Origin of the sequence: Amycolatopsis balhimycina FH 1894 (assembly GCF_000384295.1) — a bacterium.
GTDB classification, from domain to species: domain Bacteria; phylum Actinomycetota; class Actinomycetes; order Mycobacteriales; family Pseudonocardiaceae; genus Amycolatopsis; species Amycolatopsis balhimycina.
This window is the reverse complement of the sequence record NZ_KB913037.1, coordinates 3,114,304-3,168,732: the sequence shown is the minus strand read 5'-3', so window position 1 is coordinate 3,168,732 and position 54,429 is coordinate 3,114,304. Positions and strand designations below refer to the sequence as shown.

Annotated in this window: 59 protein-coding genes and 2 pseudogenes (1 of these 61 only partly in view); 18 read left to right on the top strand and 43 right to left on the bottom strand. The window is 70.8% G+C overall.

What is annotated here, in order from left to right:
- A protein-coding gene (locus A3CE_RS57400) for an AfsR/SARP family transcriptional regulator (protein WP_245589511.1) crosses the window boundary here: on the bottom strand, positions 1-1,080 show its 5' end (the start). 2,022 nt of this gene lie to the left of the window's left edge; 1,080 of the gene's 3,102 nt are visible here — the first part of the coding sequence; its start codon is at positions 1,078-1,080; its stop codon lies off the left edge, out of view.
- 619 nt (positions 1,081-1,699) lie between these two features.
- Between A3CE_RS57400 and A3CE_RS0113530 the strand changes: the two genes are divergently transcribed.
- From A3CE_RS0113530 to A3CE_RS0113510, 5 genes are read left to right on the top strand one after another with little or no spacing between them, the layout of a single operon-like run.
- Positions 1,700-2,482 carry a thioesterase II family protein gene (locus A3CE_RS0113530; protein ID WP_043790839.1) on the top strand — a complete coding sequence of 261 codons (783 nt, stop codon included), beginning with the start codon at positions 1,700-1,702 and terminating at the stop codon, positions 2,480-2,482.
- Positions 2,475-4,217 carry an amino acid adenylation domain-containing protein gene (locus A3CE_RS0113525; RefSeq protein WP_020640624.1) on the top strand — a complete coding sequence of 581 codons (1,743 nt, stop codon included), beginning with the start codon at positions 2,475-2,477 and terminating at the stop codon, positions 4,215-4,217. The genes A3CE_RS0113530 and A3CE_RS0113525 overlap by 8 nt, the downstream gene beginning before the upstream one ends.
- On the top strand, positions 4,217-5,569 hold the full coding sequence (locus A3CE_RS0113520; protein ID WP_020640623.1) for a tryptophan 7-halogenase: 1,353 nt from the start codon (positions 4,217-4,219) through the stop codon (positions 5,567-5,569). Before A3CE_RS0113525 ends, A3CE_RS0113520 begins: the two co-directional genes overlap by 1 nt.
- On the top strand, positions 5,562-6,716 hold the full coding sequence (locus tag A3CE_RS0113515; protein WP_020640622.1) for a cation:proton antiporter: 1,155 nt from the start codon (positions 5,562-5,564) through the stop codon (positions 6,714-6,716). Before A3CE_RS0113520 ends, A3CE_RS0113515 begins: the two co-directional genes overlap by 8 nt.
- A 1-nt stretch (position 6,717) precedes the next feature.
- A complete protein-coding gene (locus A3CE_RS0113510) occupies positions 6,718-8,115 on the top strand; it encodes a tryptophanase (protein WP_043790837.1) in 1,398 nt (465 codons plus the stop codon).
- Between the two features lie 176 nt (positions 8,116-8,291).
- Here the strand turns inward: A3CE_RS0113510 and A3CE_RS0113505 are convergent, their stop codons facing one another.
- The 6 genes from A3CE_RS0113505 to A3CE_RS0113480 form a co-directional block, all read right to left on the bottom strand.
- Positions 8,292-9,527, bottom strand: a complete 1,236-nt coding sequence (locus A3CE_RS0113505) for a cytochrome P450 (protein ID WP_026468448.1) — start codon at positions 9,525-9,527, stop codon at positions 8,292-8,294.
- Complete coding sequence (locus tag A3CE_RS0113500) at positions 9,524-10,057, bottom strand: GTP-binding protein (protein WP_084642073.1); 534 nt, start codon at positions 10,055-10,057, stop codon at positions 9,524-9,526. Before A3CE_RS0113500 ends, A3CE_RS0113505 begins: the two co-directional genes overlap by 4 nt.
- Positions 10,058-10,109: 52 nt before the next feature.
- Positions 10,110-10,469: a DUF742 domain-containing protein gene (locus tag A3CE_RS0113495; RefSeq protein ID WP_020640618.1), complete on the bottom strand. Its 360-nt coding sequence runs from the start codon at positions 10,467-10,469 to the stop codon at positions 10,110-10,112.
- 1 nt (position 10,470) lies between these two features.
- On the bottom strand, positions 10,471-10,887 hold the full coding sequence (locus A3CE_RS0113490; RefSeq protein ID WP_020640617.1) for a roadblock/LC7 domain-containing protein: 417 nt from the start codon (positions 10,885-10,887) through the stop codon (positions 10,471-10,473).
- Complete coding sequence (locus A3CE_RS51065) at positions 10,884-12,260, bottom strand: sensor histidine kinase (RefSeq protein WP_020640616.1); 1,377 nt, start codon at positions 12,258-12,260, stop codon at positions 10,884-10,886. The genes A3CE_RS0113490 and A3CE_RS51065 overlap by 4 nt, the downstream gene beginning before the upstream one ends.
- Before the next feature lie 479 nt (positions 12,261-12,739).
- Complete coding sequence (locus tag A3CE_RS0113480; RefSeq protein WP_020640615.1) at positions 12,740-13,336, bottom strand: HAD family acid phosphatase; 597 nt, start codon at positions 13,334-13,336, stop codon at positions 12,740-12,742.
- Between the two features lie 294 nt (positions 13,337-13,630).
- On the opposite strand from A3CE_RS0113480, the gene A3CE_RS0113475 reads away from it, so the two are divergent.
- Positions 13,631-14,464, top strand: a complete 834-nt coding sequence (locus tag A3CE_RS0113475; RefSeq protein ID WP_026468447.1) for an SCO6745 family protein — start codon at positions 13,631-13,633, stop codon at positions 14,462-14,464.
- A 185-nt stretch (positions 14,465-14,649) separates the two neighbouring features.
- Here the strand turns inward: A3CE_RS0113475 and A3CE_RS59875 are convergent, their stop codons facing one another.
- The 14 genes and pseudogenes from A3CE_RS59875 to A3CE_RS0113410 all read right to left on the bottom strand — a co-directional run bounded on the left by A3CE_RS59875 (position 14,650) and on the right by A3CE_RS0113410 (position 26,888).
- A complete protein-coding gene (locus A3CE_RS59875) occupies positions 14,650-15,531 on the bottom strand; it encodes an LGFP repeat-containing protein (RefSeq protein ID WP_425387609.1) in 882 nt (293 codons plus the stop codon).
- A 21-nt stretch (positions 15,532-15,552) separates the two neighbouring features.
- A pseudogene (locus tag A3CE_RS59870) lies at positions 15,553-16,095 on the bottom strand (GH25 family lysozyme); the annotation flags it as partial.
- 732 nt (positions 16,096-16,827) lie between these two features.
- Complete coding sequence (locus tag A3CE_RS0113465) at positions 16,828-17,187, bottom strand: hypothetical protein (protein ID WP_020640612.1); 360 nt, start codon at positions 17,185-17,187, stop codon at positions 16,828-16,830.
- A gap of 380 nt (positions 17,188-17,567) precedes the next feature.
- Entirely contained in the window at positions 17,568-18,140 is a 573-nt protein-coding gene (locus tag A3CE_RS51060) for an FAD-dependent monooxygenase (protein WP_157376784.1), read from the bottom strand.
- Positions 18,032-18,424, bottom strand: coding sequence for an alpha/beta fold hydrolase (locus A3CE_RS55145; protein WP_245589801.1), 393 nt, complete (start codon positions 18,422-18,424; stop codon positions 18,032-18,034). Before A3CE_RS55145 ends, A3CE_RS51060 begins: the two co-directional genes overlap by 109 nt.
- Before the next feature lie 54 nt (positions 18,425-18,478).
- Positions 18,479-18,955, bottom strand: a complete 477-nt coding sequence (locus tag A3CE_RS51055; protein WP_125591645.1) for a carboxymuconolactone decarboxylase family protein — start codon at positions 18,953-18,955, stop codon at positions 18,479-18,481.
- Positions 18,952-19,623, bottom strand: a complete 672-nt coding sequence (locus tag A3CE_RS51050; protein ID WP_020640608.1) for a TetR/AcrR family transcriptional regulator — start codon at positions 19,621-19,623, stop codon at positions 18,952-18,954. Before A3CE_RS51050 ends, A3CE_RS51055 begins: the two co-directional genes overlap by 4 nt.
- Before the next feature lie 22 nt (positions 19,624-19,645).
- Positions 19,646-20,464 carry an SDR family NAD(P)-dependent oxidoreductase gene (locus A3CE_RS0113440; RefSeq protein ID WP_211231851.1) on the bottom strand — a complete coding sequence of 273 codons (819 nt, stop codon included), beginning with the start codon at positions 20,462-20,464 and terminating at the stop codon, positions 19,646-19,648.
- Positions 20,446-21,651: a cytochrome P450 gene (locus tag A3CE_RS0113435; protein WP_020640606.1), complete on the bottom strand. Its 1,206-nt coding sequence runs from the start codon at positions 21,649-21,651 to the stop codon at positions 20,446-20,448. The genes A3CE_RS0113440 and A3CE_RS0113435 overlap by 19 nt, the downstream gene beginning before the upstream one ends.
- Positions 21,652-21,675: 24 nt before the next feature.
- Entirely contained in the window at positions 21,676-22,881 is a 1,206-nt protein-coding gene (locus tag A3CE_RS0113430; RefSeq protein WP_020640605.1) for an NAD(P)/FAD-dependent oxidoreductase, read from the bottom strand.
- Position 22,882: 1 nt separating this feature from the next.
- Positions 22,883-23,080, bottom strand: a complete 198-nt coding sequence (locus A3CE_RS0113425; protein ID WP_026468445.1) for a ferredoxin — start codon at positions 23,078-23,080, stop codon at positions 22,883-22,885.
- A gap of 111 nt (positions 23,081-23,191) precedes the next feature.
- Entirely contained in the window at positions 23,192-25,411 is a 2,220-nt protein-coding gene (locus A3CE_RS0113420; protein ID WP_020640603.1) for a xanthine dehydrogenase family protein molybdopterin-binding subunit, read from the bottom strand.
- Positions 25,408-26,403, bottom strand: coding sequence for an FAD binding domain-containing protein (locus tag A3CE_RS0113415; RefSeq protein WP_020640602.1), 996 nt, complete (start codon positions 26,401-26,403; stop codon positions 25,408-25,410). Before A3CE_RS0113415 ends, A3CE_RS0113420 begins: the two co-directional genes overlap by 4 nt.
- Positions 26,400-26,888, bottom strand: a complete 489-nt coding sequence (locus tag A3CE_RS0113410; protein ID WP_020640601.1) for a 2Fe-2S iron-sulfur cluster-binding protein — start codon at positions 26,886-26,888, stop codon at positions 26,400-26,402. Before A3CE_RS0113410 ends, A3CE_RS0113415 begins: the two co-directional genes overlap by 4 nt.
- A gap of 103 nt (positions 26,889-26,991) precedes the next feature.
- Here A3CE_RS0113410 and A3CE_RS0113405 point away from each other — a divergent pair, with 103 nt between their 5' ends.
- A complete protein-coding gene (locus A3CE_RS0113405; RefSeq protein ID WP_026468444.1) occupies positions 26,992-27,636 on the top strand; it encodes a TetR family transcriptional regulator in 645 nt (214 codons plus the stop codon).
- A gap of 7 nt (positions 27,637-27,643) precedes the next feature.
- Here A3CE_RS0113405 and A3CE_RS0113400 read toward each other — a convergent pair whose 3' ends face one another.
- A complete protein-coding gene (locus A3CE_RS0113400; RefSeq protein WP_020640599.1) occupies positions 27,644-28,387 on the bottom strand; it encodes an SDR family oxidoreductase in 744 nt (247 codons plus the stop codon).
- Between the two features lie 87 nt (positions 28,388-28,474).
- Between A3CE_RS0113400 and A3CE_RS0113395 the strand changes: the two genes are divergently transcribed.
- Positions 28,475-28,855, top strand: coding sequence for a winged helix-turn-helix transcriptional regulator (locus A3CE_RS0113395; protein ID WP_020640598.1), 381 nt, complete (start codon positions 28,475-28,477; stop codon positions 28,853-28,855).
- A gap of 6 nt (positions 28,856-28,861) precedes the next feature.
- Here A3CE_RS0113395 and A3CE_RS0113390 read toward each other — a convergent pair whose 3' ends face one another.
- From A3CE_RS0113390 to A3CE_RS0113345, 10 genes are all read right to left on the bottom strand, one after another.
- On the bottom strand, positions 28,862-30,190 hold the full coding sequence (locus A3CE_RS0113390; RefSeq protein WP_020640597.1) for a phenylacetate--CoA ligase family protein: 1,329 nt from the start codon (positions 30,188-30,190) through the stop codon (positions 28,862-28,864).
- Positions 30,190-31,311, bottom strand: coding sequence for a GNAT family N-acetyltransferase (locus tag A3CE_RS0113385; RefSeq protein ID WP_020640596.1), 1,122 nt, complete (start codon positions 31,309-31,311; stop codon positions 30,190-30,192). Before A3CE_RS0113385 ends, A3CE_RS0113390 begins: the two co-directional genes overlap by 1 nt.
- Positions 31,308-32,036 (bottom strand): TauD/TfdA family dioxygenase, encoded by a 729-nt coding sequence (locus A3CE_RS0113380; RefSeq protein ID WP_020640595.1) that lies wholly within the window; start codon positions 32,034-32,036, stop codon positions 31,308-31,310. Before A3CE_RS0113380 ends, A3CE_RS0113385 begins: the two co-directional genes overlap by 4 nt.
- Complete coding sequence (locus A3CE_RS0113375) at positions 32,033-32,797, bottom strand: TauD/TfdA dioxygenase family protein (protein ID WP_020640594.1); 765 nt, start codon at positions 32,795-32,797, stop codon at positions 32,033-32,035. Before A3CE_RS0113375 ends, A3CE_RS0113380 begins: the two co-directional genes overlap by 4 nt.
- Positions 32,794-34,113, bottom strand: a complete 1,320-nt coding sequence (gene lat, locus A3CE_RS0113370) for an L-lysine 6-transaminase (RefSeq protein ID WP_051183768.1) — start codon at positions 34,111-34,113, stop codon at positions 32,794-32,796. Before lat ends, A3CE_RS0113375 begins: the two co-directional genes overlap by 4 nt.
- A gap of 37 nt (positions 34,114-34,150) precedes the next feature.
- Positions 34,151-35,071, bottom strand: coding sequence for an EamA family transporter (locus A3CE_RS51045; RefSeq protein WP_020640592.1), 921 nt, complete (start codon positions 35,069-35,071; stop codon positions 34,151-34,153).
- Position 35,072: 1 nt separating this feature from the next.
- On the bottom strand, positions 35,073-36,179 hold the full coding sequence (locus tag A3CE_RS51040; RefSeq protein ID WP_211231850.1) for a PLP-dependent cysteine synthase family protein: 1,107 nt from the start codon (positions 36,177-36,179) through the stop codon (positions 35,073-35,075).
- A 196-nt stretch (positions 36,180-36,375) separates the two neighbouring features.
- Positions 36,376-36,696 (bottom strand): hypothetical protein, encoded by a 321-nt coding sequence (locus tag A3CE_RS56480; protein ID WP_125591643.1) that lies wholly within the window; start codon positions 36,694-36,696, stop codon positions 36,376-36,378.
- Positions 36,697-36,969: 273 nt separating this feature from the next.
- Positions 36,970-37,791, bottom strand: coding sequence for a CPBP family intramembrane glutamic endopeptidase (locus tag A3CE_RS0113350; protein WP_020640589.1), 822 nt, complete (start codon positions 37,789-37,791; stop codon positions 36,970-36,972).
- A 62-nt stretch (positions 37,792-37,853) separates the two neighbouring features.
- Positions 37,854-38,771, bottom strand: a complete 918-nt coding sequence (locus A3CE_RS0113345) for an alpha/beta hydrolase (protein ID WP_020640588.1) — start codon at positions 38,769-38,771, stop codon at positions 37,854-37,856.
- A gap of 76 nt (positions 38,772-38,847) precedes the next feature.
- Here A3CE_RS0113345 and A3CE_RS51035 point away from each other — a divergent pair, with 76 nt between their 5' ends.
- Positions 38,848-39,402, top strand: coding sequence for a helix-turn-helix domain-containing protein (locus A3CE_RS51035; RefSeq protein WP_020640587.1), 555 nt, complete (start codon positions 38,848-38,850; stop codon positions 39,400-39,402).
- 163 nt (positions 39,403-39,565) lie between these two features.
- Here the strand turns inward: A3CE_RS51035 and A3CE_RS0113335 are convergent, their stop codons facing one another.
- From A3CE_RS0113335 to A3CE_RS0113325, 3 genes are all read right to left on the bottom strand, one after another.
- Positions 39,566-40,021 (bottom strand): hypothetical protein, encoded by a 456-nt coding sequence (locus A3CE_RS0113335; RefSeq protein ID WP_020640586.1) that lies wholly within the window; start codon positions 40,019-40,021, stop codon positions 39,566-39,568.
- A gap of 160 nt (positions 40,022-40,181) precedes the next feature.
- Positions 40,182-41,273 (bottom strand): sensor histidine kinase, encoded by a 1,092-nt coding sequence (locus A3CE_RS0113330; RefSeq protein ID WP_020640585.1) that lies wholly within the window; start codon positions 41,271-41,273, stop codon positions 40,182-40,184.
- Positions 41,270-41,923 (bottom strand): response regulator, encoded by a 654-nt coding sequence (locus A3CE_RS0113325; RefSeq protein ID WP_026468441.1) that lies wholly within the window; start codon positions 41,921-41,923, stop codon positions 41,270-41,272. Before A3CE_RS0113325 ends, A3CE_RS0113330 begins: the two co-directional genes overlap by 4 nt.
- A gap of 169 nt (positions 41,924-42,092) precedes the next feature.
- On the opposite strand from A3CE_RS0113325, the gene A3CE_RS0113320 reads away from it, so the two are divergent.
- From A3CE_RS0113320 to A3CE_RS0113305, 4 genes are all read left to right on the top strand, one after another.
- Complete coding sequence (locus A3CE_RS0113320; protein WP_020640583.1) at positions 42,093-42,629, top strand: DUF2076 domain-containing protein; 537 nt, start codon at positions 42,093-42,095, stop codon at positions 42,627-42,629.
- Positions 42,630-42,642: 13 nt separating this feature from the next.
- Positions 42,643-43,779, top strand: coding sequence for an alpha/beta hydrolase (locus A3CE_RS0113315; protein ID WP_020640582.1), 1,137 nt, complete (start codon positions 42,643-42,645; stop codon positions 43,777-43,779).
- Positions 43,780-44,118: 339 nt separating this feature from the next.
- On the top strand, positions 44,119-44,796 hold the full coding sequence (locus A3CE_RS51030) for a DUF418 domain-containing protein (protein WP_020640581.1): 678 nt from the start codon (positions 44,119-44,121) through the stop codon (positions 44,794-44,796).
- A 108-nt stretch (positions 44,797-44,904) separates the two neighbouring features.
- A complete protein-coding gene (locus A3CE_RS0113305; protein ID WP_020640580.1) occupies positions 44,905-45,684 on the top strand; it encodes a class I SAM-dependent methyltransferase in 780 nt (259 codons plus the stop codon).
- Positions 45,685-45,795: 111 nt separating this feature from the next.
- On the opposite strand, the pseudogene A3CE_RS0113300 reads toward A3CE_RS0113305, so the two are convergent.
- Positions 45,796-46,098 (bottom strand): annotated as a pseudogene (locus A3CE_RS0113300) (alcohol dehydrogenase catalytic domain-containing protein); the annotation flags it as partial.
- A 92-nt stretch (positions 46,099-46,190) separates the two neighbouring features.
- Between A3CE_RS0113300 and A3CE_RS0113295 the strand changes: the two are divergent.
- Positions 46,191-46,766 carry a TetR/AcrR family transcriptional regulator gene (locus A3CE_RS0113295; RefSeq protein ID WP_020640578.1) on the top strand — a complete coding sequence of 192 codons (576 nt, stop codon included), beginning with the start codon at positions 46,191-46,193 and terminating at the stop codon, positions 46,764-46,766.
- A gap of 22 nt (positions 46,767-46,788) precedes the next feature.
- Here A3CE_RS0113295 and A3CE_RS0113290 read toward each other — a convergent pair whose 3' ends face one another.
- Positions 46,789-47,721: an SDR family NAD(P)-dependent oxidoreductase gene (locus tag A3CE_RS0113290; RefSeq protein WP_020640577.1), complete on the bottom strand. Its 933-nt coding sequence runs from the start codon at positions 47,719-47,721 to the stop codon at positions 46,789-46,791.
- A 63-nt stretch (positions 47,722-47,784) separates the two neighbouring features.
- Between A3CE_RS0113290 and A3CE_RS0113285 the strand changes: the two genes are divergently transcribed.
- A complete protein-coding gene (locus A3CE_RS0113285) occupies positions 47,785-48,324 on the top strand; it encodes a TetR/AcrR family transcriptional regulator (protein WP_020640576.1) in 540 nt (179 codons plus the stop codon).
- A 120-nt stretch (positions 48,325-48,444) separates the two neighbouring features.
- Here the strand turns inward: A3CE_RS0113285 and A3CE_RS0113280 are convergent, their stop codons facing one another.
- A complete protein-coding gene (locus A3CE_RS0113280) occupies positions 48,445-48,843 on the bottom strand; it encodes a histone-like nucleoid-structuring protein Lsr2 (protein WP_020640575.1) in 399 nt (132 codons plus the stop codon).
- Between the two features lie 149 nt (positions 48,844-48,992).
- Here A3CE_RS0113280 and A3CE_RS56475 point away from each other — a divergent pair, with 149 nt between their 5' ends.
- Positions 48,993-49,289, top strand: coding sequence for a hypothetical protein (locus A3CE_RS56475; protein ID WP_125591639.1), 297 nt, complete (start codon positions 48,993-48,995; stop codon positions 49,287-49,289).
- A gap of 23 nt (positions 49,290-49,312) precedes the next feature.
- Here the strand turns inward: A3CE_RS56475 and A3CE_RS0113275 are convergent, their stop codons facing one another.
- Positions 49,313-49,975 (bottom strand): Rieske (2Fe-2S) protein, encoded by a 663-nt coding sequence (locus A3CE_RS0113275; protein ID WP_020640574.1) that lies wholly within the window; start codon positions 49,973-49,975, stop codon positions 49,313-49,315.
- The gene (locus A3CE_RS0113270) at positions 49,972-50,496 is read right to left on the bottom strand and encodes an RNA polymerase sigma factor (RefSeq protein ID WP_020640573.1); all 525 of its coding nucleotides are present in this window, start codon (positions 50,494-50,496) and stop codon (positions 49,972-49,974) included. The genes A3CE_RS0113275 and A3CE_RS0113270 overlap by 4 nt, the downstream gene beginning before the upstream one ends.
- A 187-nt stretch (positions 50,497-50,683) precedes the next feature.
- On the opposite strand from A3CE_RS0113270, the gene A3CE_RS0113265 reads away from it, so the two are divergent.
- Together A3CE_RS0113265 and A3CE_RS0113260 are read left to right on the top strand one after the other, a co-directional pair.
- Positions 50,684-52,102 carry a hypothetical protein gene (locus A3CE_RS0113265; RefSeq protein ID WP_245589510.1) on the top strand — a complete coding sequence of 473 codons (1,419 nt, stop codon included), beginning with the start codon at positions 50,684-50,686 and terminating at the stop codon, positions 52,100-52,102.
- A 417-nt stretch (positions 52,103-52,519) separates the two neighbouring features.
- Positions 52,520-52,879 (top strand): group I truncated hemoglobin, encoded by a 360-nt coding sequence (locus A3CE_RS0113260; RefSeq protein ID WP_020640571.1) that lies wholly within the window; start codon positions 52,520-52,522, stop codon positions 52,877-52,879.
- A 14-nt stretch (positions 52,880-52,893) separates the two neighbouring features.
- Here A3CE_RS0113260 and A3CE_RS0113255 read toward each other — a convergent pair whose 3' ends face one another.
- From A3CE_RS0113255 to A3CE_RS0113245, 3 genes are read right to left on the bottom strand one after another with little or no spacing between them, the layout of a single operon-like run.
- Positions 52,894-53,445 (bottom strand): TIGR03086 family metal-binding protein, encoded by a 552-nt coding sequence (locus A3CE_RS0113255; RefSeq protein WP_020640570.1) that lies wholly within the window; start codon positions 53,443-53,445, stop codon positions 52,894-52,896.
- Positions 53,446-53,461: 16 nt separating this feature from the next.
- Positions 53,462-53,944 carry an SRPBCC family protein gene (locus tag A3CE_RS0113250; RefSeq protein ID WP_020640569.1) on the bottom strand — a complete coding sequence of 161 codons (483 nt, stop codon included), beginning with the start codon at positions 53,942-53,944 and terminating at the stop codon, positions 53,462-53,464.
- Positions 53,941-54,297, bottom strand: coding sequence for an ArsR/SmtB family transcription factor (locus A3CE_RS0113245; RefSeq protein WP_020640568.1), 357 nt, complete (start codon positions 54,295-54,297; stop codon positions 53,941-53,943). The genes A3CE_RS0113250 and A3CE_RS0113245 overlap by 4 nt, the downstream gene beginning before the upstream one ends.
- Positions 54,298-54,429 lie beyond the last annotated feature (132 nt).

Genomic DNA, 54,429 nt, shown 5'->3' with positions numbered 1-54,429 from the left:
GACCTGGCCGGCGTCGGCGGCGTTGTCCAGCACCACCAGCACCCGCCGTCCGGCCAGCAGCGTCCGGTACAGCACGACCTGCTCGTCCAGCGTCACCGGCACCCGCAGGGCGGACACGCCGAGCGCGCGCAGGCACAGCGTCAGCGCCTGGGTCTTGGAGATCGGCGAGGTCGACGCGTAGCCGCGCAGGTCGACGAACAGCTGGCCGTCCGGGAAGCGCGCGGCCATCCGGTGCGCCCAGTGCACGGCCAGCGCGGTCTTGCCGATCCCGCCGGGCCCGGCGATCACCAGCGTCCGGTGCCCGGGCGGGTCGCCGAGCAGCGCGTCGAGCTTCGCCAGGTCCGACGTCCGCCCGGAGAAGCCGGTCAGGTCCGCGGGGAGCTGGCAGACGGCGGGCAGCGGCTCGGCGACCGGCGGCTCCTCCTGCGCGGTGAGGATCGCGCGGTGCGCCGCGCGCAGCCGCGGGCCCGGTTCGACGCCGAGCTCGTCGGCGAACATCCGGTGCACGTCGCGGTAGGTCTCCAGCGCGTCCGCCTGCCGCCCGCAGCGGTGCAGCGCCAGGATGTACAACGCCCAGAACGACTCCTGCCAGGGGTTTTCCCGGGTCAGGGTGCCGAGCTCGCCGACGATCTCGCGGTGCCGGCCCAGCTCGAGGCTGACCTCGAGCCAGCGCTCGCGGGCGCGCAGCAGCTCCTCGGCGAGGGGAACGGCCTCGTCGCGCTGCAGCGCCTCGGACGGGATGTCGGCCAGCGGCGCCCCGCGCCGGCAGGCCAGCGCCTCGGCCAGCAGCGTCCGCTCGGTCTCCGGGCCGGCCTCGCGCGCCCGGGCCACGAGCTCGCGGAAGCGCAGCAGGTCCAGCCGTTCGGGCGCGACCCGCAGCAGGTAGCCGTCCGGGCGCGTCTCGATCACGGCCTCGCCGAGCGCGCGCCGCAGCCGCTGTGCGTAGAGCTGCGCGCTCTTGCGCGCCGTCGGGGGCTGCTCGGCGCCCCACAGGTCCTCGACGAGCCGGTCGAGGGTGACCGTGGCGTTCGCCCGCAGCAGTAGCGTGGCGAGCACGATGCGCAGCTTCGGGCCGTTCACCGGGACCGGCGCTCCCCCGCGTGTCACCTCGAGCGGACCGAGGATTCCGAATCTCAGCTCGGATGTGTCCACGTTTTCCCCTCGTACGGGCAGCCCGGTTTTCGATCGGCAGCCCGCTGGCGGACAGGGTAACGGGCCGGGCACCGCCACGCTGGCATCTGTGGCAAACCTGATACCGGACATACCCGGCCCGGCGCGGCGATCACCGACGCCATGAGGGGCACCCTCATGGACATAAGCGCCATGAGGGTGCCCCTCATGGCGCTTGTCGGCGGTATCCGAGAATTATTCGGAGTCCCGCCGTGAGTAAACTAACCCGCACGGGGGAGAATTCGGCGGGATACGTCCTGGCGAGGTCAATTTCCGGCAACGCGATCAAACCGTTATGTGCCGAGCGCCGGTCGAGTCGTATCTTTTCGTGCAGGCGATGATCGACATCGGTTGACGGAGGTGCCGCACGGTCTCGCCGGGACCCGACACCCGGGTCCCGGCCGGGACGGCGGAGCGTGCGGCGGGGTGGGCACCTTCGGAAACGATTCGTGTATTCGCCAAAGTGCCGATTTCCATTCTGAGGAAATCGGTCCCCCGTTGGCCGGAGTAATTCATCGAAGGATTCGTCATGCCCTTTGCCATCAGGTCGTTGTCCGCGGGGGACCAGCCTGGCAGGAACGGGTGCCGCTATCTGCTCCTGCCGCCCGCCGGCGGCACCGTCGGGACCTTCCGGCACGTCGTGGGGGCGGCGGGCGGTGCCGAGGTGTGGGGCGTGGAGTACCCGGGGCGGGGTGACCGGCTGGACACGCCGTCGCCCGCGTCCGTGGAGCAGGTGGCCGAGCAGGTCACGGGCGAGCTCCTCCGCCGGGAGGCCGCCTGGGTGCGGCGGACCGTGGTGGTGGGGTTCAGCATGGGCGGGTTCGTCGCGGTGGAGCTGGCGCAGCGGCTGCGCACCCGCTGCGGGCCGTTGCCGGCGGCCGTCGTCGTCATCGGGACGCCCGCGCCGCAGCGGCGGGTCCCCGGGCGGTCCGCGCGGGCCGGCGAGCAGCACCTCCTGGAGGTGCTGACCGGCGAAGGGTTCGTTCCCGGGCTGGGAAACCGCGCTTCGTTCGAGGTGTGGGCCTACGCCGCCGGCCTGTTGCGCGCCGACGTCGACCTGACCAGGGCGTACCGGGGCCCGGCCGCCACCCCCGTCCGGTGCCCGCTGGCCGCCTTGTGCGGCGACCGCGATCCGGTGGCGACCGAGGACGCGACCGAAGCGTGGCGGACGTGGACGACCGGTCCCTTCCTGGCCGCGACCGTGCCGGGCGGGCACCTCGGGCTGCTGGCCCCCGGCCGCGGCGCGGAGTTCTGGACGTGGCTGCGGCGGATCGAGCGGGACGTCGTCGCCGCGGGAGTGCGGGATGCCTGACCTTCCGCCGTCCGTGGTCGGGGGCGGCCGGCGCTTCGTGCCGAAGGTGGGCTGGCAGGAGCTGTTCGAGCTGCGGGCCCGGGCGTTCCCGGAGCGGACGGCCCTGGTGGCCGACGACGTCACGTGGACCTTCGGCGACCTGCGCCGGTGGAGCGGCCGCCTGACGACCGTGCTGCGGGCCGCCGGGGCGGTGCCCGGTTCGATGGTGGCGTGCGCGATGGCCAGGTCCGTGCGGGCGGTGCTGGCTCCGCTGGCGGTCGCCAAGGCCGGCGCGGTGTACCTGCCCCTGGACCCGGGGCTCCCGCCGGCCCGGCGGGCGCTGATCCTCGCCGAGGCCCGCCCGGCCGTGCTGCTCACCGACGTGCCCGAGCTCGCCGCGAGCGCGGACGTCGTGCTCTCGCCCGAGCACTGGCGCAGTGAGCTCGCCCGGCGGCCGGAGCACGCGGTCGCCGGCACCAACCCCGCCGATCCGGCGTACGTCGTGTACACCTCGGGCTCCACCGGACGTCCGAAAGGCGTCGTGGTCGGGCACCGGAGCCTGGTCAACCTGTACTGCGAGCTCGCCGCGCGGTTCTTTCCCGCCGGGGGCGCGCCGCAGCGGGTGGCGCACGGCCTCCCGCCGGCGTTCGACGCGGCGTGGGACCCGCTGCTCTGGCTGGTCGGCGGGCACGAGGTGCACTTGGTGCCCGAAGACGTCCGCACCGATCCCGAGCGCTACGTCGGCTTCATCCGCGCGCACCGGCTGTCGGTGGTGGAGGCCGTGCCGACCCAGCTCGCCGGGCTCGTCGACGCCGGCCTGCTCACCGGGGACGCCCGCCCGCGGACGCTGCTCATGGGCGGCGAGGCGGTCGGCCCGTCGCTCTGGGCCCGGCTGCGCGCGACACCCGGCTTGACGGCGGTCAACCTCTACGGCCCGACCGAATGCACGGTGTTCACCACCGCGTGCCGGGTGGGGGAGCAGGACGCGCCCGCGATCGGGCACCCGATCGCCAACACCAGCGTCCAGGTCGTGGACGCCTGCCTGCGGCCGGTGCCGGTCGGCGAGACCGGCGAGCTCCTCGTCGGCGGGTCGTCCCTCGCGCTGGGCTACCTCGGGGACGCGGAGCTGACGGCCGAACGCTTCGGCACCGCGCCCCACCGCTGGTACCGCACCGGCGACCGGTGCCGCTGCGAGCCCGACGGCACCCTGCGCTGGCTGGGCCGGCTCGACGACCAGGTCAAGATCCGCGGCCACCGTGTCGAGCCGGGCGAAGCCGAGCACGCCCTGCTCGCGCTGCCCGGGGTGCGGCAGGCCATGGTCCGCGCCGAGGGCACCGGCGACCGCCGTCACCTGGTCGCCTACGTCGTGCTCGGCTCCGGCACTGGAGATTTCCTGCTCGACCGGCTCCGGGAGACGCTGCCCGAGTACCTCGTACCGGCGACGGTCGTCGAGGCCGACGCCCTGCCGGTCGGGCGCACCGGGAAGGTCGACCGCGCCGCCGTCCGGATCGAGCCCCGCCGGATGACCCCGGCCGAAACCGTGGTCGCGACCGCGTTCCGGAGCCAGCTCGGGATCTCCGAAGTGACCTCGGACAGCGACTTCTTCGCCCTCGGCGGGCACAGCCTCTCCGCCGCGGCGCTGGCGTCGCGGCTGCGGGCCCGCGGGGTGCCGTGCACGCTGCGGGACGTCCTGCGCCGCCGCACGGTCGCCCGGCTCGCCGAACTCGTTCCCGGCCGTCCCGAAGGAGGCGTGTGATGACCGATTTCGACGTCGTCGTGGTCGGTGGCGGCCCTGGCGGGTCGACCGCGGCGGGGCTGGTCGCCGCCGACGGGCACCGCGTCCTGCTGCTGGAGCAGGAGCACCTGCCGCGCTACCGGATCGGGGAGTCGCTGCTCCCGGCGACGGTGCACGGGATCTGCGCCCTGCTCGGGGTGCGGGACGAGGTCGAACGCGCCGGGTTCGTCCGCAAGCGCGGCGGCATGTTCCGGTGGGGGAGCGACCCCGAGCCGTGGACGTTCGCGTTCGCCGCGTCGGACCGCATGGCCGGCCCGACTTCCTACGCCTACCAGGTGGAACGCACGCGCTTCGACACGATCCTGCTGCGCAACGCGAGCCGGCTCGGCGCCGACGTCCGCGAAGGGCACCGGGTGCTCGGCACGCTGCGGGACGGCGGCCGGATCACCGGCGTCCGCTACCTCGACGAGACCGGCCGCGAACGGGCGGCGACGGCGCGGTTCGTCGTCGACGCTTCCGGGCACACCAGCCGGCTGCACCACGACGTCGGCGGCGCCCGCGAATACGCACGGGACTTCCGCAACCTGGCGTTGTTCGGCTACTTCCGCGGGGGAGCCCGGCTGCCCGAACCGGACGCGGGGAACATCGTGTGCGCCGCGTTCGGCGACGGCTGGTTCTGGTACATCCCCCTTTCGGCGAGCCTGACCAGCGTCGGCGCGGTCGTCCGGCGGGACGCCGCGGCCCGGGTGCAGGGCGATCCCGAGACGGCGTTCCGCGGCCTGATCGCGGACTGCCCGCTGGTCCGCGACTTCCTCCACGGCGTCCCCCGCGCCACCGAGCCGCCGTACGACCGGCTGCGAGTGCGCAAGGACTACTCCTACGACCGGACTTCCCTGTGCTGCCCGGGAATGGCGCTGGTCGGCGACGCCGCGTGCTTCATCGACCCGGTGTTCTCCTCCGGCGTCCACCTCGCCACCTACAGCGCGCTGCTGGCCGCCCGGTCGATCAACAGCACCCTGGCCGGCCTGGTGCCGGAGGAGCGGTGCTTCGCCGAGTTCGAAGCGCGTTACCGCCGTGAATTCGGTCTGTTCCGGGACTTCCTGCGCGGCTTCTACCGGCTGGAGGCCGACCAGCGGTCCTACTACCGGCACGCCGGTCACGTCACCGGCCGCGACGACCGCACGGCGTTCCTCGACCTCGTCGGCGGGGTGTCGTCGACGGACTTCGACACACTCGGCGAGGTCCTCGCCGAAGGGGCACAGCTGCAGATGCGCGGCCTGCTCGGCGAGGACGCGGGTGCGGAGCCGCCGATGTTCCCCGGCGGGCTGGTGTCCACTTCGGACGGTCGTCGCTGGCAGGTCCCCGATGCCTGAGCTCGCTGTCCTGCTCGCCGCCCTCGCCGTGCTGCTCGGGCTTGCCCGGCTCGCCGGCGCGGCCGCGGCCCGGCTGGGCCAGCCCGCGGTGCTCGGGGAGATCCTCTGCGGCGTGGCCGTCGCGCCGGCCACGCGACGGCTGCCGGCGCCGGTCGACACCACGCTCACCGCGATCGCCCAGCTCGGCCTGGTGCTGTTCCTGTTCGCCGCCGGTGCCCACCTGGCCCCGTCGCTGACCAGGACCCGGCTGAAGGCCGTCGTCGTGCCGGCGCTCGGCGCCACCCTCGTCCCGCTCGGCCTCGGCGCGGTGCTCGCCCTGGGGCTGGCCCGGCGGCACGCCCCCGCGGGCACCGGGCCGTTCGTGGTGTTCGTCGCGGCCGCGATGGCCGTGACGGCGTTGCCGGTCCTGGCCCGCATCCTCGCCGAACGCGGCCTGCTCGGCAGCGCCGCCGGCCGGCGCGCGCTCACCGCGGCCGCGGTTTCCGACCTCACCGCCTGGGCACTGCTGGCCGTCGCCGCCGCGGCTTCGCACGGCTGGTCCGCGGCCGCGCCGCTGCCCGTCGTGGTGCTGCTGGCGGCGGTGCCGTGGCTGGCCCGGTCCCGGTTCCGCCGCCGGCTCGCGCGGCTTTCCCGGCCGTCGGCGACGGCGGTGCTGGTCGCACTCGCCTGCGCGGCCGCGGCCGTGACGGAGGCGGCGGGGCTGCACCCGGCCATCGGCGCGTTCTTCGCCGGCGTCGTCCTCGGCCACGCCGTCCCGGCGCCCGGCCCGGCCGCACTGGTCACGCCGGTCGCTTCGCTGCTGGCACCGCTGTACTTCGTGCTCGTCGGGCGGGCCGTCGACCTCGGCCGGCTCGACGCGGCCCTGGCCGCGGACATCGCCGCCGTGGCCGCCGTCGCCGTGGCCGGCAAGTGCGGTGGCGCCTATCTGGGCGCGCGGCTCGGCGGGCTGGCCCCGCACCCGGCCGGGGTGTTCGCGGTCCTGATGAACACCCGCGGCGTCACCGAACTGGTCTTCGCCGGCATCGGGCTCGGCCTGGGCGTCATCGACGGCCCGCTTTACACGGCGATGGTCGTGATGGCGCTCGCGACGACGGCGATGACCGGCCCGTTGCTCACCCGGCTGTCCCGGCAACGCGAGGGAGTCTGACATGTCCGTTTATCCGCCGGAACCTTGGCGCGTCAAGATGGTCGAGCCGTTGCGGACGACGACCCGGGAGGACCGGGAAGCGGCCCTGCTCGCGGCGGGCTGGAACCCGTGCCTGCTGCGCTCGGAAGACGTCTACGTCGACCTGTTCACCGACTCCGGCACCAACGCGATGTCCGACCGGCAGTGGTCGGCGCTCATGCGCGGCGACGAGGCCTACGCCGGGGCGCGCAGCTTCTACGTCTTCGAACAGGCCGTGCGGGCCTTCTACGGCTACGAGCACGTCATCCCGGTGCACCAGGGCCGCGGCGGGGAGAACATCCTGTCCCGGTGCCTGATCCGGCCCGGCACCCACATGCCGGGCAACATGTACTTCCCCAGTACCCGCGCCCACCAGGAGCTCAACGGCGCGACATTCCACGACGTGATCGTCGACGAAGCCCACGACCCGTCCTCGGAACACCCGTTCAAGGGCAACGTGGATCTCGCGAAACTGCGTGCGGTCATCGCCCGGTTCGGGGCCGAGTCGATCCCGTACGTCTCCCTCGCCGCGACGGTCAACATGGCGGGCGGGCAGCCGATCAGCGTCGAGAACCTCACCGAGACCTGCGCCCTGGCGCACGCCCACGGGATCCCGGTGTTCCTCGACACCGCCCGCGCGGTCGAAAACGCCTGGCTCGTCAAGCAACGCGAGCCGGGCCGGGCTCGTTCCACGGTCGCGGAGATCCTGCGCGCGCTGTGCGCGCCGACCGACGGCGCGGTCATGTCCGCCAAGAAGGATTCGCTGGCCAACATCGGCGGCTGGCTCGCCCTGCGCGATCCGGCCCTGGCCGACCAGGCCCGTGGGCTCGCCCTGTTGTACGAAGGGCTGCACACGTACGGCGGCATGGCCGGCCGCGACATGGAGGCCATCGCCGTGGGCATCGCGGAATCCGTGGAGGAGAACCACATCCGCGCCCGCGTCGCCCAGGTCGACTACCTCGCGACGCGGCTCTGCCGCGCGGGCGTGCCGATCGTCCGCCCGGCCGGCGGCCACTGCGTCTGCGTCGACGCGGCGGCCGCGCTCCCGCACGTCCCCCGGCCGGAGTTCCCCGGCCAGACCCTGGCGTGCGCGGTGTACCTCGAAGCCGGCGTCCGCGGTGTCGAACGCGGCGCGGTTTCGGCCGGCCGGGACCCGGAAACCGGGGAAAACCGCTTGCCCCGCCTGGAACTGCTGCGCCTGGCGATCCCGCGCCGCGTCTACACCCGCGCGCACATGGACCTCGTGGCCGACGGCGTCATCGCCGTCCACCGCGACCGCGACCGGATCCGGTGCGGCCTCCGGTTCACCTGCGAACCCGGGCAGCTCAGGTTCTTCCAGGCCCGCTTCGAGCCGACGTCCGGAACGACGATCTTCGGTTGAGGGGCCCAGTCCGTGTGGAGCCATTCGGCGAGGTCGGGTGGCGGCGCAGAGCAGCACAGGGCACTGTCGGACGACACCGCCGCCGGACTGTCAGGTCCGCAACGTCATGAACGACTCTTTCCTGTCGTCGGACGACAGGAAAGAGTCGTTCACGGCATCTGGCCAAGTCCCGGGTGTCACCAGGCCAGGGAGAACTTCACCGGCAGCGCCGACAGGCCGCGGAACAGCGGCGACGGCCGCCAGGTCAGCGTGTCGGCCGGCACCGCGAGAACCACGTCCGGGAGCCGGTCGAGCAGGACCTCGATCGCGGCCTCGGCGATCACCTTGGCGATCTCCTGGGCCGCGTACGGGCACCGGTGATCGCCGTAGCTGAACGACATGTACGCCTGGTTGCCGCTCGAGGTCTGCGGGAGCGGCCGGACGAGCGGGTCGTGGTTGGCCGCGGCGAGACCGAGGATGAGCAGGTCGCCCTTGCGGATCTGCCTGCCGCCCAGCCGGACGTCGTGGACGGCGAACCGGCCCGGGAAGTTCTGGGTGGGCGTGTCCTCCCAGAGCACCTCGTTCAGCGCCTGGCCGACGCTCCGGCGCCCACCGGACAACGTCATCGCGAAGCGGTCGTCGGTGAGCATCAGCCGCAGGGTGTTGCCGATCCAGTAGGCGGTCGGCAGCTGCCCCGCGTTCATCAGGTGGAGCAGGTCTTCGGTGATTTCCTCGACGGCGAGCGCGGCCGGGTGGGCCAGCAATCGCGACGTGACGTCCGGTCCCGGAGTGTCCTTTTTGGACTCGACCATCCGCCGCACCTTTTCCCGGACGCGCGCGTAGGCCTCGTTCGCGCCCTCGCCGGCGGCGTGCGTCTGGTAGACGTCACGGACCAGGTCGGCGGTCTCCGCCTCCGGCACGCCGATCATCCGGGCGACGACGGGCAGCGGTACCCCGTCGGCGTACTGGGTGATCAGGTCCGCCTCGCCGGAGCCGGCGAAGGCGTCGATGAGCTGATCGGCGACCTGCTGGGCCCGCGCGCCGAGTTCGAACTGGTCGACGGCGCCGAGCGCCTCGTCGAGGGCCTCGGCGCGCCGCCGGTGTTCGGCGCCTTCGGCGAACATCATCGTGGGCTGGTGGCCGATGAGCGGCAGCAACGGCCAGTCGGGCGGGACGCGGTCCCAGGCGTTCCAGCGCCGCGAGTCGCGGCCGAAGACCTCCGGGCTGCTCACGACGTACTGCACTTCGCGGTAGCCCAGCACCAGCCACGCCGGCACGTCCCCGTCGAGCAGGACCGGGGCCACCGGCCCGTGCGCCCGCCGCATTTCCGCGTAGAGGTCCGCGGACGTCTGCTGGAACCCGGGCCCGGACAACGGCGTGGCGTGCCGGAAGGCGGGCTCCTGGGTGGGGAGTGCGGGACTGGGGGTCGTCATCGTGTGGGCTCCCGGACGGAGGACAGGGCGAAGAGGTGGTGGACGAGCGCGAGCAGGACGCTCTTGCTGGAGTCGCGCCGGCGGGCGTCGCAGTCCACCAGCGGCACGTCGGGCGACAGGTCGAGCGCCTGGCGCACCTGGTCCAGGCTGTGCTTCGGCGCGCCGAAGTTGTTGCGCGCGACGATGAACGGCGTCCCGTGGTGTTCGAGGCGGTCGATGGAGTACCAGGAGTCGGCCAGCCGGTCGGTGTCCACCAGCACGACCGCGCCCAGTGTCCCGGAGAACAGGCGGTCCCAGAGGAACCAGAACCGCTCCTGGCCCGGCGCGCCGAACAAGTACAGCACCATGCGCTCGTTCAGGCTGATCCGCCCGAAGTCGAACGCGACCGTGGTGGTGGTCTTGCCGTGCGAGGCGCCGTCGTCGATCCCGACGCCCGCCTGTGTCATGGTTTCCTCTGTGCTCAGCGGGCGGATCTCGCTGACGGAACCGACCATGGTCGTCTTGCCCACCCCGAACCCGCCGACGATCACGATCTTCAGCCCGTCCCTGGCGGTGCTCGGCAGCGGAGCGCGGGCGTCCTGCTCAGAGCTTCTGAAGTCCAACGAGCACCTGCTTCAGGGTTTCGAGATCGGGCAGACGGGTGTCGACGGGTGCCGAGGACGGATGGCGGGCGGTGATCCGGCCGGTGTCGAGCAGGTCGCACAGGAGGATCTTCACGACGCTCACCGGGAGGCCCAGGTCCGAGGAGACCTCCACCAGCGCCGTCGGGTGGCGGCACAGCCGGAGGATCTTGACGTGCTCGGACTGCATGCCCGGGACCGGATCGCACTCGCTCACGATCAGCGTCACGAGGTCCAGTGCGCTTTCGTTCGCGCGGCTGCGTCCGCCGGTGACGGTGTACAGCCGGTCGGGGTCCTCGCGGTGCAGGTCTTCCCAGCTCATGTCATCCGCCGCTGTGTTGCGGCTGCGGGCGCGGCGGGGCGGTCAGGTACTCGCCGATCTGCTCGACGAGCTCGTTCATGTTGTGGCCGATGACACCCACGTCGGCGTAGTCGTCGGCGATCACGGCGAGATGGGCGCCTTCGCCTGCCTCCACGATGAACAGCATCCCGCCGTGGAACTCCGTCATGGACTGCCGGACCCCGCCGGTCCCGTCGCCGAATTCGATGGACGTGCCGTACGCCAGGCTCTGCATGCCCGAGGCGATGGCGGCCAGCTGGTCGGCCTGGTCCACGGTCAGCCCGCGGGTGTGGCAGAGCTTGAGACCGTCCTTGGACAGCACCAGGGCGTGCCGGGTGCCCGGGGTCTTGCTCAGGAGGTTCACGAGCAACCAGTCGAGATCGTGGTCGGTGGTGTTCATCGGGATCCCTCGCCTCCGATCTGCGGTCCGGTGGGTGCTTCGCGTCCTGGGGCGGCTATCGGCTTCTCGCCCGGGGGAGCGGGCCGGATGCCCCGGCCTGCCGCGCGGAACGCGCTGAACCTCGCTCCGGCGTCGGCACGGGCCGGAGCGGGACTCGCCGCCGGCACCGGCACCGGCACGGGCGCCGCCGCCAGCGTCTGCCCGCGACGTCGCCGTGGCAGCCCGGCAAGGTCACCCTCCACTTTGGACTCCGTCACGGCGGGCGCGGCCGTGCGCACCTCGGGGGGCGGAGTGGTCACGCCGGCCGGCGCGACCGGTGAAGTGTCCTGTTCGGACTGGGTGATCAACTGCCGGGGGATCATGACCACGACTCCGGTGCCACCCCGCGCCGACGGCCTGAAGTGCACGCTCAGGCCGTGCTTGCGTGCCAGGCAGCCCACCACCGCCAGGCCAAGGCGGGTCCCGGACAGCGTGGTCAGGTCCAGCGGCTCGGCGGAAACCGCGCGCACGGCACGCTCCAGCGCGGCGGCGCTCATGACGAGACCGCTGTCCTCGATCGTGACCACCACACCCGCGTGGACCTCTTCCACGTACACGTGGACGTCTTCCGACGGCGGGGAGAAGCTGGTGGCGTTGTCCATCAGTTCGGCCAGCGCGTGCATGACCCCTTCGGCGGCGTACCCGGCGACCGCGACGGTGCTGGTCGAGTGCGTCCGCACCCGCTGGTAGGCGCTGATGCGCCCCATCGCGCCGCGCAGGATGCTTTCCATCACGATCGGCTTGGTCCAGCGCCGGCCGGACCGGGCGCCGGTCAGGACCGCGATGCTGTCCGCCAGCCGGCCCGCCTGCGCGGTGCTGTGGTCCAGCTTGAGCAGGTCGCCGAGGACGTTTTCGTCGTGCCGTCCTTCCATCTCCCGCAGGTCGGCCAGCATGCTGGTGGCCAGCGCCTGGACGCGGCCGGCGGCGTTGGCGCAGGCGGCCATGGTGGCGGCGCGCATGCGCTCCCCGCGGCTGATCTCCTGTGCGACCGCCGACAGCAGGCGCCGGCCGGCGCCGTCGACGGAGGACGGCACCTCGGCGAGCGCGGTGTCCGCCGAAGCGCCGCCGCGCACCCGCTCGACGACGGCGGGCAGTGTGTCGTCGGCGAGCCGGGCGACCTCGCCGTCCCGCACCGCGACGCGATCCCGGAACTGGCGCGCCACCTGCGCGAAGTACACGGCGACCGTCACCGCCGCACACACCACGGCGGCGGCGATCCCGCCGGACCAGGCCACGAACGTCCGGCCTGCCGCGGGCGCCTCGGCCGTCATCCACCACCACACCCCGCCGGTGACGACGACGGCGGCCGGCAGCACGAACAGGGCTCGACCCATCGGCAGGCGCTCCACCTGACGGTGAGCGGGTAAGTGCACTGACATCGATCAGGTCCTCGCGGGCGGTCGGAGACAGGGACTTCGGGTGCGGAGCCCGCCGGAACTACGCCGAATGCCGGGCGCTGTGCCCTCGCACGGGTCAATGGTTTTCACGCAATTCCGGCGAGCGGGCGGCGGCGCGGGCCGGAGTGGGAGGACCGTCACGGAGTCGGCTGCGGAAGCTTCTCGATTTCGACTCCTCATTCCCTGCGACGGTCGCTCCGGCACCCTAGCGCCCATCTTTCCCGTGCGTAAGAGGCAATTTCGGGAGTGGCACAACTTCGCGAGGCCTCACTGGTTCCGGAAAGTCAATTCCCAACAGTGATCGACACGGACATCGGTCGGATGTGACGGGCAGCGGCCGCCGGGGCGTCCGGCGAAATGGCCGACGCCGATATCGGCGAATGGGCGGGGAATTGATTGCCCCGATGGGGAATGGTTCAGGGCAGCTGGCCGCCGTAGTCGGGCAGCTTGAACGTGCGTTCGGCGTGGCCGCCCGCCAGGTCGGAGTCGTTGTTGCCGATGTTGGCGACGATCGTGTAGCCCTTGGCTTCGATGTCCGCCCGCGCCGCGGTCTTGTACTTCTGCAGGTCGAACAGGTCACCGAGGTCGGTTTCGTAGACCCCGGCGTACTGGTAGCCGGCCTTGGTCAGGTTGTAGCGGGTGATCCAGTCCTCGATCTTGAGCCGGCCGGTCACGAAGAAGACCGTGGCGCCGTGCTGGGCGGCGTACTGGGCGACCCGCAGGACCGGGGCCACGGCCGGGACCTCGGCCAGCGACGGGTGATAGTTGCTTTCCAGCGACGTGTTGTCGATGTCGAGCACGATCGCGGGACGGCCCGAGCCGGGCAGGCGGTCGCGCAGGTACGCGGACGCCTGGTCGGCGACCGCCGTGACGTCGGCGACCCAGGTCGGGTAGGGCGGAAGAGCGGCGGCGGCGCGCGGAGCGGCCGCGGCGGCCTGGCCGGGCAAGGCGAGCAGCCCGGTCAGTACGGTGCCGGCCACGGCAAGCGGGACAAGGGCGCGGAAGCGGGGCATCGAAGGCTCCTTATCGTCCGATCGAAGGCGAAACTTGTTCACATTCGCCCGAGTAACCTACCGCCGCGTAGGTACCGGCCGATACCGGCAACGGCACGATCGGAGCTGAGCCGTCCGGCGGGCCCCCGGCGACGACCGGCCGCGGCCGACAGGCCAGGACACCCCGTGAGCACGGCCTGCTTGCCGCCTCCGTGAAATCGGCCGAAGCCCGGGTGTCGAATCCCGGGTGAGCCGTTCGTGGAGGAGGTGAGCGGCCGCCACGAGGGCGCCGCCACCGGACCACCAGGGGATGAGATGTCGCACCCGGAGCCCGTTGCCCGCCGCATGTACGACCTGGTCGAGCCCATCGGCATGCTGCCCTACTTCGCCGACGAGTCGGACGAGGCCCTGATGGCGCTGGGCCTGCGCAACCCGTGGGACGCCTACTTCGCCGGGCGGGCCGCGCCGTTCGGCCCTACGGTGCCGGCCGAGGTGGTCCACGCGGCCTTCTACAACTTCGCCCCGGGCGAGGTGGCGCGCCACATCCCGCGGGTCTGGGACCTGACCACGCCCGAGGCGGCGCTGGCCGCCCGTGAGCGGGGCTGCGTCGCGGGCATGCGGCGGATCCTCGGCGAACGCGCCGACGACCCGGCCATCGCGCGCGCCGCCGACCTCCTGCTGCGCGCGGCGACCAGCGCACCCGTGGAGGGACGCGCCCTGTACGCGGCCCTGCGCACGCTCCCGGTACCGCAGGAGCCGGTGGCCCGGCTGTGGCACGCGGCCACCCTGCTCCGCGAGCACCGCGGCGACGGCCACATCGTCGCGTTGCTGGCCGAGGGCATCGGCGGGACGGAGGCCCACGTGCTCCACGCCCTGTCCGTCGACATGCCCGCGGAGAAGTTCGGCCGGGTCTGGCACCTCCCGGCCGCGCAGCTGGCCGCGGTCATCGACGGCATGCGCGCCCGCGGCCTCGTCGGCACCGACGGCTGGCTGACCACCGAGGGCCGGGCCGCGAAGGACCGGGTCGAAGCCCTGACCGACCGGCTCGCGGAGGCGCCGTACAACGCACTGGACCCCGCCGAGCTCAAGCAACTCATCACCGACCTCGAACCGAGGTCGGCTGTCCTCCGGGCGGCCTTCCCTTGGTAGCGGCCGACCCCGCTGACCTGCCCGACGACGCCGGAATTCGCGAGTCGGCGGCTCGCCGGAGGTCTTGAATGACTCATTCAGGACCTCCGAAGACCTGAATGAGTCATTCAAGACACCGCGGCAGCGGCGGCTGGCACCGTGAGCCGCGCGGCGGGGAGTGAGCCCCGCCGCGCCGCACCCCGGAATCAGCTGTAGGTCACCTGGAGCGTCGAGCTGGCGGTGACGAAGGTGATCGTCCCGCGCTGGAAGTTGTTGCGGCGGCCGCCGGTGACGGAGAACTCGTCGCTCGTCGGGTAGCGCAAGCCGCTTGCTTCCCAGCCCAGTGCGGCCCATTTCTGCCGGATCAGGCCGTGGATGGATTGGGCGCCGGTTGACGCTGTCCAGTAGATGGAGGCGCCTTGGGCGCCGTTGAAGTGGTTGTAGCGGCCGACGCCGTCGGGGGTGCCGGCCTCGTCGGTGGTGGGGTAGCCGAGTCCGGTTTCCCAGCCGAGGTCGGCCCACTTCTGGCGGATCAGGCCATGGATCGACTGCGCGCCGGTTGACGCCGTGTAGTAGATGGAGGCGCCTTGGGCGCCGTTGAAGTGGTTGTAGCGGCCGACGCCGTCCGGCGTGCCGGCCTCGTCGGTCGTGGGGTAGCCGAGGCCGGTTTCCCAGCCCAGGGCCGCCCATTTCTGCCGGATCACGCCGTAGACCGCCTTGGCGCCGGTCGATGCCGTCCAGTAGACGGACGCGCCCAGCGAACCGGTGAAGTGGTTGTAGCGGCCCACGCCGTCGGGTGTCCCGGTCTCGTCCGTGGTCGGGAGGCCCAGCACACCGCCGGGGCCGCCGAGCTGCTGGTAGTGCTGCCAGATCGCGCCGTGCACCGCGTACGCGCCGGTCGCCGGGAAGTAGCCGATGATGCCTTGTTCGTAGTTCTGCGCCCAGCCGCCGGCGGCCGCGTATTCGCCGCCGGACGGGTTGCCCAGGTATGAGGACGCTCCGCCGAGGTCGGTGTAGCGCTGCGTGATCTTGTCGGCGACGGTGCCCGTGCCGAAGGACTGCAGATCGGCCAGGCTGCCGTTGAACACGTCCTGGTCACCGGCGAACGTGCCCGACGACGCGGTCTGGTCGAACGTGTAGTCCGTCCAGCTCGCCGGCATCGTGACGGTACCCGCGATCCACAGTGGATCATTGGCGAAGTTCGGGTTGTTCGCGGTGCAGTGCGTCCACCAGCCGTTGGTGGTGTAGATGACCGGCCACCGGTTGGTGCGGTCGTGGATCGTGGTGACGAAGTCGGAGATCCACGCCGAAACCTGCGCCGGGGTCATGTTGTAGCAATAGCCCGCCCAGTCCTGCGTGCTGTAGGGGTTGTACTCGATGTCGAGCACCGGCGGCAGCGTCTTGCCGTCGGCGACCCAGCCGCCGCCGTGGCTCAGGAAGTACTGCGCCTGCGCCGCGCCGGTCGAGGTGTCCGGCAGCCCGAAGTGGTACGCGCCGCGCAGCAGCCCGGCGTTCGCGGAACCGGCGAAGTTGGTCGTGAACTGCGGGTCCACATAGGTCGTGCTTTCGGTGGCCTTCATGTACGCGAACTTCGCGCCCTGGCCCGCCGCCGCACCCCAGTCCACAGTGCCCTGGTAGTGGGACACGTCCATGCCCGGCGTCGTCACCCCCGAGGCCGCGGCCGCGCGCGCGGCGGCCTTCGGTGTCGCAGTCGTGTGCGCACCGATCGTCGAGCCCATGTAGTCCGAGCCCGGATGGGCCGGCGCGCTCGCGGCAGGTTTCCCGGCGGCCCTGGGGGCCGCCGAACCGCTCGATGCCATCGCCGCCGGTACCCCGGCCAGCACGCCCGTGACCAAGACGGTGACCGCACCCGCGGTCACCGCACCCCGAAACCAACCCACCGCAAACCTCCACCGGTATCTGTTCACCCCGCTATCGACGGGAGCCCGGAAGCGTTACCGAAGCAGCCGAGGAAAATCACCCTGGCGCCGGAAATGCGGCGACTGTCACTTTTCCGGTGGCGAAACGCGACCGGCCACTGCGGACAGTGCCGGGCCGGGTACGGAGATCTGCGAGTTGGTCAATTTCCGTCAAGCCGGCCCGCTGTTGGCAATTCGGACCCATTCCGGTCCGCAACCCGCCGAAAACCGGTTCACCCGCCGGGGCCTGCCTCACTAACGTGACGGCATGCCGACCTACCGCGTCCTCGTCCGGGGCAAGGTCGACCGGCCGGACCATGCGCAACGAGTACGACCTGCTCGGCAGGCGGATCCGGCGGGTCACCCCCTCCGGCATCGAAGCGCTCTGGCGTTACGACCAGCTGCGCCGGGAGACCGCGCTCCTCGGCACGGGCGGCACCCTGGCCTTCGAAGGACTTTCACGAGTCAGTTCCCCGCCGGGTAACGTCGTTCGCGTTCGGGCCACTCGAGAACCTCCAGCAGGACTTCGTCGGGCGGGCCGTCGACCGGGCCACGCACGGGCGGCGCGCCGGGCCTGCCCCAGTCGCCCGGTGCGAACCGCGCGCCGATGGTGTGCATCTTCTCGTCCGCCAGATCAATCGAGACCACGTCCTGGTGAGCGCCGGTGGTGTGGTGGCCGATGAGCCGCTCCGGCGCGGCCGAGCCGATCGGCACGCCCCGCCAGGTCCAGCCGCGCTGACGGGACAGGAAGAGGGCGCCGCTGGCCCGTTCCCAGGCGAGCGGCACTTTCGACCAGGAGTCGGGAGAGTCGATGCGGTCCGGCATGCCGAGCACCTTCCGTGTCCCACGAATGGGACAGCAAGGAAAACCGCCTTTTTCGCCCGATCGGGTGGCAAGCCGAATAAACCGGGCGCCAAGCCGAATTCACCGCATGAAATGGGAGAATTGTGCAATGGCCACGCTTCGGGCGTGTCATCGGAAAGAACGGGCTGATGTGGACGCCTGGTCGGAGGTGTCGCCGGGCGACGGGTTGTAAACGGCCCGTCCGGAATCATTTCCGCGATTGTCCCGGTGGTCGCGGTGTCGACGGCCATAGCGGAGCCGGCGCGGGAATTCCGCGGACCGCCCGGCGAAACGCGGACGGCCCGCCCGCGCTGGCGGACCGGTGCCGGCGGACCGGCAGCGCGGCCGGCCCCATCGGCGCGCTACTGACCCACCGCGACCGGCTGCAGCAGCCGGTTCCGCGCGACGATCGCTTCCTCGGTGGGTGGCACGAGAAGCGCACCACCGCCCTCGACCGTTCCCTGGGCGAAATCGGCATAGGGCCGTTGGCGGGCCTCGTATCGAGGGAACGCCGTGACGTGGTCTCCCTCCGCTCGCTCGAGTTCCTCGGCGAGGAACTGAGCCCCGGTCATCGCCAGGGACGTGCCCCGGCCCGCGAGCGGGGATGCGCAGTGGGCGGCGTCGCCCACGAGCGCGACCCGGCCCCGGTGCCAGGTGGGCAGGCGAATCTGACTGACCGAATCGAAGTAGATGCCGGGATCGGCGCGCACCGCGTCGAGGATCGTCCGGACCTTCCACGAGCGACATTCGGCGAAGTGGTCGAACAGGATCTTCTTCTGCGCTTCGACGTCGCGGTAGTCGTGGTCGAGGGGATCCGACCGGAACATCAGGAGACCGATTGCCCTGTCCTTGAACCGGGCGATGCCGGCCAGGTGCCCGGGATAGCTGTACAGGGGATTGATCCGCTCGGCTCCGGCATCGGCCTCACCGGGCATGTCGGTGATGGCGACGTACAGAGCGAGATGCCGGATCCAGTCCCGCTCCGGACCGAACACGAGCCGCCGCACCGCCGAGTGCATACCGTCAGCGACTGCACGACGTCGGGCACCGAGACCGCGACCTGCAGGGCGATGAAGCCGCCGTACGAGGATCCGAAGACGTGCGCTCGTTCGTACCCGAGCCCCCGGATGAGCGCGGCGCAGTCCGCGGCCAGGTCGGGGATGCCGTAGGGGCCGGGCGGGGTGACCGACGCTCCGGAATCGCGCTGGTCGTAGGCGATCGCACGGATGCCGTCACCGAGCAGGGGCTCCGATCGGCTACCCGTGCTTCGCCGTCACGGTTTCTCCGCGTCGGCCCACGCCTCGAGGATCTTGCCCATCGCCTGGCCCGCCGCGGGGAAGCCGACGTAGGGCACCGAGTGCAGGGCCAGCTCGGCCAGTTCGTCGCGCGTGAGGCCGTTGCCGCGGGCGCCCAGCACGTGGTTGGCCAGCTCGTCGGGATGCCCGGCGGCGATGAGGATGCCCAGCGTGATCAGGCTGCGCTCGCGCGGGCTCAAACCCGGCCGGGTCCACACGTCGCCGTAGCACTGTTCGAGTGCGAGACCGGCCATCGCGGCGGGTGCGCCTTCGCCCTGCGAGAGTCCGCCCATCGTGCGGTCCAGGAACGCCTGGCCGAACATCCGGCGGACGACCTCCGCGCCATCCGAGCGCCGTGCCGCTGTCGTGCGGCCGGAGCTGCATTTTGGGGGTTCCGGGTGGCGGAGCCCCCGGCCCGGGGCGGAGCCCCGGTTGTCACCGCTGTCGTTCGTCATCGTGGCCCTTTCGTCGTGCTCCCGGCCAGGGTCCGGTCGACGAGGTAGTCGGTGAACGCCGCCGGGTCGGCGGCGTCGTCGCGGCCGAACGTCGTCGACCACAGCGCGAACCGGCCCAGCAGTCCCGACCAGAGGTGCAGGGCGACCTGTTCGGCCTCCTCCGGCCGGACGTGGCCCTCGGCCTCGCACGCCCGCACCGCGTCGATCCACTGGTGCCAGAGCAGGCCGCCGGGGTGCTTCTGGGCGTCGTCCGGGTCCAGCCGGGTCAGGTCGTGGCCGAACATCAGCCGGAACACGCCGCGGTTGTCCTTGGCGAACCGCCAGAACACGTGCGCCTGGACGCGGAGCCGGTCGGCCGCGCTCCCCGCCGTGGTGCGCTCGGCCTCGCGCATCGCCGCGACGAGCCGGTCGTACCCGTCGGCCGCGACCGCCCAGGCCAGGGATTCCTTGCTCGCGAAATGCAGGTAGACGCTCTGGGTGGCGATCCCGGTCTCCCTCGCCACCTCACGCAGCGACAGGCTCAGGTCGGGGTGGCGCACCTGCTCGTCGAGCAGGCGCGCCACCGCGCCCAGGATCTCCGCGCGCAACCGCTCGCCCTGGCCCCGGGGACTGCGTGACCTGCGTGCTTCCGGCGAACTCTCGTCGTCACCGGTCCGGCTGGTGTTCATGGGCACCATCATCGGTCACCGGTCACGACGTCATCCGGCCCACCATGGCGAGCCCGGTGGCCATCGTCGTGCCGGCGTCGACGGGCAACGTCACGCCGGTGACGAACCGGGACTCCGGACCGGCGAGGAACAGCGCCGCCCACGCGAGGTCCCAGGCGTCCCCGTCCGTGCCGAGCAGGTTGGCCTTGCGGCGGGCTTCCTTTGCTCCCGCTCCGCCCTGGTTCCCGATGGGGGTGTTCAGGTGCCCCGGCACGAGGCAGTTGACCCGGATGCCGTCCGGTCCCCACCGGTAGGCGTAGTCGGTGGTCATCGAGACGACCGCGCCCTTGCTGGCCGCGTAGGCCCCGCTGCCGAAGCCCCGGAGCGCCGCGATCGTGGAAACGTTGATCACCGAGGCGGCGGGACTGCGGACGAGGTGCGGATACGCGGCTTCGCTGACCAGCATCGTGCCCTTCGCGTTGACGGCGAACACCTGGTCCCACTCGCCGGCGCTGATGCCGGTGTTGTTCACGACCACGTCGAGCCGGCCCGCCTCGGCGGCGAACTCCGCCACGACCGTCCGCACCGCGTCGGCGTCGGTGATGTCCGCGGTCAGCGCGATCGCGGTGCCACCGTGCCGTTCGATCAGGTCACAGGTGGCCGCCGCCCGCTCGGGGGACACGTCCAGCACTCCGGTGACCGCGCCCTGGGCCGCGAACAGTGCCGCCGTGGCCGCGCCGGTGCCGAGCAGGTCACCGGCGCTCCCGGCCCCGGAGACCAGTGCGCCGAGCCCGGCGAGCCGGGTGCCGCGGCCGGCCAGGTGGCCGCCTGGTGCCGTCGAGGTCATTTCTCCGTGCCCCACGTGACCGGCAGCTCCTTGACGCCGTAGACGATCGAGTTCCGCTTGAACGGAACCTCGTCCTCGCCGATCGCGAGCCGCAGGTCCGGGATCCGCTCGAACAACCGCGGCCACGCCACCTGCATCTCCACGCGCGCGAGGTTCTGCCCGAGGCACTGGTGGGTACCGAACCCGAAAGCGACGTGCTGACGCGCGTTGCGGCCGATGTCGACCTGGTCGGCGGTGTCGCCGAACACGCGCTGGTCCCGGTTGCCCGCGATCAGGGAAACGATCACCCCTTCGCCGCGGCGGACGAGCTGCCCGCCGATCTCGACGTCGTCAAGGGCGACCCGGCGCGGGTCGGTGGAGACGATGCTCCAGTACCGCAGCATCTCCTCCGCCGTGGTGGGAGCCAGCTCCGGGTGTGCCCGCAGCCGCTCGCGCTCGGTGTCGTTCAGCAGCAACGCCAGCGTGCCGAGACCCAGCATGTTGGCCGTGGTCTCGTGCCCGGCACCCACCAGGATCCCCACGAGCCGGGGCAGGTCCTCGGCCGTGAACCCGTCTTCGGCCAGCAGCCTGCTGATCATGTCGTCGCCGGGCTCGCGGCGCTTGCGCTCGATCAGTTCCCGGTAGTACAGGCCGGTTTCCCGGTGCGCGGTGATCCGGTCCTCGTGCGAGATCGACAGGTCCGTGCCGACGTCGGCGTGGCCCTGGAAGATCTCCCGGTCCTCGTACGGGACGCCGAGGATGAGGCAGATCGCCCGCGAAGGCAGCGGGAGCGCGAAGTGCTTGATGAAGTCGACGGGGCCGCCGTGCTCCTGCATCGCGTCGATCAGCTCGTCGGTGATGGCCAGCAGCTCGTCCCGCAGGGCGTGGGTGGCTTTCACGCTGAACTCCCGGGTCAGCAGGCGCCGCAGCCGGGCGTGCTCGGGATCGTCGAGCCGGAGGAACAAGCCGCCCTGCTGCTCTTCCTGACCGGCGTGTACCAGCGGGTACCCGTCGGCGCGCACGTCCGCACTGAACGCCGGATTGCCCAGCACCGCGCGGATGTCCTCGTGCCGGGTGGCGAGCCAGTGCTGCGAGCCGTCCCAGATCTTCACCTTGTGCAGGCCGCCGGTCTCGCGCAGCTCGGTGTACGCCGGGGGCGCGCTGAAGGGGCAGCTCCGGGGAGCGGGGAAGAACAGCGGGTCGTCGGCGAGGGTCTCGGTCATGGGGAATCTCCTGCGGTTCGATGGTCAAATGGTGCGTGGCACGGGTTCGCCGACCCGGGTTCGCCACGCGCGGAGCTGACGGGGCATGCCGACGCCCAGTGCGCCGGTCACCACCCCGGCCCGCAGATACGCCCCGACGAAGCGACGCTCGGCGAGTGAGCCGTCGACGACGACGAACTCGTCCTCCGGGGCGGGCAGCCCGAAGGACTGGATCTTCACGTCGTACTGGTCGGACCAGAAGTAGGGCACGGCGGGAACGTGCCGGAACGCGGGGTCCACAATGGACTTCGCCACCGCGCGGCCCTGTTCCGTCGCATTGAGACGGTGCTCGACGCGCAGGTGGCCGTCACCGTCCGGGGTGCGCCAGGCCGCCACGTCCCCGGCCGCGTAAACGCCCTCGATCGCCCGGCCACCGGCCGCGCACAGGACTCCGCCCGCGCCCTCCCCGGGCCGGCGGCCGCCCAGCGGCACCGCGGACCCGCGCAGCCAGTCCACCGCCGGAACAGCGCCGATCGCGACCAGCACGACGTCGGCGGGAACCAGCGTGCCGTCTTCGAGTTCGACCGCGTCGACCTGCGCGCCGGTCTTGCGCAGCTGCCGCACGCCCACGCCGCAGCGCACGTCGACGCCGTGCTCACGATGCAGATCCGCGACGAACTCGCCGACCTCCGCGCCCACGACCCTGGTCATCGGCACGGGCAGCGGATCCACCAGCGTGACGGTGGCCCGCAGCCGGGTGGCGACGGCGGCGACCTCGGCGCCGAGGACACCCGCACCGATCACCACGAGCCGGGCGCCGGGCGTCAGCTGTTCGCGCAACGCGACCGCGTCGTCCAGCCCGCGCAGGACGTGCACGTTGCGCGCGTCAGGTGCGCCGGGCAGCCTCCGCGCCCGCACGCCCGTCGAGACGACCAGCGCGTCGAAGGCGATCCGGGAATCGTCGGCCAGCGCCAGTTCCCGGGCATCGGTGTCCAGCCCCGAGGCGGGCACGCCCAGCCGCAGGTCGAGCCCGAGCTTGCCGAGATCGGCGTCGCCGCGAAGCGCGATCCGCTCGGCGGACCACTCCCCGAGGAGGACCTGCTTGGACAGCGGCGGCCGGTCGTAGGGCCGGTGCTCTTCCTCGCCCACCATGACGAGCTGACCGCCGTAGCCGGCCGATCGTGCCGCTTCGGCGACCGCCAGCCCGGCGGCCGCGGCTCCCACGATCACGACCCGCGTGGCCGCCGGCACCTCAGGCCTCTTCGAGGGCGATGGCGGCGGCGGGGCAGATCAGGGCGGCTTCTCGCACACCTTCGTGCAGCTCCGGCCCGGGGTTCGCGGTCAGCAGCACGACGACGCCGTCCTCGTCACGCTGGTCGAACACCTCCGGCGCGGCCAGCACACACTGACCGCCGGCACAGCATTTCTCTTCGTCGACAACAACCTTCATGACTCGGCTCGCTTCGTGAGTTTTTGACCTGACATACGTCACCTTACGACTGTCAGGTTAGCGAAGCAAGCGATCATCGAGGTCTGACGCCGAGGGGCCGACCCGCCGGTCTTACAGCAGCTTGTCGAGGGTGATGGGCAGGTCGTAGATCCGCTTGCCGGTCGCGTGGTGGACCGCGTTCGCGATCGCTGCCGCGACGCCGGTGATGCCCACCTCGCCCACGCCGATCAGGCCGAGCGGCATCGTCGGGTCCGGGTCGTCGAGGTAGCCGACGTCGATCGGCGGGATGTCGGCGTGCACCGGGACGTGGTACTCGGCGAGGCTCGGGTTCATGATCCGCCCGGTGCGCGGGTCGACCAGGGTCTCCTCGGCCAGTGCCATGCCGATGCCCATCACGATCCCGCCGCGCAGCTGGCTCGACGCGGTCTTCGCGTTGATCACCCGGCCGACGTCGAACACCCCGGCCCACCGCGACACCCGGACCTCGCCGGTGTCCGGGTCGACGCGCACCTCGCAGAACTGGGCTCCGCAGGCGGCCTTCATCCAGCGCCGCTGATCGCGCACGAACTTCGCCATGAACTTCAGCTGGCCGGCCACCCGGCCGAACCGCGTGTCGGAGCCGATGGCGGCTTCGACCGACGGCACGCCGGCCTTGGCCAGGATCGTCGTCGGGCTCATCCCGGCCGAACCCGAGCGTTTCGCCAGTGCGTCCAGTTCTTTCTTCAGCTTCTCGCACGCGGCCAGCAGGCTGTTGGCGATGCTCGCCGTCTGCATGGACCCGCCGGCACCCGGGCTCACCGGCAGCGTGGAATCGCCGTACTCGACCCGGACCGCTTCGAACGGCACCCCGAGCGCGTCGGCGGCGATCTGCGCTTGCGCCGTCGCGCCGCCCATGCCCATTTCGTGGAAGCCGCACCGCACCAGGACGGTGCCGTCCACCGAAAGCCGGACCGTGACACTGGCGGCGAACTGCCAGGCCGGGTGGTACGCCGACGCGACGCCCATCCCGACCAGCCACCGCCCGTCGCGCATCGACCCCGGTTCCGGCGTCCGGTCGGCCCAGCCGAACCGCTCGGCACCCTGCGCGTAGGCCTCGCGCAGCATCCGGTGCGCGAACTTCTTGCCGTCGATGGGATTCGTCGCCGGTTCGTTCCGCATGCGCAGCTCGATCGGGTCGACCCCGACCCGGTAGGCGAGCTCGTCGATCGACGCCTCCAGCGCGTAGGTCCCGATCGACTCGCCGGGCGCGCGCATCGAGGTGTTCGAGATCAGGTCCAGCTCGACCAGGTTCTGCTGGACCAGGATGTTTTCGGCGGCGTAGAGGTGTTTCGACTGCGACGTCACCTGCTCGGGTCCGCCACCGACCCGCCCGGTGCGCGTCACGCTGGTGTGGATGAGCGCGGTCAGCCTGCCGTCGGTGCCGGCGCCGAGGGCGACTCGCTGCGTGGACGGCGTGCGCCCGCCGACCGTGCGGTAGACGCCTTCCCGGGTGAGCATCAGCCGGACCGGCCGGCCGGTCGCGCGGGCCGCCAGCGCGGCGAGGATCGTGCCGGGCCAGACCATGCCTTTGCCGCCGAAGCCGCCGCCGACGAAGGGCGCGATGACCCGCACGTTCGCGGCCGGGACACCGAACCGCAGGGCGAGGTGCGTGCGGACCCAGTCGATGTTCTGCGTGCCGTCGTGGACGGTCAGCCGGTCGCCGTCCCAGGCCGCGGTGGTCGCGTGCGGCTCGATCGCGTTGTGGTGGTGCGTCGGCGTGGTGAACCGCAGATCGAGCGACACCGGTGCCGCGGCGAGCGCGGCCTCGGCGTCGCCCTTCTTCGCTCCGCCGGACATGATCATGGTGCTCTTCTGCGGCTTGGCGTTCTTCTCTTCGGCGGCGAAGTCCACAGTGGATGGCCACGTTTCGTAGGTCACGGTGACCAGCCCGGCGGCTTCGCGAGCGGCGTCGAGGGTGTCGGCGACGACGACCGCCACCGGCTGGCCGTCCCAGTGGACCTCGTCGGTGTTGAGGTAGTCGACCGAAGTGCCGGAGACCAGGGTGGCGAGGTTGAGCGGGCTCACCTTCGGGGCCGGTTTCAGCGGGGGAGCGTTCAGGTGGGTGAGCACCGCGACGACGCCGGGGACGGCCGCCGCGGCCTCGGTCCCGATCGCGGTGATCCGGCCGCGGCTGATCGTCGAGTGCACCAGTGCCGCGTGCGCCAGGTCGGGGAGGGGGTATTCGGCCGAGAAGAGCGCGGCGCCGGTGGTCTTCGCCGTGCCGTCGACCCGGTCGATCGGCCGGCCGACGACGGGGCCGCCGGTCTCCGTCGCGGGCAGGGTCCTGGTCATGCGGCACTCCCGTCGGTGAGCAGCTGTCGCAGTGTCGCGACGATCGTGCGCTGCGCCAGCTCGATCTTGAAGGTGTTGTCCGGCCGGCCCACCGCGGGCGCGAGCTCGGCCGCGGCCGCCCGGCGGAAGGACTCTTCGGTCGCCGGCGCGCCGAGCAGGATCCGCTCGGCCTCGCGGGCCCGCCACGGTTTCGCGGAGACGCCGCCCAGCGCCAGGCGGACGTCGGTCACGACGCCGTCTTCGGTCTCCATCGCGGCCGCGACGGAGACGAGGGCGAAGGCGTAGGACGCGCGGTCGCGCACCTTGCGGTAGCGGGAGTGCGCGGCCACCGGCAGGGCGGGCAGCTCGACGGCGGTGATCAGCTCGTCCGCGGCCAGCGCGGTCTCGACCTGCGGAGTGCTGCCGGGCAGGCGGTGCAGCTCGGTCAGCGGGAGGCGGCGGACGCCGCGGGTGCTCTCCACCTCGACTTCTGCGTCGAGCGCGGCCAGCGCGACGGCCATGTCGGAGGGGTGGGTGGCGATGCAGTGGTCGCTGACGCCGAGGACGCCGGCGTTGCGGGCGAACCCGCCGATCGCGGCGCAGCCGCTGCCCGGCTCGCGTTTGTTGCACGCGGCCGCCCCGTCGTAGAAGTACAGGCACCGGGTGCGCTGCAGCAGGTTGCCGCCGACGGTCGCCATGTTCCGCAGCTGGGCCGAAGCGCCGTTGAGGACGGCCTGGGCGAGCACCGGGTAGCGGGTCCGGACCAGGGGATGGGCCGCCAGCCTGCTGTTGCGGACGAGCGCGCCGATCCGCAGGCCGCCGCCGGGCAGCTCTTCGATCCCGGTCAGCGGCAGCCGGGTGATGTCGACGACCACGTCGGGCTGCTCGATGTCCTCGCGCATCAGGTCGACGAGGTTCGTCCCGCCGCCGAGGAACTTCGCGTTCGGTTCGGTGGCGATCGCGCGGACCGCCGTCTCGACGTCCGGCGCGCTCAGGTAGGTGAACGACCTCATCTCGCGACCTCCTGGATCGCGTGGACGATCCCGTTGTAGGCACCGCAGCGGCACAGGTTGCCGCTCATGCGCTCCCGGATCTCCGCGTCCGTCAGTTCGCCGCCGGTGGCGGCGAGGTGTTCGGTGACCGCGCTCGGCGCGCCGTTCTTGTGCTCGGCCAGCATCCCGATCGCCGAGCAGATCTGGCCGGAAGTGCAGTAACCGCACTGGAAGCCGTCGTTGCGGACGAAAGCCCGCTGCAGCGGGTCGTCGACGCCCTCGATGGTGGTGATCTCACGGCCGGTGTACTGGACGGCCAGTGCGAGGCAGGAGTTGATCCGCTCGCCGTCGGCGAGAACCGTGCACGCACCGCAGGCGCCCTGGTCGCAGCCCTTCTTCGTGCCGGTCAGCCCCAACCGTTCGCGCAGCGCGTCGAGCAGGCTGACCTGTGGAGGGAGATCGAGCAGCTCGTCGACCCCGTTGACCCGCAATCGCACCTCGACCACGTGGATCCCCTTCGCTCGTGACGGTGCTCGCCAAGTTAACAGAACGTCGTACTCTTAACAAGAGATCGTTGTTCTGTTAAGTGGACCGTATGATGGCTGAGATATGTCTCAGTCGATGTTCATGCGGGCCAGGCGGCCGGAGCAGAAGGAGCAGCGGCGCGCGGCCATCCTCGCGGCGGCCCGCGAGCTGGCCCTCGAATCCGGCGTGCGCAACGTGACCTTGGGCAGCGTGGCCAACGCCGTGGGGCTGGCCAAGTCCAACGTCACCCGCTACTTCGGCACCCGCGAGGAGATCTACCTCGAGCTGGCGTCCGCGTGCTGGCGTGACTGGGCGGACGAGGTCGCCCGCCGGCTCACGGCCGGGAACGACGTCGTCGACGTGCTGGCCGAGACGCTCGCCGAACGGACGCTGTTCTGCGACCTGCTGGGCCACACCGCGACGTCGCTGGAGCACAACGTCTCGGTCGAGGCCGCCCGCGACTTCAAGCGAGTGGTGCTGGGCACCATCACCGAACTCGGCGTGGCGGTCGCCCAGGCGGGCCCGGACCTGACCGAGGGCGAAGGATTCGAGCTGGTCGCGGTGGCCAGCGGCCTGGCCGGGATGCTCTACCCGGCCGCGAACCCGCCGCCGACGCTGCTCGAGGTCTACGCCCAGAACCCGGACCTCGCCGCGGCGTGCGTGCCGCTCGTCCCGACGCTGAAGCGTGCGCTCGCCGCCTTGGCCGCCGGATTGCCGTCCCTGCGCTGACGGACCGTCAGGACGCACTCCTCGTCAGGCCGCCGTCGACGTAGGTGGTTGTGCCCGTCAGGTACGAGGCTCGGGGTGAGGCCAGGAACGCGGCGACGTCGGCGAACTCGCGGACGGTTCCCCAGCGCCGCAACGGAATCTCCGCGGCGAGGTGGTGCGGCACCCCGTCCGGGTACAGGGCGTCCCGGCGCGGGGTGGCGATCCGGCCCGGTGCCAGGGTGTTGACGGTGATCCCGTCGGGTCCCAGCTCGGTCGCCAGCGTTTTCAGGTAGCCGTGGATCCCCGGGCGGACCGCGTTGGAGGCCGCCATGTGCGGGGTGGGCTCGCGGACCCCGTTCGTCGTGATGGCCAGGATCCGCCCGCTCGAACTCCGGCGCAGGTGCGCGACGCCGGCCTGGACGAGGCGGACGAGCGGGAGCAGCACCAGTTCGGCGGCTTCGACCACGTGCTGGGCCGTCAAGCCGAGTGCGCTGACCGGGCGTGGCCCGCCGCTGTTCCACAGCACGATGTCCAGTCCGCCGAACCGCTCGACGGTTTCCGCGACCACTCGCGCGGGCTCGTCCGGCAGGCTCAGGTCCGCGGGAACCGCGTGCGCGCCGATCCTCGCCGCTCGCTCCGCCAGCACGTCCCCGCGCCGGGCGGCCATGACGACGTTGGCGCCCTCCGCCGCCAGGACTTCCGCGATACCCAAGCCCATTCCGGACGACGAGCCGCTGACGAGGGCGGTTTTGCCCTTCAGTTCCAGGTCCATGGCGATCCTCCGCCAGTCCGCTCTCTCATGCGGCGAAGGTATCTTCGAGATGTCGGTATCTTCAACGAAACCAGGAGAGGCCAAGCGATGCGCGCCGCTCACGACCTGCTCGCCGCCCGGTGCCCGAGCCGGGACGTGCTCAACCGGATCGGCGGGCGCTGGGTGCCGACCGTGCTCAACGCCCTGGACCCGGGTCCGCTGCGGTTCACCGAGCTGAAGAAGGTCGTCGACGGGGTGACCGCCAAGGCGCTGACCGAGACGCTGCGCGCCCTGGAGTACGACGGGATCGTCGACCGGATCGAGACCCCCTCGGCGGTGCCGCCGAGGGTGGACTACTCGCTCACCCCGCTCGGACGCTCGCTGCTCGAGGTGCTCACCCCCGTGCGGGAATGGGCCGAGCAGCACGTCGGCGACATCGCCGAGGCACGTCGCCGGCACGATCCGGCCCCGCGGGCAGCGGCCGGCTGACGGCGTTCAGCGGACGAATCGGCGGATCTTGCCGGTCGCGTGGTCGGGGGCCAGGACGTCGACGCGTTCGGTCGAGATCGTGACGGGGGCGGTCAGGCCATGGGTGCGCAGGAGGGTCGTCATGGCCTCGCGCAGCCGTTGTTCCAGGTCGCCGGCTGGTTGGTGCCGGGTGAGGGCGTACCGGAACAAGAGCGTGTCGTTCGCCGATCGCACCATTTGGACATCGCGGGCCGGCGCGGGGATCGCGGAGATCAGGTCGGCCTCGTGCAGTTCGATGGACTGCCCGCCGATGGACCACGTCGTCGGGGTGGCGCGCGTCGGGAATCCGATGTGGGTCAGGTCCGTGTCCAGCCACACCGCGCTGTCGCCCACCAGGTAACGGACCAGCGGGAACTGGCACCGGTACAGCGTGGTCACCGCGATCCGGCCGGTGACACCGGGCTCCGTGATCGGCCGGCCGCCGGCGTCGATCAGCTCGAGCAGGTGCAGGTCGTCGTAGACGGTCAGGCTCGGCCGGCCGGCGTCGGCCTGGTAGGCCAGTGGCCCGGTTTCCACCGTGGAGTAGCTGTTGTGCGGCTCGGTTCCCCAGTGCTGGGCGATCTCCTCGGCGGCGGACGCGGTCAACGGGTCGCCGACGCTGAGCAGGTGGGCCGGCGGCAGGCGGTGGCCCTGCCGCTCGGCGAGCGTGCCCAGCGCCAGCAGGAGGTGGGGCCGGGTGAGGATGACGTCGGGGGTGAAGTCGCGGACGAGGGCCAGCAGGTCGGGCACCGGATCGAAGAGGCTGGCGAGCCGGACGTCGAGCATCGACCGCAGGTGGTACATCCAGGCGTTGCCGCCGTTGTGCCGGTCCATCAGTCCGATGTAGAGCATGCGGGCGGCGGCCGGGCGCTCCGCGTGGACCGCCCGGTCGACGAACGCGGCCAGGCTGCGGCCGAGGTCGAGCAGGTGGTACGGCACGGGCAGCCGGTCGCCGGTCGAGCCGGACGAGCCGAACAGCACCCGCTGGTCGTCGAACCGGCTGCCCAGCTCGAACGATCCGGCCAGGAATCGTTGTGCCGCATCGGGTTCGATCCCGCAGGCGCCACAGAACGCGGCCGGCGTCGCGAACAACGCCGTCTTGTCGATGGCGGGCACGGTGCCGGGGGTCAGCTCTTCGACGTCCCGGTAGTGTTCGGCGTAGCCACGGTGCGACGCCCGCAACGTCCGGGCCAGCACCAGCATCCGTTCCGTCAGCTCCGCCCGCCGGTCGGCGGGCGGCAGCTTCGCCAGCCGGGCACGATGGTCGCGCTGCAGCGCGACGCCGGCGGCCAGCAACGCGTCGGTGGCCTCTGTCATCACCGCTCCCCAACCTTGCGTGCGTACTCGTCCCCGTCCGTCACCGCCAGGCTCACCTCGGCCAGTTCCCGGCGGGCCCGGCGATCGATCGCGTCGATCCACTCCCGGCGATCGGCCGCGTGGTGCGGCGGGCCCGTCATCGCGGCGTACACCGGCCGCTGCACACAGCCGAACTTGCGCTTGATCAGATACGTGCTGCGCCCGAAGTTCACCTCACGTACACCGTGCTCGATGGCGTAGCGGATGATCGCGATGTACAGCGCGTTGTACTGGTCGTACTGCGGCAGTGCGTCGTAGTCCAGTCCGATGCACCACGGCACGAGCTCGCCACCGTGGTGCAGTGCCAGGCAGCTGAGCAGCACGCGCTCTCCGGCCGTCACCACGAAGACCGATGCCTTCGCACCCAGTGCGGTGACCACCGACCGCAGGAACCGGCCGTCGAAGAACAGCGGGCTCCCGTGCCGGCGCGCGGTGCGTTCCACCATGCGGGCGAGCGTATCCACGGCCTCGGCGTCCCGCCGGACTTCGACGGTGACACCCTCCCGTTCCACCGTCCGCAGGACGTGCCGGATGTTGTTGCGCTTCCGGCTGGGACGGCTGGCCAGGTATTCGTCCAAACTGGCCCAGTGGATCGGCAGGACATTCGTACACGACAGCAGGCCGACCGCATACCCGCGATCCCGCACCAGATCCAGCAACGGATCGCCGGCGGCCACCATGGGCAGGAACAACCCGGCCGCGTCGCGGCACCGGTCCTCCAGTTCGGTCAGCAGCCGGGCACGGTCGGCCTCGCTGCGGGCCAGCAGCTGGCTGCGCTGCGCGTACATGCTGTGCACCACACCCACGGTCTGGCCCGCGAACGGGGAACTCAGGTAGTATTCGCGGAACATCTCCAGCTTCGGGCAGCGGCGGGTCAGCAGGCAGGCCGCCAACGCGGTGATTTCGCCATCGGCGTCGAGCACCACATGCGCCGCGTCCGCGTCCACCAACCCGCCACCGGCGATCGCCCGCAGCCACTCGTCTCGCAGGAACACGCTGCCGTCCAACGAATCCACGGCAGCGTTCCACCGGCCGGCAGCGAGATCGGCGACCGGCGCCCGCGCCCCGGCCTCGAGCGTCATGTCTCGTCGAGCCATACCCGGCGCAGGTGCCGGCCGTGGTTGGTGTAGCCGGTCCGGGAGTGCGTCATGCGGTGGTTGTCCCAGATCAGCAGCGAGTTCGTGGCGTAGTTCACCGCGATGTGCTCCTGGTCGAAGTACTCCACCGCCCGGTTCAGCACACCCGGCAGCACCTCGTCGTCCGACTTGTCCACGTTGTTCAGGCTGAACCGGACGATCGGCGGCCGGCCGTCCCGGTATTCGATGAACGGATGCTCGGCGACCCGGCCCAGCTGCATGTCCTGCACGCCGGCGCTGGAGAAGAACCGGTAGGTCCGCGTCGAGATGTGCGTGCGCTCGGCCTCGGACAGGCCGTCGACGAACCGGTACATGTCCGCGAGGGTGGTGTGCCCGCCGCCGTCGTCGCTGGGGACCAGGCACCACAACGCCAGATACTTCGGTGGCCGGCCGGTGAACTCGTAGCACTCGCTGTGCGGGAACAGCGGCTTGGTGTTCAGTGAATGGTAGAGCTCGGCGAAGCGCTCCTCGGCGCGGATCGACCAGATCAGCTCGCCGTCGTACTGCGGCATCAGCGGGCCGATCCGGGTCAGGAAGGCGACGTGGTCGAAATCGCCGGGGATTCCGTCGACGTAGGCGTATCCGTTGGTGTCCAGCAGATCGCGCAGTGCCGGGACGCTCAGGTCCTGGTAGTTCAGCCGGCTGGTCGCCGCGTGCTGTGCCGTGGTCACTGTTCGGTCCTCTCCTGTTCGGCGATCCAGACGCGGCGTAGGTGCCGCCGTGGATCGGTGAAGGCGTTCCGGGAGTGCAGGAATCGGTGGTTGTCCCAAATCAGCAGCGACTGCGCGGTGAACTCGACCGACACCTTCGTCCGGTCGAAGAACCGCTGCAGGCGATCACCGATGTCCTGGCAGAACTCGTCGGCGTCGGCGATGCACTGGCAGCTGAACCGGAGAATCGGACTGCGGCCGGGTCGCTGTTCCAGGACCGGATGACGGGCGGTGCGGCCCAGCTGCATTTCCTGCAGCCCGGCGGAGGACACGAAGTGGTATTCGACCTGGCTGAGCCGCTCGCGTTCGTCCGCGTCGAGCGAAGCGACGAACGCGCCACCGTCCGCGAGCGTGGTCTGACCGCCCGCGTCGCTGTTGGGCACGAGGCACCACAGCGCGAGGTACTTCGGTGGCGCGTCCTGCCACTCGTAGCATTCGGTGTGCGGGGTCAGCCGCCGGCTGTTCAGCGAGTGGTAGGTGCCCTCGAACCGCTGGTCCGGCCGGATCGACCAGACCGTCTGCCCGTCGTACTGCGGCAGCAGCGGACCGAGGCGGGTCCGCAGGAATTCGGCGTGGTCGAAGCTCTCCGGTATGCCGTCGACGTACACGTAGCCCACTTCGTCCAGTGTCGCGGAGAGGACGGGGGTGTCGATGTCGTCGAAGCCGATGCGGTTGAGCTGTGTCGTCTGGTCTGTCGTCGGGTGTGTCGTCTGGTGTGTCACGGGTATCTCTCCAGCACGTCGGCGACCGCGGTCAGCCCGCGGTCGATGTCCTCCTCGGACACGGTCAACGGCGGGCGGAACCGGACACTGCGCTCGCCCGATGGCAGCACCAGGACGCCGCACCTGGTCCGTAGCGTGTCGATCACGGCGTCCCGCCCGGCCGGGTCGGGCAGGTCGAAGGCGCACAGCAGGCCACGGCCGCGGACATTGCTGATCACGTCGGTGTACGCGACGCCGATCTCGCGCAGGCCGAGCAGCAGGCGATCACCGAGCTTGGCCGCGGCCGGGATGAGCTGGTCGCGCTCCATCACGTCGAAGATCCGGGTGGCGCGGACCATGTCGACGAGATTGCCGCCCCACGTCGACGAGATCCGGGACGACACCCGGAACACGTTGTCGGGCACCCAGTCGATCCGGCGTCCGGCCATCACGCCGCACACCTGGGTCTTCTTGCCGAACGCGACCAGGTCCGGTTCGAGACCCAGTTGCTCGTAGGCCCAGGCGGTACCGGTCGTCCCGCCACCGGTCTGCACCTCGTCCACCACGAACAACGCGTCCGCCTGGTGGCACAGCCGTTGCATGGCCAGCAGGAACTCGGCGCTCAGGTGCCGGTCGCCACCCTCGCCCTGGATCACCTCCGCGACGAAGCACGCCACGGTCCACCGTGGGTCGGCGAACGCGGCCTCGGCCTGGGCCAGCGCGGCGGCTTCCCTGGCCCGCAACGCCGTCGGATCATCGACGTCGTCCGGGAACGTGATGACGGGCGCGGTGATCCGTGGCCAGTCGAACTTCGGGAACAGGTCGGTCTTGCGCGGATCGGTGTTGGTCATCGACAACGCGTAGCCGCTGCGGCCGTGGAACGCGCCGGTGAGGTGCATGGCGACCAGCGGCGGTGATCCGTCGCCCTCGGCCAGGCCGGCCCGGCGCGCTTTCCAGTCGAAAGCGGCCTTGAGCGCGTTCTCCACGGCGAGGGTGCCACCGTCGATGAAGAACAGCCGGGGAAGTGCCGGGTCGCCCAGCACGGCGGCGAACCGTTCCACGAACGTGGCGTACTCGACCGTGTAGACGTCCGGGTTGGCGGGCTTGTGAACGGCGGCCCTGGCCAGCTCGTGGAGGAATTCGCGATCCTCGCGCAGGGCGGGATGATTCATGCCCAGCGGTGCGGACGAAAAGAACGAAAAGAAGTCCAGATAGCGAGTTTTCGTGAGGCTGTCCACCAGATAACTTCCATTACTGGCGTCCAGGTCGAGGACGAAATCGTAGCCATCGACCAGTACGTGACGACCAAGGCGTGACAGAACTTCGGCAGCATTCATGGAGCTGTTCTCCTCCGGATGCGCGGTTCGCTGCGTTTTACGCGGATGTGGATTCCGTGGATTCCGCGGACACCGCAGGCCGGCGGATCAGTCGTCGGAGCACACCGATGAGTTGCGGCGCGAAGATGATGACGGCGAGCCCGGCCAGCGTGAATACCACGCCGAGAATCTGCGGCCCGGTCAGCCGCTCGCCGAGCACGAGCCAGCCGGACACGATGCCGACCACCGGGATCAGCAGCGAGAACGGCGCTCCCTTGGCCGGGCCGACCTGCTGCATCAGCCGGTACCACGCGTAGTTGCCGAAACCCGTGGCCACCAAGGCGATGTAGAGCACGGCCAGGATCGTCAGCGGCGCCATGCCGGTGACGGCCGGCACCTGGCCGGTCTCGAAGACGCCGGACAGCAGCAACATCGGCGGGATGACCGCGACCGACTGCCAGACCGTCATGGTCCAGGCCGAGACGTTCTTGGCCCGCTTGAGCACGATGTTCGAGGCGGCCCAGCCCCCGGCCCCGATCAGCACGCACAGCACGCCGAGCAGTGGCGCGCTGGCGCCCCCGGACGCGGCGATCAGCACCAGGCCGGCCGCGCCGACCGTGAGCCCCGCCCATTGGACTGCCGTGAATTTCTCCTTGAGCACCAGTCGTGCCAGCACGATGGTGATCGCGGCCTGGCTCTGGATCAGCGTCGCCGCGACACCCGCGCTGACGCCGAGCCGCAATCCCAGGAAGAGCCCGGAAAACTGGACGACGCCGTAGAGCAGTCCGACCGGGATGATGTAGCGCCACGGCAGGCCGCCGCGGCGGGTGAAGGGGAGAAACAGCAGGGCGACGACCGCGTAGCGCAACACCACCAGCAAAAACGGTGGCAGGTGTCCCACGGCGGCGTCCGCGACGACGAAATTGAAACCCCAGACGATCGCGATGGCGAGCCCGAGCGCGATGTGCCCCGGCTTCACCTCAATTCCCGATGGTCAGGGACGGCTTGGGGTAGAGATCGGTGGAGATGTACTTCAGCCCGGAGTCGACGGCGGGCACCACGATCGTGCCCAGGTCCGGGCGTGCCGCGGCCAACCGCAGCGCCGCCACCACGTTGGCGCCGGTCGAGGTGCCGGCGAAGATGCCCTCCTCGGTGGCCAGCCGGTTCGCCATCGCCCGGGCGTCCGCCTCGTCGACCACGATGACGTCGTCGACGAGCTCGCGGTCCAGCAGCGGCGGGACGAATCCGAGGGCGATGCCTTCGATGCCGTGGGTACCCGCCGGTCCGCCGCTGATCACGGCGGACGTATCCGGTTCCACGACGTGGACCTCGATGGCGCGGTCATGCGCCTTGAGCACGGTCGCGACACCCATCGCGCAGCCGGCGGTGCCGACGCTGGCGACGAACGCGGCGACGCGGCCTTCGGTCTGCGCGAGGATCTCCTGCCCCATCGTCTGCTGGCCGAGGGCGTTGTCCGGATTGTTGAACTGATCCGTCCAGTAAGTGCCCGGTTGCTCGGCGAGTTTCCGCGTCCGGTCGATGATGCGCGGCATCAGGTCCGGCGTGATCTTCCCGCCGACGCTCGGCTCGATGACCACCTCCGCGCCCATCGAGGTCATGGTGCGGATCTTCTCCTCGCTGAACGCGTCCGACGTGACGATCAGCAGCCGGTATCCCTTGACAGCACACACAAAGCTCAACGAGGAACCGGTGCTGCCCCCGGTGTACTCCACGATCGTGGTGCTACCGGGCGTGATCTCACCGCGTCGCTCGGCCTGCTCGACCATGGCCAGCGCCATGCGGTCCTTGTAGCTGCCGGTCGGATTGAAGTACTCGAGTTTGAGGAGAATAGTGACTCCTGTGTCGGCGGTGAGCCGAGTCATAGGAACCAATGGCGTGTTACCGATCGTGTCCAGTGCGCTGCCGGATCGGGCGCGATATTCCGTCGCCCGCGAACGCGGATCAGACCACGTGTGATCAACCGTAGACATGCACATCCCCCAGCGGATGACGCCAAACCCCTTTGGTGCACCGCGCCGGTGCGGTACGAACCCCGACCTCGAGTATGTTAGGGCTGGTCCCCGCATGATCACAATAGTGGCAGGCCATAGTCGGCCTAGGTTGCTCTATTCGGGTGTCGGCGCCGCCGAGGTCGGCATGGGTGGATATGAATTCTGTATTTGGCGGACTTATTGCTGCCGAAACGTCGTCGAATATCATTCACTCGGGCTGGCCGGGAATTCGAACAATCTGCTGTCGCCGGTGATCTTCACGAGTTGCCGATCATGGGAAGCCCGGCCGCGGCGCGTGGTCCCCGTTGGTGGCGGTGCCGGCCACGCCGTCCGGGTCGGCATCGACGTCGGCAGGACTGCTCACCACGCCCGCGCGGTGGACCGCCAGGCCGGGAAAGTCGTGTTCTCCCAACGGATCGCCGGCAGCCGGGTCGCGATCGAACGACTCGTCACGGGGCTGACCGGGCAGCTTGAGGCGCCCCGGAATGTCCGGACAGCTGTCCTGCGGCTGATTCCTGCTGCGAGCTGCCGGTTCAGGTGCTCGTGAGCAGAGACATTGCCGATTGTGGCGGCCTTCGAAGTGCTTGATCAAATCCGGTCGTTCCGGTGCGCGTGATCGGTCGTGGCCGGCCGTTGACCATTTTCGAGGAGTGGTCGACGGCAGTGGCCAGGAGGCCCGAGCCGGCCAGGCTCCGCCGCGCTGCGCACCCGTCAGGCCGGGCGCCGGGCGCCGACGCGGTCCCTGGGCGCCGGCCACGCGGGTGCGGAGCGGCCGGCTGCCCGAACCACGGCGGCCGGCCCCCGGCGATGCGGATCGAGCGGTTCCTCGGTGTCGACCCGCTCGTGCCCGGCAGGTCCAGGAGAATCAATCGGTTACCGGTGGGCGAACCAGTGAACGGCGGCCGAGGAGCCCGAATCCGACAACGGCCTGCACGACCAAAACGAGCGCCTGCGTCACCGGTGAATTGATGGTCAGCAATGCGATTGTCGTGTTGACGCCGAAATGGACCGCGATGGACGCCGGGACGCCGCCGCGGTCGTAGGCGTAGCCGGTCAGCAGCGCCATCGGGATGACGTTGAGTATGAAGAGCAGCCCGCTCCAGCTGAGCAGGCCGAACCCGGCCTGGAGGGTCCCGGGGATGAAGAACAGCGGCAGGTGCCACCCGGCCCACACGACACCCAGCAGCAGGCCGGCCCGCAGGCGGGTCATCGACGAGCGCAGGCGCGGGTACGCCGTCCCGCGCCAGCCGGGCTCCTCGGCCAGCGGGCCGCCGATCAGCATGCTGACCAGGAACGGAACAGGTCCGCCGACGGTCGCGATCAGGTTCCGCCCGGTCGTCAGGTTCAGCGCGGGACCGCCGAGGACCTCCGCGAGCAGCGCGGCCGCCACCACGGTCGCCGATGCCAGGACCAGCAGGGGCACTGTCCAGAACCACCGCGCGCTCGGCCGGGAACTCACCGCGTGCGCGGGGGCGGGTTCCCGGCGGCGGGCACGGTGTACCCGGAGCACGATCGCGCCGATCACCGGGCCGAAGCCGCCGAGCAGATAGGGAATGACGGTGGGAGAACTCGTCGGCGGTCCGCCGAGCAGAATCGCGACGAGCCAGAAAGCCCAGCTCGTCGTGAAGGTGACGGCCCAGAAAAGAGCGAGACCACTTTTCTGGCGAACCGGGGATGCGAGGGACATTGTTGGGCCTTTCTTTCGAAAATGGGCAGAATTGAGCCTGGGAACAATTCGGAGCTGTTTCGTCAGTGCCGGTCGGCGGGCTCGGTTTCCCGGAGCCGGTGGGCGAGCCAGCCGGACACCTGGGCGAGCAGTTCGGCGTCGACCGGGCGGCGCAGCTGGCGGCGATAGGACCGCAGTGACGGACGGCCGGGGTCGCGGCGCAGCAGGTGGGTCAGGTCGGCGATCCGGTGGGCTTCGACGTCGCCGGGCACCAGCCGGCGGATCTCGTCCAGGTCCGCGGGGTCGACCTGGATGTCCTTGCCGCCGGTGATCGCCAGGACGGGGACCCGGATGTTCGCCAGGTCCGGGCGCGGATCGTGGGCGAGCAGCTCGCGCAGCCACCGGGCGTTCACCGGCATCCCCGCGACGCGGGTGACGTCCGTGCCGGTCGCCTTGATCCGGGCCAGCTGCCGCACGGCGAACGCCCGCAGGAACGGCCGCACGACCGAGGGGAGATCGCGGGCAATCATCCCGGCCTGCCAGCGCAGTGCTTTTTCACCCAGGCGGGCGAATCCGGCCAGCAGCACCACCGCCGCGACCTCCGGGCGCGCGCCGAGGGACATGGCGTGGACGGCGCCTTCGCTGTGCCCGATCAGGCCGACGGCGTCCGCGCGGATGTCGGGGCGTGCGGCCAGCGCGCGCAGGGCGGCGCCCGCGTCGCGGCGGTTGTCGGTGAACCCGGTCGCGCGCCAGTCGCCCGGCGTGGCACCGACACCGCGCCGGTCGTAGCGGAACGTGGCGATCCCGTCCTTCGCGAGCGCGGCGGCCATCGGTGATCCGTACTCCATGCGGAGCCGGGCGGTGTTGGCGTCGCGGTCCAAGCGCCCGGATGCGTGCAGCAGCAGGACGGCCGGGTGCGGGCCGGGGCCCGCGGGCAAGGTCAGGGTGCCGGCCAGGCGCAGTCCGTCGTCCGCGGTGACCGTCAGGTCGACGTCCCGCATGTCCGCCCTCCATCATTATCGATCATGGGAATGTTCTCAACGGTGGGAACAGTATCGCATGTGAGAACATTCGTCCATGGCTACCGCGGACCTTCTCCTGCACCCCGTCCGGATGCGCATCCTGCAAGCGCTGTTCGACGCCGATCCGCTGACCACCGCCCAGCTCCGGGAGCGCATCCCCGACATCGCGCCGGCGACGATGTACCGGCAGATCGCGGTGCTGGCCGAGGCGGGTGTGCTGGAGGTGGCGGAAGAGCGCCGGGTACGCGGCACGACGGAGCGCAGCTACCGCGTGCGCAAGGAGGAGGCGGTGGTCGACCCCGCGGCGCGCACGGCGATGACCCGGGAGGACCACCTCCGGGCGTACACGACGTTCGCGGCCTCGTTGATGGGCGATTTCGACCGCTACCTCGCCCACGAGCACGCCGACCCGCACGCGGACGGCGTGGTGTACCGGCAGGCGGCGGTGTGGCTGACCGAAGAAGAGTTCGCCGTGATGATCGAGGAGATCGAGCGGGCGGTCGTCTCGCGGGTCGGCAACGCCAGGGACGGCCGGATCCGCCGCGTCATCAGCCTCGTCGCCGTGCCGGACAAACCCAAGCCGGACGTCGATGCCGAGCCCGGCGACTGAGCTGGGGCGGGCCTCGGTGCCGCGGAGTGCGTGTCCTCGTTCGTCCGGGCGTTCACCGGCAGCCCGGACACCGAGACAACCGCTTGACGGCCGGGTCGGACAGGCGGCGAACGCGGCAGGACCCACCCAGCGTGGTCAGCGCGTGAATAGGGCGCTTCGTGCTCTAGACGATGGCGGGCCGGCGAGCGCGACGCTGGACCGGTGCAAGGGTGGCGGATCGCCACCCGTACCAGCCGCGGCACAGCACGTAGGCCACCGCGGTGGCCAGTACGAGGGTCAGGTCGATCGGCCAGGTTGCGTTCGCGTCGGGTGTGTCGCCTGCCGCGATGGCGAACGCCGTGATCGCGATCTTGTGGGCGAACACGAGTTCCCACGCGCCTCGCTGTGTGCGCGGCGCCACGGCGAGCATGACGAACAGGCCGGCGAACACGAGGTAGGCGAACGTGCGCCAGGCTTCCGACATCAGGCGTTCGGGTGCCACGGTCGCCATGATGGAGATCCCGTTCGCGAACGCGCCGAGCGTGGCTATCCCGCAGAGGGCAAGCAGTCCGCGTCCGATCCGGTCTGCCAGCGAGGTGGGCTTGTCGGCGGTGGCGGGAACGTCGGTTTGACGTGTCATGGCGGGTGTTTCCTTTCAAGGCTGTTCGATGACCGAGTTGTTAGGGCCTGTTCTTGTAGTTAGAGGCTCTAACAGAGTGCGGTGAGCGTGGAGCCTTGTCAAGTCGGGGTGCTGCAACGCCGACTCGGAATCAGCGCGACCTCGGAACCGGTCCGGACGGCTACCGGCTGGGGTTCGTGCGGGGCAGGCGGAGTTCGAGCCGGAACCCGCCGTCGCCGGTCGCTGCGGCTTTGACGGTTCCGCCGAGCAGTGCGGCGCGTTCCTGGATGCCGACGAGTCCGTGGCGGGCGCTGGGCAGGGCGAGCGTCGGGCGGGTCGGCGGGGTGTTGGTCACCGCGACCGTGAAGTCGGTGTCGTCGTGAGCGAGTTCGATCGTGGCGGTGCTGCCGGGGGCGTGTTTGCGGACGTTGGTGAGGGCTTCCTGGATGGTGCGGTAGATGGTGCGCTGGACGGCGGTGTCGATGCCGTCGGGTGCGGTGCCGGTCAGGCGGGTTTCGATGCCGCTGCCGGTGATCAGGCGGTCCAGGTCGGACAGTGTCGGCTGCGGGGTGAGTTCGGTGGCGGTGCTGCCGGAGGCGCGGAGCAGGTTGACCATGTGGCGGAGTTCGTCGAGGGTGTCGACGGAGAGTGTGCGGACGTTGTCGGCGACGGATTTCACACCGGGGTCGGTGGTGGAGACGCTGAGTGCGCCGGCTTGGACGGCGATCAGGCTGACCTGGTGGGAGACGACGTCGTGCATTTCGCGGGCGAGCTGGTTGCGTTCCTTGGCGAGGGTCGCCTGGGCGTCGAGGAGCCGTTCGTGCTCGCGGGCGGCCCGGATGTCTTCCAGCCGCAGCGCGAGTTCCCGCTGGGCGTGGACGAGCCGGCCGAAGAAGATGGGGGCGGCCGCGGTCATGGTCGCGTAGATGCCGGTGAGCACCAGGTCGGCGCGTGGGTACTGGTATTCCAGGCCGGGGAAGAGATACCCGGCTGCGGCGAGGATCCCGCAGCCGGTGAGCAGATACCGGTTCGAATACCGGAGGGCCACGGCGTAGAGCGCGATGAGGGTCGCGATCACCGAGCCCACGAGCGCGAGCGCGGGCAGGGTCAGCGCGAAGGCCGCGACCGGCCATCGCCGCCGGAGGAGTAGCGCGGCGACGGCGAGGACCGCTGTGCCGATTTCCCAGGCCCGGCCGGGTTGGTTGAATCCGGCGTCGAGGGCGGCGAGGGCGAGCAGCCCGGCGTCGGCGAGCAGGGCCTGCGTCCGGTTCACGTCGGCCGGTTCTCGAGCAGGCCGGCGCGTTGGGCGACGAGCGCGGCCTGCACGCGGCTGCCGACGCCGAGTTTGGTGAGGAGCGCGGACACGTGGTCCTTGACCGTGCCGACGCTGACGTGGATCCGGCCGGCGATGTCGGCATTGGACAGTCCGTCGGCGATGAGGACGAGCACGGCGCGTTCGCGGTCGGACAGCTGGTCGACCTGGGTGGCCGCGGCGGAGCCGGCGCCGGAGTCGAGGTAGCCGTCGACGACGGTGCGGGTGACTTTGGGGGAGAGGACGACGCCGCCGGCGGCGAGGGTGCGGACGAGCTGGGCGAGTTGTTCGGGTGCGGTGTCTTTGAGGATGAATCCGGCGGCGCCGGAGCGTAGGGCGGTGGCGATGTATTCGTCGGAGTCGAAGGTGGTGAGCATCGCCACGACCGGCGGGTTCTGCAGGCCGCGCAACTGCCGCAGGACGGTCAGGCCGTCGACGTCGGGCATCCGGATGTCGAGCAGCACGACGTCGGGGCGCAGCAGGCTGACTTCCTTGACCGCGTGCGCGCCGGTGACGGTCGCCACGACCTCGATGTCGCCCGCCGCCTGGAGGATGAGGCGGAATCCGGAGCGCACCAGTTCCTCGTCGTCGACGACGATCACTCGAACCATGGGAGCAGTCTCGCCGGAACGGGCACCGGTGTGCCAGCCGGGACCCGGCGGCCGGCGCCGGCCGATCGGCTGGAGATCGGCAGCCGGTCGGCGGTGGGTTCGGGCCGGTTCACCGGTGTCCGCAGGTGGCGGCGCGCATCGAGGATGGAGCCCGACGAAGGGAGTTCCCATGGAGAACCAGGACCGCGAGCTGATCCTCGGGCTGGCGAACCGGCTGCGGCAGGCCCAGCCGGTGCAGAAGGACCCGCAGGCCGCCGAGCTGATCGCCCACCACGTCGGGGCCCAGCCGGACGCGCTTTACCTGCTCGTGCAGGCGGTGCTGGTGCAGGAGGACGCGCTGCGCACGGCCCAGGCGCGGATCGCCGAGTTGCAAGCCGCCGCGCCCGCGCCGGCCTTCGGGGCTGCACCGGCCTCGGCTTCTGCACCGCCGCCCGCGCAGGCCGGGGGTGGCGGGTTCATGTCCCGTGTGTTCGGCCAGAACCGGGACCAGGCCGCGCCGGCGGCCGCGCCGCAGGGCCGTTCCGGTGGCGGTTTCCTGAAGACGGCCGCCGCCGCGGCCGCGGGTGTCGCCGGTGGCGCGTTGCTGTTCCAGGGCCTGAACGGGGCGTTCGGCGGCCACGAAGCCTCGGCGGGCGAGCACCACGGCGACGCGGGCCACGAAGGCTGGGGGGACCAGGGCGGCTGGGACGACGGCGAGCAGTGGTGAGCCGGGCGCCACGATGAGCTATCCGGTTCCGGCCGAGGTGGCCGGCCAGGCCAGGGCGGCGGGCCCGCTGGAGTCGCCGTGGCTCTGGCTCACGTTCGCCGCCCTGGCCGTCGCGTGCGTGGTGGGCACGATCCTGGTGCGACGGCGCAAGGGCGCGCGCCGGTGCGGGATCGCGCTGGCGGTCGTGTTCGTGCTGCTGGCCACGACCGCCGGGGCCAACGCCGGCGTCGGGTACGTCCGGTCGGGCACGGATCTCGTGCTGCTGCTCCAGCGCGGCGGCGGGCCGCTGCGCGACCTCGGGAAGCTGTTCGAAGACGAGGGTTCGACGCCCGGAACCCGGCAGATCCGGCTCGGTGGCGCGGGCGGCCCGGCCGTGGAGCGGATGGTCATCGCCGATCCCGGCAACGGCGTGCCGGGCGGGCGCAACTTCGTCCTGCTCCCGCCCGGCTACACCGACGCGGCGAACGCGAACCGGCGCTATCCGGTCGTCTACCTGGTGCACGGCAACCCCGGCGGACCCGAGGACTGGCTCACCGCCGGCGACGCACCCGGCACGCTGCAGCGGTTCTCCCGGCTCCGGGCGCTCCCGCCGATGATCGTGGTCAGCGTCGACCTGACCGCCGGACACCCCGGTCGTGACTGGGAAGGCCTCGACGTCCCCGGTGGCCCGAAGCTGGAGAGTTACCTGGCCGGCAGCGTGGTGCCGGCCATCGATCGGCGCTACCGCACCGTCGCCGACCGGGGGCACCGCGCGCTCGGCGGCATGTCCGGCGGCGCGTTCGCCGCGCTGAACATCGGCCTGCACCGGCTCGACGCGTTCGGCGCGCTGCTGCTGGCGATGCCCTACGACGTCCCGGACAACCGCAGGCGGCTCAGCGAGGATCCGGCCCTGCTCGCCGCGAACACGCCACGGGACTACCTGTCCAGGATGTCGTTCCCGCAACCGGTCGCCGCCATCCTCACGGCCGGGTCGGAGGCGCCCGGCGACGTCACCACGGCGCGGAGCATCGCGGACGCGTTGCGTGTCCGCGGCCAGCAGGCGGCCGTCCGCACCGAGGAAGGCTTCGGCCACACCTGGCGCACGGCCCGGGCGTCACTGCCGTACCTGCTGGCGTTCGCCGCCGGCGTCTTCGCACGGCCGCGCGGATAGCGAGTTCCAGCCGGGCGGCGGGCGGTTTCCCGCTCACCGGCGGATGCACTGTCCCGCCGCGGTTCGCAACGCTGAGAATCGTGATCGGTACCGAAAGTACGACAACAAGGCCGGGTGTCGCGCGCCTCGCGGGCATCGACCTGGCACGCGGCCTCGCCGTCTTCGGCATGTTCGGCGCGCACGTCGGCCCGGATCCCGCAGTCGGCGGGGTCACCGGAGTGCTGATGGACTTCGTGCAGGGCCGCTCGTCGGCGTTGTTCGCGACCCTGGACCGGCAGCGGCTGGGGACAGGCGATCACCTCCCACGACCCCGTCGAGGCGACCGGCGGGGAGGGCATCGTGCGGCTGCTGTTCACCGGCAGCTACCCGGTCGCCACGTGGCTGCCGTTCGTGTTCGCGGGCATGGCTCTCGGCCGGCTCGACCTCACCGCCGCCGTGACCAGGGTCCGGCTGGCGGTCCTCGGCCCGGTGCTCGCCCTCGCCGGTTACGGTGGATCCTGGACGGCGATCCGCCTCTTCGGGGTGACGGACCTGGTCGGGAACGACGCGGTGCCGGGAAGCGGCAAGCTGTCCGGCCCCGGCGGGGTACTCGAACTCGGATACCAGGACGGGGACCGCTGGGTGGCCTCGGGCGCGGTGAACACCGGCACGCCCGCGTGGCTGCTCGTGTCGTCACCGCACAGCGGTACGCCGTTCGAGATCGTCGGCTCCGTGGGCGTGGCGATCACGGTGCTGGTCTGCGCACTGGTCCTGACCGACAAGCTGCCCCGGCTTGGGAGCCCGGTGACCGCGGTCGGCTCGATGTCCTTGACCGCCTACACCGGCCACGTCATCGCGATCGCGGTGCTCGGGCTCAGCGGGGCGCAAGGCGAGCCGCCTGCGGTTCTTGTCGGGTTCATCGTGGCCGCGATCGTCTTCGCGCTGGCCTGGTCCCGGTTCTTCCGGCGCGGCCCGCTGGAGTTCCTGCTGCACACGGCCACGAAACCGGCTCTGCGCCTGGGCCGGAAGCCGGCGTGATTTGTCATGAGGGGCACCCTCATGGACGTAAAGTCCATGAGGGTGCCCCTCATGAGACCCCCTGTGGTTTCCGCGGCAAGCGAACCCCGCGGCCGATAAAGTGCCCGCATGGAACGGGACGCACGGCGCCTTCATGCCTCGTCGTTCGGCGCGGCCGCGGTCGCCTATGCCGAGCACCGCCCGGACTACGCGCCGGCCGCGGTGCGCTGGGCGCTGGAACCCGCGCCCGGCCCGCGAGTGCTCGACCTCGGCGCTGGAACCGGCAAGCTGACCGGCACGCTGGTCGCGCTGGGCGTCGACGTCGTCGCGGCCGAGCCCGACCCGGCGATGCTGACCGAGCTGCGCCGCGCGCTGCCGGATGTCCGTGCCCTGCCCGGCAGTGCCGAGGCGATACCGCTGCCTGACGCGTCCGTCGATGCCGTACTGGCCGGCAACGCTCTGCACTGGTTCGACATGGTTGTCGCAGGACCCGAGATCGCCAGGGTCCTCGCACCCGGCGGCATCCTGGCCGGCCTGTGGAACGTCATGGACAACCGGGTCGGCTGGGTTGCCGCCCTCGAGCAGGTCGGCGGAGGCGCGGCCATCGGCCCGCGTGACACGTTCGGCAGCTGGCGCGCCGCGACTGCGGGCTCGCACCTCCCCAAGACCGGCCTGGTCGCTCGGTTCGGCTCGCCCGAACAGGACGAGTTCCCGCACGGGCAGCGTCGCACCGCCGGCTCCCTCGTCGCGACACTCGCCACCCGCGCGGGGATGCTGGTCATGCCGGAACAGGAACGAGCTGCCACGCTCGGCCGGATCCGCGCTTTCCTCGCGAGCAGACCAGAGACCACCAGCGGCGAATTCACCCTCCCGATGCTGACCGGCGTCCTGCGCGTCAGGCAGCTGTGAAAGCCGTCAACCACCCTGGAGGTCGATGACGACCTTGCCGTGCACGTGCCGGCCGGCCTGAAGTTCGGCCGCGCGGCGGATTTGCCCGACCGGGAAGCTCGCCGCGACAGGCACCGCACGGGACAGGGCGCCGCCGAACACCCGGTCGCCGGGGGCGAAGCCGCTCACCCCGGCACCGACCTGGTCGACCACGCCCGCGTAGTCGGTCCCGAACCCGGCCGGGAGGCTCAAGCCGAACCGCGCGGCGGTGTCCGCGTCGGCGGTCATGATCCAGTCCATCGGGTTGAGGCCGGCCGCGGTGACCCGCACCCGGACCTGACCCGGGCCTGCACGCGGAGCGGGAACCTCACGGACGTCCAGGACTTCGGGACCGCCGAACGCATCGAGCCGGACCGCCCTGTTTTGTTCCTGCATGTACGCCTGTTTCTTCGAGGTCGAGGAACCCGCTGAAACGGACTATGCTCCGTTTCATGACCGACTCTAACGCAACCGGAGCGTGATCCGTTTTGACTGAGGCGGAGACGCGCGCGCCACGGGCGGACGCCACCCGTAACCGCGACCAGTTGCTCGCGGTGGCGACCCGCATGTTCGTCTCGGCTGAGGCCGAGCCGTCGATGCGGGCGATCGCCCGCGAGGCCGGGGTCGGCATCGCCACGCTCTACCGGCACTTCCCGACCCGCGAGTCGCTGGTCGACGCGGTCTACCGGGACCAGGTCGTGCGGCTGACGACCGGCGCCCGCGAGCTGCTCGGCCGGCTGCCCCCGGCTGCGGCGATGCGGCGCTGGACGGACTTGTTCGGGGACTGGATCGCGACCAAGAACGGCATGCTCGACACGCTGCTCGCGATGATCGAGTCGGGCGAGATCGCCCATGCGCAGACCCGGGCCGAGCTGCTGGCGGCCATCACCACGATCCTCGACGCCGGCCGGGCAGCGGGCGACCTCCGCTCCGACGTCACCGCCGAAGACATCGCCGCTTCCCTCATCGGCATCTTCACCGTGGCCCCCCGCCCCGAGCACGAAGCCAAGGCGAGCCGCCTGCTGAACCTCCTCATGGACGGCCTCCGGCCGCCCGGTGCTTGACCTGCACCACTGGCTGACTGCGTCAGCCGCGGGTCAGTTCGGCCGACACCTCCCAGAGGCGTTCCGCGGTGGCCGGGTCGAGGGCCCATGCCTTGACGCCGTGCGGGTGGTCGGCGAGTTCGGCGTCGTCCGGCACGGTGTACGCCTCCTGTGCGTCGTCGAGGTAGTGGCCGCCGGTGTGGGCGAACTGTGGTGCGACGGCTGCGACGACGCTCGTCGCTGCTCCTTGTTCGACCGTCTTGTAGGCGAAGACTCCCGCCGCTTCGGCTGCGGCGAGGGATTGCTTCTGGGCCGGGGTGAAGTTCCGTTGCAGTCCGGTCGCGACTCCGCCGGGGTTGGCGGTGTTCGCGTAGATCCCGTCGGCCGCCCAGCGGCGGGTTGCTTCCACCGCGAACAGCGAGTTCGCCGTTTTCGATTGCGCGTAGGCGATTTGGGGATCGTAGGGGCGGCGTTCGAAGTGCAGGTCGGCGAAGTCGATGCCGGCCCGCATGTGCGCTGTCGAGCTGACCGAGACGATCCGCGACTCGCCGCGGTCGGCGGCGCCGCGGGCCAGCGCCGCGTGCAAGCCGGTGGCCAGGGCGAAATGGCCGAGGTGGTTCGTCGCGAACTGCAGTTCCCAGCCCTCCGCGGTGTGGGCCGGTCCGCCGGTGACGATGCCCGCGTTGTTCACCAGGATGTGCAAGGGGCCGTCCCACGCTTGCGTGAACCGGCGGACCGAGGTCTGGTCGGCGAGGTCGAGCCGGGCGACCCGCGAGCGAGGCGTCGCGGCGATGTTGCGGACCGCGAGGGTCACCTCGGCACCGGCGGCGGCCAGTGCGCGAGCGGTTTCCGCGCCGATCCCGGAGGACGCGCCGGTGACGATCACGCGGACGCCGGCGAGGTCGACGCCCGCCAGGACGTCGTCCGCGGTGCCGGCGGCGGTGAACGGCGTGGTGATGAGCTGACGTGCGGTCATGCCGCGAACTATACAGACTGAACAGAACTTGTATAGTAGGATCGGAGCCCGTAGAGTCGTCGTATGGCCGTTCCCGAAGCCTCCGAAGCCGGTCGCCGTGACGCGGTGCTCGAGTCGGCGCTGCTGACGTTCGCCCGGCACGGGTACCGCAAGACCTCTATGGAGGAAGTCGCGCGGACGGCCCGGATTTCGCGACCCGGGCTGTACTTCCTGTTCGCGTCCAAACAGGACCTGTTCCGCGCGGCGGTCACCCGGGCACTCGAGCAGGACCTCGCCGCGGTCGAGGAGATTCTCACCGACACCGGCGAACCGTTGCGGGCACGGCTGATCGGCGCGTTCGACCGCTGGGCCGGCCGCTATGTCGGACCGATGAGCCGCGACGTCCCGGAGGTCATCGAGCAGAACCCGGACCTGCTCGGGCCGATCACCCGCACGGCTCCCAAGCGTTTCGAAGCACTCGTCGTCGCCGCGGTGGGCGGGGAGGCGGCAACCGGTGTCGCGCAGACCTTGATCAGCGCGTCGGTCGGGGTGAAGCACCAGGTCGAGACCCGGGAGGCGTATCTCGGCCGCATGACCACCGCGGTCGACCTGCTCGTCCCCTGACGACGCTCGGCGTCCGCTGGTGAAGTGTTCTCCGCCGGCGGCGAGGGTGATGTGTCCTCGCCACCGACGGGACGACAGCGATGATCTCTCCCCAGTGATCTGCCGGCCACCGTCTCAGCGTCAGGCAGCGGCCTTCTTGCGCGAAGAACGCTTCCGCGGCGCCGGTGTCTCTGTTTCGGCGACTTGAGCCTGCTCGAAGGCGGAGACCACTTCGGAGGAGAGGCGTCCTCGCTCGGAGACCGCGTAGCCGTTCGCGTTCGCCCAGGCACGGATCTGCTGATTGCGCTCGCGATCGGACACGGTGGTGGTCGTCGACTGGCCGGTGGCGACGCGGACCTTGCGGCCGCCGACGCGACGGCCGGCGCCGACGAACCGGGCGAGTTCGTCGCGCAGGGTCGTGGCGTTCTCGTCGGAAAGGTCGATTTCGTAGGTCACGCCGTCGAGGCCGAACTGAACCGTCTGGGTGGCGGCGCTGCCGTCGATGTCGTCGAGGATCTCGACGAGTACTTTCTGGGCCATTGATGCTCCTCGGGGTGGATGTGCGGCAAGAACGTGGACTGTCACGGGTTGCACAATGTGCGATGTTCTCTGACTGAGTGTATCCACAACCAGGCCGGAAAGGAAAATTCACCCCCTCATCGGCGCAGCAAATCCGGTGCCCGCTTCCCGTGACCGGTGGTGCGAACGGGCAAATTTCCGTTGTGTGCTTTGCCGATCTCGATGATTCGGTGCAGGTCTGGGTTGATCTCATCCCGTTGACGTCGGCGCGTATCCGGTATCTGGTGCGACGAGAGACGCCACATTCCGGCGGAACCGGTGTGGGGCCGTTCGGCGTAGCCGCCGATGTTGCCACGGAACCTCTTGGCGAGTTCTTATTCGCCGTCCAGGTCCTGATCCGCTGTGTCTCGGAATCCCCAGCCGGGCGCCTGGAATTCGACGACAACGTCGTGCGATGGGGGCGGTGATCTCTTCCTCGGCCTCGGGAACGTCAGTCCCGTTTGAAGGGGGTGTAGATCTGGATGTCGCCGTCCTGGTCGCGGGCCTCGAACACGGGCAATGGCGGGATCTCCACCGGGAGGTCGTAACGCACGATCTCCCCGGTCAGCGCGAAGGTCGCGCCGTGGCAAGGGCAGACCAGCCGACGCTCGGGGTTCGCCAGGCGCAGGCGGCAGCCCAGGTGGGTGCAGGTCGAGGACACGGCTTGCAGGCCGTCCGGGGTTCGCTGGACGAAGCCGGTCACGGTGTCCAGCTCGAACTCCCGCAGGCCGCCCTCCGGCACGTCCTTGCTCGCCGCTACCGTTCGCCACTCGCCCGGTTCCTGCTCCGGTGGTGCCGCGGCCGGGCCGCGGACCAGGCGGTCGATCCCGACGCCCGCGGCAAGGGAGGCGGCGGCGATCCCGGCGGTCCGGACCACGCGGCGGCGGGTTGCGCGCCGGTCCAGGGGCGTGGCAGGCGTCGTGAGCTCGGCCGCCAGCTCGCGCTCGAGCCGCGCGAGGAAGCCGGCGGGCGGGTGGGCGTCGGCCGCGCCGAGCCGGACGGCCTGCAGCTCGATGGCCGCGCGCATCTGGGCCACCTGCTCGTCGTCCGGCCGGAACGGCTCCGGCGTGCGCTGCCCGAGGAGGCTGTCGGCGAAGCGGTCGACGTCGTTCATGCCTGCTCCTCGATCCGTTCCGCGGCTTGGGCGGCGAGCCGCAGGGCCCGGTGCTGGATCACCTTGACGTTGGCGAGGCTGACCCCCAGCTCGTCGGCGGCGTCCTGCAGTGAGTAGGACTCCAGAAATCGTAACTGCAGGACTCTCCGGGCGCGCTCGGGCAATTCGGCGAGGATCGCGGCGACCCGCCGGTCCGTCGCTGGAACTGTCGTGCCGTTCGTCATTCGGGGGCTGCCGTCGGGTATTTCCATCGTTTCGTCGAGGCCGATCGTGGTGATCTCGCGGCCGAACAGGCGCCGCCAATGGGCCGCGAGCACGGTGCGCGCCGTCGCCAGCAGGTAGGCGCGGACCTCCTCCCTGCGCGCGTTCGCGCGCAACGGTTTCAGCGCGGCGAGGAAGACCTCACCGGTGAGATCCTCGGCGTCCGCCGGGTTTCCCACCTTTTTCACCATCAGCCGGTAAACCCAGACGACATTCTCTCGGTAAACGGTTTCCCAGTCCGGCTCGGACTTCCCCTCCATCGGGACTCCATATCCGTGGCTCCGCCGGTACCGACCATACTCGGCGAGCCCCGGGACCGTACAGCCGATCAAGTCGCGCGCCGGATGTAACCCTCGTGCCTATCTCTGGTGGAGGGGGCCACCTTGATTTCTCCTCCGCGCCGCCGGCGAGCGCGGGGACTGCCCGTTCATGCGAGGAGCAATCATGATGAGCAAGCGCAAGACCGCGACCGCGGTGGCCGCGGCATTGACGCTGGGGGCGACCGCCGCGCTCTCCGGCGGAGCTGAAGCCGTTACGCGGCAGGGAGGAGGTTTCCCCGACCGGGGCGACATCCGTTTTCTGCCACAGCCGCTGAAGGACCGCCTCGCGTTGCTGGCCGGCAGACCGTCGACCTTTCCGCCGATGACGGCGTTTTCCGAAGCGCCGTCGCCGAGTCAGTTATTCCAGTACTACCTGCTGGACACGAAGAATTTCCAACCGAATGTGTTCACGACGACCATTCCGGGGATCAACGACGGTGTCGCGCCGACGGCCACCGGGCCGAACCACGACCTGCCCACGCTGGGCGGGCTCCGGGTCGTCGTCGAACCCAAGCCCGGCCTGCCGGCGGATCCGGACGACCCCGGTTCGTTCGTGGACATGTTCACCGACATCTCGGGGTTGTTCGTCATCAACAACGAGTCTGGCTGGTACGAGGGCTGGATGATCCACGACGTGACGGTGCCGGACGTCGCCGCTCCGCGCACCGACGGCCACGCCGCCTTCGGGACGATCACCGCCGCGGACGCCGCGGCACTGGCGAAGCTGGGGGACCACCACGACAAACCGGGCGCGGTCTTCACGACCGACGGCAAGGCACCGCGTGAGCCGTCCGCGAACGACCACTGGCCGGACAAGGTGTCCAACCTGGTGCCGATCCAGCTTTCGCTGGGCGCCTACAACGCCACGCAGCAGAGCGACATCCACTCGTACTGGGAGCTCAACCAGTACACGAACTGGGTGCCGCCCACGTACGAGCTGCCGTTCACCGGCGGGATCCCCGGCACGTTCGAGAAGGGCAAGATCGGTGCGCTGTCGTCGATCGTGCCGGGTTCGGGCCCGTCGGGCGTGAAGAACAAGCCACCGGTCGACGGCGACAACCCGAACATCCCGCGTGACCCGGACCGGCTGCTCAACACGAGCCCGGACGACCCGGACCGCCCGATGCCGAACAACGACGACCACAAGGAGAAGCGGCTCCGGTTCGTCCCGAGCGGGCTGGGCAACGAAGTGATGCTGGACGTGTACCTGCGGACCGCGTCCTTCGAGCCGTACGAGCACAACCTGAGCCAGCGGATCTTCGACGCCTACGCGGCCGAGGTCGCGCGGGTCGACGGCAACCACGACGGCATCCTCGACGCTGTCGAGGCTGACCTCGAGGACACCTCCGACGGCGGTCAGTCCAACGACCGGCTGTTCCTGCCCGCGACCGCCTACAACCGCGTCGCGGTGACCCGGGAGATCAACGACGGCCTGCTTTCACCCCGTTTCGCGCCCAGTCAGCGCGCATGGGTGCTGAGCGGCGACATCGCCCGGGTGAGCCCGTCCGTGCAGGCGTCCATCCCGCAGGACGGCGACAACCGCTAGCCCGAACGGACCGAGGGGTGCGCGTGGTGCGGCCGGCTCGCCGCCGGCCGCACCACGCGCGAAACGGAAGGGGGTGGACAATGCGAGTCTGGGAAACGAGTTTCAAGCCTGCTTCAGCTGCCAGGTGACGACCAGGCGCTGGATCTGATCCGGGCGTCGCAGTTCCGCGAGCGCGATGGGCGGTCGGAACGCTTGGTGGACATGGGAATTCTCCGGTTGTCGGAGTTCTCGCGCGAGGCGCTCGCGCGCCAGCCGGTGGGCGATGGCGCCATCGCCCACCGGCTGGTGCCACTCGCTTCACCGAGCCGTGCCCCGCGGTGAGGATCACCTAACGCGCGATTGATCGCGTTCTTACCCGCGAGAAACCTCCCGGCGGTTTTCTGGTCTCCACGGTGACCACCACGACCGGGAGGCGACATGACGAGCATCTACCAGCAGATCGGCGGCCAGGAAGCGCTGGTGGCCGTGGTCGACGACTTCTACGAACGGGTCATGGCCGATGCGGCGCTGGCCCCGTTCTTCACGGGGACGAGCATGCCCCGCCTGAAGGGGATGCAGGTCGAGTTCTTCGCGGCGGCCCTCGGCGGTCCTGACGAGTACCGCGGGCGGTCCATGAACGACGTCCACCGCGGCCGGGGCATCGCCCAGCACCACTTCGACCTCGTGGCGAAGTACCTCACGGACTCCCTCCTGGCCGCCGGGGTGCCGGAGGAGACCACGGAGGCCATCATCGGAGCCATCGCACCGTTGTCGGCGGAAATAGTCACACCGGCATGAGGAACGGGCGAGACTCATGCTTGCCAGGCCGGGTCGCGGCCGATGAACGCGACCAGCTTGTCCTGGGGGGACGCGTCGGGGGTGACGGGCACGGCGGGACCGAACTGCCCGCTGTCGCGCAGCAACTGTTCGATCGGCGTCATGGCGGCCAGTGCGGCGGCGCAGCGTTCCTGGTCCAGATCGGGCTCGCGGCCGAGGGCTTTGGCGAGATCCCAGGAATGCATCCAGACGTCGCCGGTGTAGAACTGGTCGATCGCCTCTTCCACGGGCTTGGTGCCGGTGTGCGGGTTGCTGAGCGTTCGCCCGGCAGGGTCGTCGAGAATGGCCTGGATGTCGGTGACGTGCTGCTTCCAGGCGGCGCTCGGGCCGGCCTCGACGTCCAGGGCCGGGAGTTCGATCCCGGCACCCTGGAGGAAGCCGCGGGGCCACTCGATCAAGTGTTTCACGACGTCGAGAGCGGTCCACTCCGCCACCGGACTGGGCCGCGCCCAGTCTCCGGCAGCGGCGGATTCGACCAGCTCGGTGATGCGAGTGGCCTCACGCGCGTGGTGCTCGGCCGGGCTCATCGGAGTCGATGGCATTTCAAATCCCCTTCGCGAGCAGTTCGTCCAGCTTTTCGTAACCCTGCTTGACTCCGACGTCCATGCCGCCGGACAGCATGCCGTCGCGAGTTCCGAAGTCCGGCACCACGCTCAGGACCTTCAGCCGGGTGCGGCCGTTCTCGATTTCTTCGAGGGTCAGCGTTTCCAGCGCGACTCCGTCGGGTTCGCCGTCGTAGGTGAACGTCCACACGATCCGCTCGTGCGGCCGTACCTCGTGGAAGCTGCCGTAAAACGCGGCGATCTCCTCGCCATCCCGGTCGTTGGCAAAGGACCACGCACCGCCCGTGCGGGCGTCCCATCGGGTGATCCGCGTGGTGACCGAGTGCGGCCCGACCCATTGTGCGTAGAGCTCGGGGTCGACGTGCGCGCGGAATACCCGTTCGGGAGCAGCGTCGAACTCCCGGACGATTTCGATCGTCGGGACCTTCTCGTCCGCCGTGATCTCGGTTTCGTGCTTGGTCATGATGCGTCCTTGCGGGTGTGTTCGTCGTCGGCTGTCCGGTCGAGCAGGGTGTCCAGGCGCCGGTAGCGTGCCTCGGCCTGCCGGCGGTAGCGCTCGATCCATTTCGTCATCAGGTCGAACGTCTCCGCGTTCAGGTGGACCGGCCGGCGCTGAGCGTCCTTGCTGCGCGTCACCAGGCCGGCCTCCTCGAGCACCTTCACGTGCTTCGAGATGGCCTGCAGGCTCATCTCGTGCGGTTCCGCGAGCTCGCCCACGGTCGCGTCCGCGCCGGTGAGCCGGGCTACCAGGGCGCGGCGGGTCGGGTCGGCCAATGCCGCGAACACCCGGTTGAGCTGCTCGGTGCTTTCGTCCACTTGTCGTCCTCAACCCTTCGGTTGAGCAAGAAGATAGACCGGCGACCCGGTGGAGGTCAACCTTCTGGTTGAGAATGCTCGCGGGAGGCCGTCCGCGGCCGGAGCGTGCCCCGGGCGGGTCGAGCCCGGTTC

Bases quoted from the DNA above. Each gene is read 5' to 3' on its own strand.
- A3CE_RS0113345 (WP_020640588.1), bottom strand. From the start codon at position 38,771: ATGCGGGACGTCGACCTGACGGTCACCGCGGACGACGGACTGCGCCTG.
- A3CE_RS0113415 (WP_020640602.1), bottom strand. From the start codon at position 26,403: ATGAGGTCGTTCACCTACCTGAGCGCGCCGGACGTCGAGACGGCGGTC.
- A3CE_RS0113495 (WP_020640618.1), bottom strand. From the start codon at position 10,469: ATGAGCTGGGAAGACCTGCACCGCGAGGACCCCGACCGGCTGTACACC.
- A3CE_RS0113385 (WP_020640596.1), bottom strand. From the start codon at position 31,311: ATGACGCTCGAGGCCGGGGCGCGGGCGCCGGTCGCCGATCTCGCTGCC.
- A3CE_RS0113260 (WP_020640571.1), top strand. From the start codon at position 52,520: ATGACGAGCATCTACCAGCAGATCGGCGGCCAGGAAGCGCTGGTGGCC.
- A3CE_RS0113395 (WP_020640598.1), top strand. From the start codon at position 28,475: ATGCGCGCCGCTCACGACCTGCTCGCCGCCCGGTGCCCGAGCCGGGAC.
- A3CE_RS0113350 (WP_020640589.1), bottom strand. From the start codon at position 37,791: ATGTCCCTCGCATCCCCGGTTCGCCAGAAAAGTGGTCTCGCTCTTTTC.
- A3CE_RS0113435 (WP_020640606.1), bottom strand. From the start codon at position 21,651: ATGACCGAGACCCTCGCCGACGACCCGCTGTTCTTCCCCGCTCCCCGG.
- A3CE_RS51035 (WP_020640587.1), top strand. From the start codon at position 38,848: ATGGCTACCGCGGACCTTCTCCTGCACCCCGTCCGGATGCGCATCCTG.
- A3CE_RS0113250 (WP_020640569.1), bottom strand. From the start codon at position 53,944: ATGACCAAGCACGAAACCGAGATCACGGCGGACGAGAAGGTCCCGACG.
- A3CE_RS0113405 (WP_026468444.1), top strand. From the start codon at position 26,992: ATGTCTCAGTCGATGTTCATGCGGGCCAGGCGGCCGGAGCAGAAGGAG.
- A3CE_RS0113530 (WP_043790839.1), top strand. From the start codon at position 1,700: ATGCCCTTTGCCATCAGGTCGTTGTCCGCGGGGGACCAGCCTGGCAGG.
- A3CE_RS0113400 (WP_020640599.1), bottom strand. From the start codon at position 28,387: ATGGACCTGGAACTGAAGGGCAAAACCGCCCTCGTCAGCGGCTCGTCG.
- A3CE_RS0113465 (WP_020640612.1), bottom strand. From the start codon at position 17,187: ATGCCGGACCGCATCGACTCTCCCGACTCCTGGTCGAAAGTGCCGCTC.
- A3CE_RS0113315 (WP_020640582.1), top strand. From the start codon at position 42,643: ATGAGCTATCCGGTTCCGGCCGAGGTGGCCGGCCAGGCCAGGGCGGCG.
- A3CE_RS0113475 (WP_026468447.1), top strand. From the start codon at position 13,631: ATGTCGCACCCGGAGCCCGTTGCCCGCCGCATGTACGACCTGGTCGAG.
- A3CE_RS0113390 (WP_020640597.1), bottom strand. From the start codon at position 30,190: ATGACAGAGGCCACCGACGCGTTGCTGGCCGCCGGCGTCGCGCTGCAG.
- A3CE_RS0113515 (WP_020640622.1), top strand. From the start codon at position 5,562: ATGCCTGAGCTCGCTGTCCTGCTCGCCGCCCTCGCCGTGCTGCTCGGG.
- A3CE_RS51060 (WP_157376784.1), bottom strand. From the start codon at position 18,140: ATGCCCGGTGAGGCCGATGCCGGAGCCGAGCGGATCAATCCCCTGTAC.
- A3CE_RS0113520 (WP_020640623.1), top strand. From the start codon at position 4,217: ATGACCGATTTCGACGTCGTCGTGGTCGGTGGCGGCCCTGGCGGGTCG.
- A3CE_RS51065 (WP_020640616.1), bottom strand. From the start codon at position 12,260: ATGGGTCGAGCCCTGTTCGTGCTGCCGGCCGCCGTCGTCGTCACCGGC.
- A3CE_RS51055 (WP_125591645.1), bottom strand. From the start codon at position 18,955: ATGACGAACGACAGCGGTGACAACCGGGGCTCCGCCCCGGGCCGGGGG.
- A3CE_RS0113525 (WP_020640624.1), top strand. From the start codon at position 2,475: ATGCCTGACCTTCCGCCGTCCGTGGTCGGGGGCGGCCGGCGCTTCGTG.
- A3CE_RS0113290 (WP_020640577.1), bottom strand. From the start codon at position 47,721: ATGACCGCACGTCAGCTCATCACCACGCCGTTCACCGCCGCCGGCACC.
- A3CE_RS0113420 (WP_020640603.1), bottom strand. From the start codon at position 25,411: ATGACCAGGACCCTGCCCGCGACGGAGACCGGCGGCCCCGTCGTCGGC.
- A3CE_RS0113265 (WP_245589510.1), top strand. From the start codon at position 50,684: ATGAGCAAGCGCAAGACCGCGACCGCGGTGGCCGCGGCATTGACGCTG.
- A3CE_RS0113285 (WP_020640576.1), top strand. From the start codon at position 47,785: ATGGCCGTTCCCGAAGCCTCCGAAGCCGGTCGCCGTGACGCGGTGCTC.
- lat (WP_051183768.1), bottom strand. From the start codon at position 34,113: ATGAATGCTGCCGAAGTTCTGTCACGCCTTGGTCGTCACGTACTGGTC.
- A3CE_RS0113325 (WP_026468441.1), bottom strand. From the start codon at position 41,923: ATGGTTCGAGTGATCGTCGTCGACGACGAGGAACTGGTGCGCTCCGGA.
- A3CE_RS0113425 (WP_026468445.1), bottom strand. From the start codon at position 23,080: ATGAAGGTTGTTGTCGACGAAGAGAAATGCTGTGCCGGCGGTCAGTGT.
- A3CE_RS0113320 (WP_020640583.1), top strand. From the start codon at position 42,093: ATGGAGAACCAGGACCGCGAGCTGATCCTCGGGCTGGCGAACCGGCTG.
- A3CE_RS0113255 (WP_020640570.1), bottom strand. From the start codon at position 53,445: ATGAGCCCGGCCGAGCACCACGCGCGTGAGGCCACTCGCATCACCGAG.
- A3CE_RS51040 (WP_211231850.1), bottom strand. From the start codon at position 36,179: ATGCGGGGACCAGCCCTAACATACTCGAGGTCGGGGTTCGTACCGCAC.
- A3CE_RS0113480 (WP_020640615.1), bottom strand. From the start codon at position 13,336: ATGCCCCGCTTCCGCGCCCTTGTCCCGCTTGCCGTGGCCGGCACCGTA.
- A3CE_RS0113305 (WP_020640580.1), top strand. From the start codon at position 44,905: ATGGAACGGGACGCACGGCGCCTTCATGCCTCGTCGTTCGGCGCGGCC.
- A3CE_RS0113510 (WP_043790837.1), top strand. From the start codon at position 6,718: ATGTCCGTTTATCCGCCGGAACCTTGGCGCGTCAAGATGGTCGAGCCG.
- A3CE_RS0113505 (WP_026468448.1), bottom strand. From the start codon at position 9,527: ATGACGACCCCCAGTCCCGCACTCCCCACCCAGGAGCCCGCCTTCCGG.
- A3CE_RS0113490 (WP_020640617.1), bottom strand. From the start codon at position 10,887: ATGAACACCACCGACCACGATCTCGACTGGTTGCTCGTGAACCTCCTG.
- A3CE_RS0113270 (WP_020640573.1), bottom strand. From the start codon at position 50,496: ATGGAGGGGAAGTCCGAGCCGGACTGGGAAACCGTTTACCGAGAGAAT.
- A3CE_RS0113335 (WP_020640586.1), bottom strand. From the start codon at position 40,021: ATGACACGTCAAACCGACGTTCCCGCCACCGCCGACAAGCCCACCTCG.
- A3CE_RS0113275 (WP_020640574.1), bottom strand. From the start codon at position 49,975: ATGAACGACGTCGACCGCTTCGCCGACAGCCTCCTCGGGCAGCGCACG.
- A3CE_RS0113280 (WP_020640575.1), bottom strand. From the start codon at position 48,843: ATGGCCCAGAAAGTACTCGTCGAGATCCTCGACGACATCGACGGCAGC.
- A3CE_RS51050 (WP_020640608.1), bottom strand. From the start codon at position 19,623: ATGAACACCAGCCGGACCGGTGACGACGAGAGTTCGCCGGAAGCACGC.